The sequence below is a fragment of the Tuberibacillus calidus DSM 17572 genome (assembly GCF_000430685.1).
Classification (GTDB): Bacteria; Bacillota; Bacilli; order Bacillales; family Sporolactobacillaceae; genus Tuberibacillus; species Tuberibacillus calidus.
The window spans coordinates 1-57,671 of record NZ_AUMM01000022.1; the positions used below are offsets into that span (position 1 = coordinate 1).

Genomic DNA, 57,671 nt, shown 5'->3' on the forward strand with positions numbered 1-57,671 from the left:
GTACAAAATAGTGGCCCTCTTTTCTTGTATTTTACCCTCCTTACGTGACCACCTTTACGAAATCTCTATCCCATTTTTCCGTCACCTTTGACCTTGTCTGTGCCCGTGTTACGCTTAACGCCACAGTCTCACCGAAAAATTTAGCCTAAGCGGCTCAACGAGTGGCCAGTGTAACACGGGCAATCGATTCTAAGCATCCGTCGGCGGGGCCCCGACCCCTTCCGCCGGACGCCAAGAATCGGGCGATCTGCGGTCAAAGGCAAGCAGCTTCGCTGTGACTCCTCTTTATACCAAAGAGTCCCATTAATACCTTTCATTTCGCCCATAAAAATTTTACTCTAACCGGTCAATACCATCGAGTGGTAGGAGTTTCTGCTTGTTGGTAATCACCTAACCCACTTATCATTAGATAGAAGCTTTCGAAAAAGAAACTGGTGAAACGAAAAATGGATGTGGAACCCGTTTTAGGATATCTGAAGGTTAATTAGTATTTCACTCGTTTGTCAGTGAGAGGCAAAAAAAAGTGAAAAATGAATGTGGCTTTGCATGCATGGCGGTGAACCTGGGAAAGTTCACCGCCATGAATAGTTAATCAACCAAAGATAAGGGAAATAACAGCACAAAAAAGTTCCGATTATCAAAGAGCGATAATCGGAACTTTTTTCGTTTGTTTTCGCTAGCAATGTCCTAGCCTTTTTTTGATCTTCTTTATTTGGCAATCGTCACTTTATTGGCGAGCAGCCCATATGTGCCGTTATGATAGACATAAGCTTTTACCGGGCTTCGGAAATCCGACTGATCGGAAAGGATCTCATACCATGTTCCTTCCCCATTTGAAACTTCTTTCGTCACAATCATCCCAGCCCCGGAATGCGTTTCGGGATATTGGTACAATATTTTAGAGCTTGTTGTCGGATTGGCGCGCACGTTTAAGGAATCGGCCGTCGCTACCGCTAACACATACTTATTAAAATCACGACCGCCGAGATATTTATCAATCTGGAACATATAGCCGGCAATCTTTTGTCCCCAATAAGGATCTGAGGCATATTTCATATTCATACCGGCATTTTTGTCACCTAACATCGCGCCAAAATAACGCCAAGTTCCTGGAGTTAAATAGTTATCCTTAACAAACTGTCCCATGTAATCGATGCACTCTTCGTAGGTCGCAAATTGTTTTGCCCCATTATAAGGGTCACTGTCAGCTGCGCCCAATCCGAAAAGATTATGTTTATTCTGGGCAATATCGCTTGATCCCCAAGCGCTTTCATGTATCGCGTGCGCCAAGAGATACATCGCATTGACACCATAATCATTTTGTGCCTTTATAAAGGCATTGCCGAGTTTGGCTAACGGCCCCGGACCGCCTAATTTTTTTGCGTAGGTGCTAGGGATATTATCTTTTACAAATTGGTTGAGCTGATCCGCTGTATAAGATGTTTTGGTTTTTAACGGCAAAATATCGAAATATTGATAAGCCGTGCCGACCGGTTTCCCAGTGGCGTTCCATGTGGTATAGAAACTATGGCCGTCCCAGCTGTAATATTTGACTCCTTCAGTCATGAACCCCGGCGCATAGCCATATTGGTAGGCGGCATATTGTCCGGACAATGGTTGGTAGACATAATGATAGAGGGTATTTCCGCTCACTTTATAATAGGATCTGCCATCAATCATACCATTAGGAATCAATGTGACTTTTGATTGATCCACACTGCCTTTGTTCCCATTAAGTTCAATATTAACCTTATAGGCGTCGGAACCGAGATATTTCAATTCCGTATTGGATGAAACATAAGTGTCGCCGAACGTGACCATGGCACTCGTGCGAACAATGCCGCTATGCATCCAGACCACTTTGTTATTGAGTGTCACCACTTGATTGGACGCGGTCGCGTGATTACGCGCATCGGTAAAGTGCGAATATCGGGCACCGTCTTGAATTTCACCCTTAACAACCGTTCCCACGTGATACCAACCACCCGTATTTTCAATGGCGCCTAAAGCGCGGTAAATCACGACAACCGCTTCGGCGCGGATGGCATCATTTTTCGGTCGAAATGTGTTATCACCGTATCCTTCAATAATCGACCACGCCACGCAATTTTCAATCGCTTCGACATAACCTTTATTAATCTTTGACTTGTCGGCAAAAGTCAATGGTTTAGTTTCCGTCACAATCCCTTTATACTTTAGCATCCGATAGATCATGACTGACATTTCATCTCTAGTAATATATTGATCCGGTTTGAATGTCCCGTCAGGATAACCATTAATGATACCGGCCGATGCTGCTTCATAAATTTCATTGTAAAGTGGATGATTGGGATCCACATCCGAGAAGGATTTCGTGGTATCGAAGGTCTGGAGATTCAATGCCCGTCCGACAAACGCCGCAAATTCCGATCGCGTGACTTTTTTTCCTAAGAGGAAATCTCCCGAACTGTCGCCTTTTAATATCCCGCGATCGCTTAATGCTTTAGCCGCTTCATCCGCCCACGGATAAGCGCTGGCATACGCGTCGTGATGGTTCAATAGAGTCACCGCGAACATAAATACAAACGCCACTATAGGTAATGCGATTTTTTTCATATAGTCCCCCCTTCTTTTCTACTAAATTACCAAACTTATGTAATAAAATCTAGTTAAACGTTAATCGATTTTAAAATCTTTCATATTTTTGTAACCTAACTCTTTACCGAGTGGGAATACACGTTTTGTCGTTGAGGTATGATCCCGTAAATGTCACACGGTTTTGCACCGGCGTGAATCATCGACGATTCATAAACTTCACTGGTTTCCGTGCAAGATCACTCCCGCACAGCCGCCCATTTATTGATAGAGGCGCGTAAATCGTAAACCTAAATGACGATGCTTTTTCTCAAGGATTAAAAGTTACTACCTTATTACACTGTAATGCTATTGAAATATTAAAACTGTATCGTTTATACTCAATTTGGACAACATGCCAATCATTGTCATTTAGTAGGGAGTTCGTACCAATGAAACGAATCTTTATCATTTTTTTGGCTATCATGCTTTTATCATTTCTTCCTATTAAAAACTTTCTTTCTACAGCATGGGCCGCCAATTTCTCTGATGTTGGCGATCACTGGGCGAAAGAAGCGATCAATTATATTGCCGATAAAGGGCTCATAAATGGGTATTCCAATGGTCAGTTTAAACCTGACCAAACGATTACCCGCGCGGAAATGGCGAAAATAGTTGTCACTGCGCTGGATTTACCACTTTCCTCCGCTTCATTCATAGATGTACCTAAGACGCATTGGGCAAACAAATACATTGGAGCGGCCGCTAAAGTAAACATCGTCACCGGCTATTCCAACGGCACCTTTCGCCCTAACCAGTCCATTTCCCGCGCAGAAGTGGCCGCCATCTTAGTGAGGGCTTTTCATCTCACGACAAACAACATCGCTTTTCCCTCTTACCATTTTACCGACATCGATCGCAGCAATTGGGCGTTCCCATTTATTTTGAACCTCGTTGTGAATAACATTACGAATGGCTACACGAATCATACGTATAAACCGGAGGCCTCCATATCAAGAGCGGAAGTCGTGACCTTTATTGCGAGGATTTTTGACGACTCGTTTAAAATTGGTATGGCTCCACCACCTTCCGTCGATACCTATATTCCCGTTTTATGCTGGCATAACTTCCCCACAAACGGAAAAGGGGACAGCTTAAATACGGATCCGAAGGCATTTGAAAAACAATTAACCTATTTAAAAGAACAAGGCTATCAAACGATTACGGTCGAAGACTTAGTGAATGGTCAGATTCCGGCCAAGCCGATCATGCTGACTGCTGATGATGGCTATTTATCGACCTATACAAATGCTTTTCCAATATTAAAAAAGCTGAATATGAAAATGACTGTTTTTATCATTGTTTCATCTGTCGGTGAAACGCCAGGACAAAATCCGCATTTTACTTGGGAACAAGCCAAAGAAATGGAAGATTCCGGTTTGGTGGATATTGAAAGCCATACGTTTGATCAACATAGGCGCATCAATGATGAAATCGGAAAAGAGTATTTGGTCACGCCGTTCGATACGGAAACCCATGAGGATTATGTCAACCGGATTACCAACGATCTTGCTCTTTCAAAAAGCGAAATTGAGAGCCATCTGAACAAGGAAGTCGTCGGTTTTGCTTATCCGTTTGGCGTGTATAATGACGAGGTGGAACACATTGCGCAAAGCATTGGATTCAAAGCGATTTTTACGACTAATTTCGGCGTCAATTCCCTATCAGACTTAAATTTGATGAGGATAAAAAGGATCGGTGTCAACGGACGGGATTCCGGGCCTGCGCTGGTGAATAAAATCATTGATGGCGCCTATCGCTTAAATCATTAAAAAATTTCAGAGACTTTTAGCTCGGCTAAAGGTCTTTTTTTATATCGGAGGGATCGTTGAAACATATCGGCAAGGGTTTCAAACATTGTCTTCCATATAGAATGAGTTGGCGGGTACCTTTTTCTATGAAAAATTCTTTCTTTTATTTCCATTATCATCCTTTTTACCGTCATGCGACTGTGTAAATTCCCTTATGGCACTTAGATAATGGTGTCAAAAAGGGGTTAGACCTTGAAATATAGAGACTTAAATGTCAAAAAGATAGTTGGTAAAACGGTTAGGGCCATACGAAAATTAAGAGGCATGACAATTGAGGAATTAGCTGAGAAGGCCGAAATTAATGAAAAATTTCTCGGTGAAATTGAACGAGGAGTGAAAGGTTGTGATTATACAATCTTAATCCAACTTGCCATAGCACTTAAAGTCCCAGTTGGTCAACTGCTTATCGAAGCACAAAGGTTTCTCGAACGATCTAAACAAGAAGAGGAATGACATTTTCTTCCCCTATCCTATCCTTATCCTTCATCCTTCCCATACTCATTTCCAAATGCTCATTAAAAGCTTTATTATCGCTTTAGTTATTTCCCCCATCGATATTGTCTCGTCATCCTTGCCCGACGTATCTTTCAATGGTCAGCCCCATAAGAAAGGAGATAATCTTTATGACTATTCCCATCTTAGAAGATTACGATGTTCATCAAGGGACGATGGCCATTTTACCCGCAAAAGCGATAGACTACGATTCTATCGTGCTTGAAACCAACCAAACTCTCTACATAAGAAAAACGCCTTTACAAATCATAAAGGATGCCTGCTTGGAAGGCGGCTCGACTTATGAAGGCCGACGTGAAGCGGTTATCCATCTGACGGGCGCCCAGAACAAGGTGCCCATCCCGGTCAATCCCCGAGAGCACATCTATGCTTTCCCGACTCACTCCCCTCAGCTTTTTGAGTGCCAATGGCTCTTCTATCACCATATCCGATTCATTCAACCGAAACCGAACACACCTAGAGAATCCATCATTACTTTTAAAAACAATCCTAATCCTCTTCAAATCGAAGTCTCCTATAACACGCTCTATAAGCAAATGCAACGAGCGGCTTATTGCATTGTCCGCTATTCATTCGGTCATATACCTCAATGGCAGAGGTCTTATGGCGGATGGAACTAATAACGAAAAAAGAAGCCTAATACATTTTTATTAGACTTCAACCTATTATTCATCATTATTTTGGTCCATTTGTTGGAGAAATTTTTGTATCCGTTCGGCTGCCATCCGGTAAGCCTTCCTTTTATCCCTTGGCCCGATTGCAATGACTTCCATTCTAACTGGACTTCCTTCCACCGGCCTATAAATGATTCTAATATTTAATGACTTTGACTTTATTTTTGCAAAACCGTGCAAATCTCCATGTAATGACTCTGCTACTCCATCTGGCTTAAATAAAGGACCTTGTTTTGCTCTTCTTAATATTTCTAGTAAGACCGTTTGCCTATGACCTTTATTAATTGCCTTTATATCCTGCTTAACATCATCGACAAATCTAAGATCAACTTGATATTTTTCAAGAATAAATGCCTGTAATTCCTCTAGCGTCTTCAAATTACTCTTCCTCTAATTGTTTCATTAATTGGTTAAGATCTATGTCTTCTTCATCAAAGACATCATGAAGAGCAAAGTTTGCCGATTTTTCCGCACGGTTTTGAGCTTCTTCTAAAGCCACTTTATCCAACGCCTCATCAAGTGCTTCCTTAATTGTGAGCAACTGCTCGAAATATTCAAGACTAACAACCGCTGCTTGGGCATTTTTCTTTTTAGCATTTTGTATTACAAATACTTCATCTGTAGGCCCTTTTGAAAATCGATCAAGAATATCTGACAGCTTATTGCTCCGAGTGACATCCGTTACTCCAAGAACGTTTTTTTTCAAAAAATCCAAAGTATTTGTGTTTAACGTAGGGTGATTTTCCTTTGCCACTGTATATACACCCACTTTCCATCAGTCCTTTCCATTATTATATGCCAGAAATAATTATTTTTATACTCCATTATATGTTGTTTTATACACATAAAACAACACATTTAATTTTGGATGTGCCATCACCAACATAATAATGAAGGTGAAACCCATGTGACATATTACTATAAGAGTAGTGGGGAAATTCTATCCTAGTAGCGGAATATCAACAGGCTGTTAGTTTCGGCAAGCTCTTGCTGAAAACACATTCAACCTAAAAGAAAAGGTGGAATTTCTAAAGAAAAATTCCAAGAACCTTTCCTTTTATAAAAAGTGTAACCGTCAAGTAAAAATGAACACTTTTTAAGTGACTATACGAGTCTCCCTACTGTTTTTTTCACCATTAGTAAGGAACCCTTTGTTTTAGCCAATTTGGCCGATTCCTATATTAAAAAAGCGAATGAAAAAGATTTGAGTTCATTTATCGGCAAATCCTTAATCATGCCGAAGAAATATTATCAAAAGACACATGGCAACTCTATATCAAAGAAATAGATGTCACCATATTTGGACCTAGCGAAATGGAGAAACCAAATGGGTGGCTTATTATCTCCAGTGTTTTTTGCAAGCAAAAAATACATAGAAGTGCAAGAAAAAATACATAGGCTTGCCGGCCAGAGATTTATGGTTTCAAGGTGGAGGAAGGGGATGAGGGAATGGTAGAGAGAGCGTTCCGTAGACGGTAGCTCTCCCCCGTAAAAGCCAGGATGTGGGCGTGATGAACCAAGCGATCCACCAGCGCAGCCGTCAAACGATTGTCCCCAAACACCCGATTCCACTGTCCAAACTCCAGATTTGATGTCACGATGACGCTTTTTTGCTCATAACAGTCAGCGATGATATGAAACAGTAGTTCTGATCCTTGCTTTTGAAAAGGCACATAGCCAAGTTCATCCAAAATCAACAGTTCGCACGCGTCAATGCTCCGTTTTATTCGCCCAAGTGTGCCGTTTTTCAATGCTTCCTCCAGTCGGGCAACGAGATCCGCGACGCGGAAAAACCGAACCTCACGGCCTTGTTGACATGCTTGAATGCCGAGTGCTGTAGCGAGATGGGTTTTACCGGTTCCTGGGGAACCCAAAAGCAGAACGTTTTGCTTTCGTTCCAAAAAACGAAGGTCACATAGTTCCTCTTTCGATGTTGTCTTCGGCCAATGGATGTGATCGGACCACTCATAATCCTTGAGCCATTTCAACTCCCGAAACTTGGCTCTCTTGATCAGCCGCGCCTGTTTCGCCTGCTGGCGGCACGACAGCTCGAGCGCTAATACGTTGCGCAAAAACTGTTCTTTTGTTTCGAATTCCACCTCCTCGAATCGGTCAGCGATATACGCCAAGTGCAGCGCTTTACAAATCTCTTTTATCTCTGTGTTCATCCTGCCACCCCCCTTCCTTCACGGGATGAAGGCGTTGATCGTACACCGTTAAGTCCGTTTCATAATCAACCAAAACGGAAGGGGTATAAGCTTCTTCCCACTTGGCCGGGTAATGGGAGTGCTCGGCTTCCATTAACACTCCGATTTCATGAGGGGCCAAGTCCCATCGTTGCTTCTTCTTGAGCCATTGGGCGATTTCGTAAAGCGTACATCGGTCTAAAAGCACTCGTAGCCCTTTCAAGCGGGAAGACACTTCGCAGGAGGAGACCCGCAAATAGGTCTGAATCGATTCCGGCAAGTACGCCCGGAACCGGGAATACTCGACGACCCGGGGCTTGACCGCCCACTCGGCAAAAATCTCCTTCCAAGGGATCTCGCGTTTCACGTTCGTATACGGCCTTGGTGCCTCAAAGTGTACATCCCCGTCAGGAGAGAGCACAAAGAAACGATCCCATTCCTTTTTCACCAACACCCGATTGGGAACGGACAAGCCATGAATGACGAACGCCTCCCCATCCACCGTCACTTCTCCATACTTGTTCACGTAGGCATGATCAAGAGAAAAGATCGGAAGATCCTGTTCTGGCAAAGCCAACAGTTCTGAACGTTCTTCCTGCCATAGCTCCTCAATCATCCGCTCCTTTTCATAATGTAGACGGTTCCGATCCTCGACCATCTTGCGATGCAGCCAATTTGTTAACTCCGAATCTGATTCGATCAACGGAGCGGGGACAAAACAAAGGTTGCGAGTATAATAGACTTTTCGCTCGGCATTCCCTTTCTCGTGTCCGCTGTACGGATTGCACGCCTGCACATCAAACCGGTAGTAAAGCTGAAACTTCTGAAAGGCCTCGGTATATTGGCGTCCACCCCTTTTTTGGATGGATGAGACGGCTGCAGGCAAGTTGTCAATACGCAATACCTTCGGCACTCCTCCGGCCTGGCGAAACAACTGCGTCAATCCATGAAGGAAGCATTCGTTGTTTTCTGCCGGCAGCGGATAGGCAAATGCGGCGTTACTATAGGGGAAGCTGATGATCAAAACGGATCGTTCTTCCTCCTTCCCCTCCTTTGTCACCACGGTCATCTTCCCAAAATCGACCTGTGCTTCCCCTGGCGGATGTTCAAGGCGCTCATAGCGCTGTTCTTTCTCCAGCTTCAGCTGTGGTCTTCGCTTCTGTATGTACGCGCAAACCGTGCGATATGATCCTTTAAATCCATGGTTACGTTGGAGTGTTTCAAACATTGTTTTGTTCGTCCGACGCTGCTTTCTTAGCAGCTTCGCATCTTCCTCTAGCCAATCATCAATAATTTGTCCGTATCCCTCCTCTTCCATCATGCCCTTTTTTGGTTTTATTTTTTGTCGGGCAAAAGTGTTACCATCCGCGTATTTCTTCACGGTTCTCCAGTTATACCCTGTTTTGCGGGCAATTTCCGCAATCGCCAACCCTTTCTTTTCACGTAGTTTTCTGATACGATTAATTTCAGGCATTGTCAGCATCCTTTCGATCCTCCACTGTTTGGTTATGATTTCACAACTTCCACAGTAGAGGAAATGTTAGGGGCTGGCAAGCCTTTTTTCTTTACTTTAGGCTCTGCACTTTTTGTTGCAGAACTCTGTATTTTTATTTTGCACTAAACACTCCAGTATTCTTGAAGGGAAATGGACAGCGTAAGATTCTAGATTTGTGAATTAAGTCATGGGAGTAGTCCCAAAGACAAGGGTTGATCGTAAAAATAGGGACGTTAGCTAATTAAACGTCCCTACTTATCTAAAAGATTATGAGCGGCCATCCATTCGCTCAGATAGACAACTTTTTCATCTTTTTCGCCGTTTCTGGGCCTATACGGCAAACCTAATTCTGACATGGTATGCGCATAGGCATCCTCACTATCTTTTATCCAATCCCCGCATTGGCAGCCAAGCTTTTGGAAAAATACATCACCGCAACCGCAAACACTAATTTCTTCTCCGGTCTCGGCCGTCAGCCTCTCGTACTCAATTTGTAAAAGCGCCTCATACAGCGCCTCCTCTTTTATCAATCCATCCCAACGGGCCTGCTTTAACTTTTGATACAAATCACGAGCAATGTCTAACATACCATTTAATGATTTTAGTTTGACCATCTCTCTATCTCCCATTTCCTGCCCTCCACGATACGTATTTTATGTCATGACGGTTCATCTAAAGCCTCACTTCAATTCGGTTTTCCCTGCATAAAGCTTTTAGAAAGTCGAGAAGCTTATTATAGCCTTTTTTGTTCTGACGAGAAAAAGGTATAATAATCGGTTCGATATTACCTTTACTTTTTAAAATAATTTCTATGCCGTATTCCCCTCCCCTTACAAGCCCGATGTTTTTCCAAGCATAGTATGTTTTCAAATTCCCAAGAGAGATCCGTATCCCTTGTTTATCTATTTTGCATTTTAATTGAAAATACTTCTCCAAATATATGTACCCTATCAAAATAGCAGCGGCGAGAACGGTTCCCCAGAAAAATTCATCCCTTTGGTAACAATATGAAACAAAGAACATCCCTGTTAAAACCATTGGATATATCTTTTTATATAGACCTAAATAATTTCTGTACACGTATTTCAAGTTTTTCATTCCTTTCGTATAGGATTGAATTTCATTGTATTGGCATTTTATTAAACAAGATCATGTTTTGTCAAATTCATCCTTTTGAATTGAACTTCTATTGCTTTATCAAAATTTATTCACCGAGGTTTGCAGGGTTATAGATTGGTTATTATACAATGAAATGATGAGAAAATCTATTGGACGCTGGAGGGGCAAAAAAGGAGATTTGCATTTACGATGGCACTGTGAGGATAGGTTTGCCGCCAAAATTCAGCCGGGATTGAACTGTGGCATACAAAAAGACAATAGTCGATTTAAACAAGGAGCTTCGAGTGACATATTAATCCCTACCAGTCTTCATGTAACCTGTCCAGAGCAGAAAAAAACAATAACAGTCCTCTGCGGACCATTATTGTCCTATCTTGTTTCACTTTAGATTACCCAAGTTTTCTTATTTGACGATCTTAACCATAAATACCGCTTTATAATTCCAGGTAAAATCGTGGTTCAATTCACGCTAGCGCTCCCTATCTTTAACTTGTTTATGGACCATTCAAGTTTAAAGGATATAGGAGGTTGCGTGTATTATTTTGTCTGAATTTTTCTCATACCCCAACAAATATTATAGAGCCAAAGTTCATTAGAGAACTCATATAATAAGAAACCAAAAAAAGCCGTCCCAATCTAGCTCCTTTCTAGGACTTTTGAGACGGCTTCTCTAAAATTAAGTCTGTTTAATACACATTTTTTATTTACTCAACTACTGTAATTTCAATGGCAACAGGGGCTGATAGAAGATCTTTGTTTACTACATTTGATGAACCATCAAGTGTTTGAACTTTAGACAATACTAAAGTAAATGTACCTGATGATTTACCTGATTGAAGCGTAATAACACCAGTAGATGGATCTACAGTTACATTATTTTCGTTAGTAGATACCCATGTAGGTGAAACTTTTAAACCATTGTAAATACCATCAACATTAGAATCAGGTGCAGAAGAACTTGCAACATTATACGTTAATACTTTACCTGATTGATCTTTTATTGTTAATAGAGGATTTAATGAATAGCTGGATGTACTTGAATTGTAAATACCGAATAAAAGATCACTTACATTGTCAACATTATCTTTATCAACAACCAATGATGTCTTTAAAATGCTAGCGGATGATGCAACAGAATCGGTATTTTTATAAGTAACATTTACTGAATCAACTGCTACACCATTTACCAAAGCAGTTACTTTTACAGTACCAGATTTGGTTAGCGTTTCCTGAGCAAGTGTAGGATCAGCAAACGTTAAAGTATCATAAGCTCCAGATGCACTTAGTAAACCAGTTGTTGTATCTTCGTTAAATAATGCTTTTTCATCATCAGTTAGAGCATTTACATCAAGTACTAACTGATTATTGGTACCATCGAGATCAACTTTAGCAACTCTGTTACCATTTGAATCAACTTGATACAATTCAAACTTCACTTCATTGTCCAATTTGTCTACTCCGGTATCATTTGCATCATTATCAGCATCAAGGTAATCAGCTGAAGTTGAAGATACAACTAAATCATATTTTGCAGCTGTTCCAAAGTCTTTAACAGTTACAGAAAATGATTTAGTGAAGATAACATTATCATTTGCATCTTTATAATCTACATATACTGTTGTTGAGCCGTTTGCATAAGCAGTAACAGTTAAAAGTACCTTATTATCAACAGCAGTACCTTTGCTTACGTTAACAATACCAGCTTTGCTGTAACGCACAACAACCTTACTATCATCAGCAGCAATTTTATTACCATATTGATCTTTTAAGGATAATGTTACAGTACCAGTATATGATGGACTATTGGTATCAGTAGTAAGTGTTAAAGATGAAACATCTAAGTCACCAGAGGTAACTTTAGAATCAGCTACAACATTGAAAGTTACGGTTGTTTTAAATCCTCCAGCTTCAATTTGTACCTTAGCAGTACCAGGAGCGATAGCATTAACTTCAAATTCTCCGCCAGATTCTGAAACAATTGCTACTGTTGGTGTTAAATTGGTAATCTTCGCATTAGTTGCATCCAATTTCACAATATTACCTGCTGAATCTGTAACAAATACGTTTAAATATTTACCATCTTCGCTTTCTTGAAGAGTAGTATTAACTTCACCGTTTGCCTTAGCAGTCTTATAATCTGCTACAGATGCAGATGAATCTGATAAATGAATACCTTCAAGTGAAACTAATTGGTAAGGGGCAACAGTTACTTTAACAGCACCAGTAGTTGCTACTACTTTCGAAGTATTGTTATTGATAACTTTAATTTCTACATAAGCAGAACCATCAGCATCTGCTACCACATCACCATTTGTCTCAACAATTTTAGCATCGGTGGTATAAACTGACACTGTATAATTTGTTATATCATTTAAAATTTCCGAAGTAACATCTCTACCTTTTTCATCTTTAATTGTTACATAATCTAAAAGATTAGCAGACAAACCGGTAGATGAGTTGAAAGATGTTTGATCCAAAGAAATAGAATTTACTTCAGCAGTTTCATATGTGAAAGTGCTTGATGAAGCTTCTTTTTGAGTAACACCAGAATCAGAAGTAACACCATTAACAGTTACGGTGTAAGTTGTTTTATCCTCCAATGCTTTGTTAAACGTTATTGTAACTTTAGTTTTATCAGTTGAGTCTACTTTTGCACTTATAACAGATACACCATTGTCAACTGTAAAGTTGGAAGGATCAACATCACCAATTTTTGTATTGAATTGAACAACAGCTTGTGTACTGTTAATCGCACTTACGCTTGTAACTTGAGGCGCTTGTAAGAATTGGTGCACACGATAAGCGAGAAGTGCAAAGGAGCCGCGATCAAGATTGCCATTTGGTTCATAAGTTGTACCAGCATCGTTCGTACCTTTAACAAGACCATCGGCATAAAGCGTGTTGATGTACGGGGTTGCCCAGCCAAGGTTTTTGTCTGAAGCATCCGGAACATCAGTAAATGGTGTCTTAGCATCGGCTTTAAGTTCAAGACCGAAAGCTTTAACAAATACTTTTGCTGCTTCCGCACGAGTGATCGGTTTGTCCGGATTGAATTTGCCGGCACCGTCACCTTGGAAGACACCTGCATTAGCTGCAGCCGCAATGTAGCTGTAGTAGTAGTTGTCTTTGCTGACATCAGGGAAGCCCGGATCTTTTACATTCTTCGTGTCAAGGCCCATTACACCAGCGATCATTTTTGCGGCTTGAGCACGGGTGATGTCGTGGTGAACACCAAATTCAGTAGCGGATTCACCGTTGGTCGTTCCTGTGCTTACGAGATAATTAACTGCATCAGCAAGTTCAGTACCTGCTTGAACATCTTTGAAGTTGTTGGAAGCCGCACTAGCCGCTACTGGAGCGATGGCAGACGCTGCAACAACCGCAGAGACTGAAGCTGCCAAGAACTTACGGTATGACTTTGGTTGGTACGCCATTCGTCATAATCCTCCTCGTTATGTAATCTTTTTATTTATTTCCACTAATTTTAGCGAAATAGATTCATAGCACTATATTACCAAAAATAGAATGATATAGTGCCAACGTCATAAATCGCTAAAATTAGTAAGGAACCTGATTAAAATTATACGCATTGGTGCGTATAACGTCAATAGAAAAGCGGCTTTTAGCCCCTTGGCATCAATATACAAGAAAGGCAGATGTTTTTCAACTATTTTCCTAAAATTTATATCTATTTTCGTGCATTTGTAACCAAAATGTAATATTTACTGTCAGATCCCTGTTTCGACAATCCTATGATAAGTTAACATTTTTATTACACATCATGCAGGTCGCAACATTATCAAGGGGTCTATATTACTATTACTCTCAATGATGACCAATTTCTTCAATAAGTAAAAATGATTCTCAATCATCCTCACAAAACGTACCTCGCATTACTTTAAATGATGAACACGTTTTATTGATGATGATGATCATTGGACACTCATAAAGTATTGACGCAAAGCCTCAACCAGCGCATTCCCAAATTTCGTCGCTGTTGCTGGATCTTCCAGTCTTGCCAGATCGGACGGATTCGTCAAGAAGCCGAGTTCAATTAAAACGGCCGGTACTGTATTCATTCTTGTGACATAGAGATTGTCATCGACGACTCTTCTGGAATGCATGCCGATGGCCTGCGGGACGGTGCTCTGAATGACATTCGCGAGGATTTTGCTCTCCTTAGGATGGTCGTTGACCCCGGGATAATCCGGGTCATTAAAATCATTAAAATGCGTTTGCATGCCGTAGGCATCTTCACTTGAAAACCAGTTGCTGTGTATGGAGATGAACAAATCAGCATGATTAGCCTTGGCGACATCGACGCGGCATTGCAGCTCCTTGTCTTTCGATGGACTGCAATCCTTATCCCGTTGGTGCGTCATGATGACAACGGCCCCTGCTTTTTGCAGCGCCGATTGCGCGGCAACACCGAAATTATAGTTGATATACTGCTCTTCCGTCTTATCCAAAGCAATCGCACCGGGATCTCTGCCGCCATGCCCCGGATCGAGGACGATGATTTTTCCTTTCAGAAGTTCATCGGGTTCTCTCACGTATTTCAGCTTGACATACCCTTTGATCGTATCGGTGGAAACCAAGGCCCACCCGGCAACTTTTTTATATATTTTTACCTGGGCGCCGCTAGGAATCGTCCCGACATCATGATAATTGTCTGACGGACCGTATTGTGCCACTTGTGAGGCGATCATTTCCCCCGTTGAAATAACCTTCTCCGCTTCAGCGGGAGGACGAAAATTAGGATTAATGGCTCTCGCGACCATGAGCGCGAAATGGGATCTTAAAATCTTTTCACCCGGTTTGAAACTTCCGTCCGGAAAACCGTTCGTAATCCTTGCTGTCGTCACTTTATTAATAGGTTCATATTCTGGGCTGTCTTGAACAATATCATAAAACGGAAGATATTGGCTCATTTCTTGTAAAGAAAAAGCACGTGTAATAAGGTAAGCCATATCAGCCCTGCTGATTTTATCGTCTGGATGAAATAAACCATCGGAACGCCCGGTAATAAAATTCTTTTCATAGAGTGATTGAATATAGCCCGATGCGTAGTCTTTGGCGCTGACATCAGCAAAGGCTGTTTTTCGTGGAGTTCCGTCCACACCAAGGGCCCTACCAACCATTGTCGCAGCTTCTCTCCGCGTTAGATTAGCATTTGGTTTGAAAGATCCATCGGAGTAACCATTGACAATGCCTTGTTTCGCAAGAAACATGATTTCATCATAATAGCCGTCACCGGGTTTGACATCCTTAAATGTGACTTGTTCTGCGTGTGCTTGGAGTTGGTCAAAAAATCCCGAAAAGCCAACAGCAGCAATCATGATTAGACAAATTTTCATTATTTTCGATAACATCTATGTATATCTCCCCCCATCTTTATGTAGAACTGTCTACTATTCTAGCATAATTTGGGAGGATAAGTATAAGACTATCGTCCTGTTTTTAAGGAATTTCGACAAAAATAAGTTAACTCTTTAGGGGGCGGACATTTGGTGACATCCACCCCCGACTTTTTTTGAGTCAATCTATTTCCGATACGGCAGCCGCGCCATATATTGGTCGGATAATTCCAGAAGTTTCAGCATTTCTCGGCTTTTGTCTTCGTAAGCCTTTTGGTCTTTCGGGGCGATCATTTGATGCGTCAAGCGGTTGTAGATCACAAGATGCGTTCGTTCCGAATCTGGAATATAAAACGTATGTTGGGTGAAATACGCTCCAGCCGTTAAATAATAACGCATGCCAAATAAGTTATCTTTGTACTCCGTCAAGTCTTGCCCGAATAAAACCATGTTTTGATCATTAATACCTAAAAGATTGATGACGGTCGGCATCATGTCGATTTGTCCGCCGGCGTTTTCAAAAATTTTCGCATGGGTCACCCCTGGGATCGCAATGATAAATGGGATGTTAAACCGGTCAAGTAGCGTATACGGATGTTTGAGAAAATCACCGACGAGTTGTTGGTCTTGTTTTTGCATCAATTTGCCGTGCACACCGGAATGGTCCCCATAGATCACAATCATTGATTTATCCCAAAGCCCTTTTTCCTTCAATAAATCAAAGAATCTTCCAAGGGCCGCGTCAGCATAGTGTTGGGCTTCCAAATAATTACCGAAAAAGGTGCCCTGATATTTTTTAGGAAGGGAAAGGGTTTGTTTATCTTTCGGGATTTGAAACGGCGTATGCGCCGACAATGTCACGAAATCGGCATAAAACGGCTTGTTAGAAGATGTTTTTAACGCTTCAAGCGCATCAACGCCTTTTGTGTAAAGCACATCATCCGAAGCCCCGAGCCCGACTTTGTCTTCCTCCCCGAAATACGATTTGTCATAGTGTTTGTCAAAACCGAGCGCGGGGTACAGCTCATCACGATTCCAGTAGTGGATATCATCGACGTGAAGCGTGACCGCCTGGTAACCATTGTCTTTTAATAAACGCGCAAGACTCGGGATGACGCGATTTCCGTATGTTTCCGAAGTCGGGTTATTGCCGACCGGATATAGCGAAGTATTCATGAGAAACTCGGCGTCGGAAGTATTACCCGAGCCAATTTGTTGGTACACATTATTAAAGTAAAAGCTTTCCTTGAGTAGTTTATTAAGATTAGGCGTGATTTCCTGACCGTTAATCGATTTGCCGATAATCATGTTTTGCAGTGATTCCATCTGAATGACGATCAAGTTTCTCCCTTTGGCGATTCCGAAATACGGATGTTGATCAGAGGGCACGCGTTTCAAGTGTTTAATCTGAAAAATTTTATCCTGCGTGAGATTAAAGCTGCCTTTTTTCGCCATTGCTTGGACAGCTCTTTCTGTATGCAGTTGATTAAACTGAAGGTTGATTAAACCAGCCGTCTTGGCATACACCGCGCTGTTTAGCACTTGATCGGTGCGATGATAAAAATAGCTGCCAATATTAAAGGCAAGTAGCCCGGCCAACCCTACGGATAACCACTTTCTAGAATACCTTTTGACCGAGGTGATTTTTGTTCTTAAAAAGAAATGAAAGAGCATCAATATAATAAGGATAATAAAATCAAAATACAATAAAAACTCCTGAGGGTGGATGAGTAACCCCAAATTGGAACTGACCGAAGGAATCTGACTGATGCTAGATAAATCATGATACGTCGGCACGTTCTCAAAGTAGTTGCTATAGATGACAATCGCAAAAAAGGCGGTCGTCAAAATGGCATCCAAGAGGATGTATAACGTCCACTTTGTCTTTTTCGGTAAAAATTCAAGCAATATAAATAGGACAGCGATCCCCGCTACATTATTTATAATAAAACCGGGATTCCAATACGTACCGTATAGCATCCGTCCTAAAAGAATCATCTTTATGAAGAAAAACCCGGTAAATATTAAAAACGGATGATAGGCGAGTCTTAACAATTTCAACATTTTATGCACCTCAAGATGTATATTAAGGGAATGTTAAATTTATGTAAATAAATTTTTAACATTTTCATTTGGAAGTATGTGCTAACGCAAGAAATTACGGTGCTCGTTGAAAATTTTATAGGGTGGGTCACCTTATGCCCAACCCGAACGCCTTTAAGCGGTTAAGATACGATATCACGTTATAGATGTTTTCGCTCTATTGGGGTGTTTTTTCCGTGAAGAAGTAAGAGGGAGCGGTAAGGAAAGACGGACTTTATACGACGAGCTAGCCAATTTAGAATATAGGAATATTCTACATCGACCTTCTATTCGAACTGAGATAAACCTTAATATGTTCATGCACAATAAGTCACGTAGCCTATTGTGCATTTTTCGTTCGCAAGTAAAAAGCTCTGCCGAGGGGATACCCAACAGAGCTTCTTTCTAGATGCGTATCTTTTCCTTTTTTAAATAATGCTCTAGGATGATTTCCACAATCCGTTCCGAAGCGCGTCCGTCACCGTAAGGATTGGCGGCCTTGGACATTTTATGATATTCCTCTTCATCGCTCAGGAGCTGTTTCGTTAGCTCATAGATATACTCCTCCGAAGTCCCCGCTAATTTCAAATTTCCCGATTCAATACCTTCGGGTCTTTCCGTTGTATTTCGCAGCACAAGAACGGGAACGCCAAAAGAAGGGGCCTCTTCTTGTATGCCGCCCGAATCAGTAAGAATCAAGTACGCGCGAGCCATAAAATTATGGAAGTCGAAGACATCGAAGGGATCCGTTAAATGAATTCTTTCATGACCTGCCAGTAGCTTATATGCAATATCCCGCACATAAGGATTTAAATGGATCGGATAGACAATATCGACATCTTCATGTTCATCTGCGATGCGGCGGACGGCATGAAAAATATGCTCCATCGGTCGCCCGAGATTTTCCCTTCTATGTGCCGTCATTAATATCATTCTTCTGTTCCCGATCGCATCGAGCACCGGATGGCTGTAATCTTTTTGAACAGTTGTTTTTAATGCGTCAATCACGGTATTCCCCGTTACAAAAATGGACGCTTCAGGTTTAGCTTCTTTTAGAAGATTCCGTTTCGCTCGTTCCGTAGGCGCGAAATGAAAATCAGCCAGCACGCCGGTTAGCATCCGATTCATTTCTTCGGGGTACGGTTCGTATTTATTGCCGGTTCGAAGTCCCGCCTCGACGTGTCCGATTTTGACCTTATTATAATAGGCAGCAAGGCTGGCGACGAAGGTGGTTGTTGTATCACCATGGACGAGTATGAGATCGGGTTCTGTTCTTTTTATTATTTCATCAAGGCCGGTCAACGCCTTAACGGTAATGTCGGAAAGTGTCTGCCGATCCTTCATAATGTGCAAATCATAATCCGGTACGATATGAAACACATGCAGCACCTGATCCAACATCTCCCGGTGCTGTGCGGTCGTCACGACGATTGATTCAATAAAATGGGGATGTTTTTGTAATTCCAGGACGACTGGTGCCATTTTAATGGCTTCTGGTCTTGTTCCGAATATAGTCATCACTTTTATGCGTTGATTCATCATGCACCTCTTCTGTTTCAAAACACATAACTCCATAATAACGAATTTAACTTTAACCATAAAGCTTAACCTATGTCGTTTTTAATAGTCAGTTTCCAGTTCTCTAACCATATTTTAATAGACCAACCAAGCAAGTGACAATTTTCCTTAAAAAGTTGCTTATTATAACATATATTAATAGATTCTAACAAAATATGTTGTTTTTAAGTCAATTTACACAAACACAACGAAATGATTTATAATATAAAATGTTTTACCATGAAAATTGTTTTCATCTTAATTAAAATGAATGGGTTTTATTTTTCATATAGGTGGATCTGTGTGTATTAAGGAGTTGACATCATCATGGAATCAAGGCTTGAACGAAAAAAGAGAAGAAAAAAGAAAAAAAGAAGGTTTAAGAAGTTCCTTTTATTTTTGATACTCATTCTTCTAATCGGCGGGGGCGTTTACTTCCTTAATGCCTATAACGCTATAAAAGCGACTGCGGAAAAAATGCATTTAAACCTACCTGGGAAGAGAACGGATATCTCCAATGGCAACAAACCCATCAATATATTACTGCTCGGTGTTGATGAACGACCTCATGATGTCGGCCGTTCCGATACGATTATCGTCGCTACGCTCAATCCAAAGGATCATTCGATGCTTATGACGAGCATCCCGAGGGATTCACGAACGGAAGTTGAAGGCCACGGTCTAACGAAAATCAATGCCGCGTACGCATACGGGGGATTGCCATTAGCCAAAAGCACCGTTGAGCATTTCCTTAACATAAAGATTGATTATGTAGCAAAAATCAACATGCAAGGGCTTGTGGATCTTGTAGATGCGGTTGGTGGCATTACGGTCGATAATCCGATTGATTGGTATGACAAAGGTTTTTATAAAAAAGGCTATCATTACCGAAAGGGCGAAATTGAATTAAACGGGCCTAAAGCGATCGGGTATGTGCGCATGCGCCATCAAGATCCGCGAGGCGATATTGGCCGGAACTATCGTGAACGTCAAGTCATTCAAGGTATTATTGATAAGGGCAAGAGCGTCACTTCGGTTACCCATATGCAAAGTATCTTGAAAGCGCTCGGTGACAATATTAAAACCAACCTTACTTTTGACGACATGAAAAGCATCGCGTTTAATTACCGAACGGTGCGCGAACACATCTATAACTATCAAGTTCAAGGAGATCCGCAAATGATCGACGGCGGCTCCTATATCGTCGTTTCCGAAGAAGAAAAACAAAAGGTGCACGACATGATCCAGGATGAATTAAACGGAACACTGGACATGTCCAAATATCAAAACGACGGTGATAACAGCAACACAGAAGCCAGCCAATAACCTGATGTTGTTTTCAAGCGGGTGGTTATTTAAGACTGGGTACAGCCGGCGTCAGTGGACGTCGGCTTTTTTAAAGGATAAGAAAGTATAAAAATTCGGGTCTACCACAGTGGTGTAAACTGTGTATTTTTTACGCTTCTAATATAAGAAAACGTCGCGCAAATACTCGATACGCGGAATTTCCGTATCGAGAACGATAAAAACCCCACGCAACATCCAGAAATCGATAACATGTTATTCAGTTTCAGACGTTTTGCAAATCCCAAAGCGGATTAATTGGTAAGAATTATCAGTTTTCAGGCTAACAAAACAGCAATAGAGGTAGCCAAAAGGGTTGCTTTGGCAGGAAAGGGCCAACTACAAAGCCATTCATGTGTGGAAATAATATGCTTTTACCGATTACGTATCAAAACGCAAGTGCGAAAGTGTCAAAACGATATGCTTTTGTTGAAAACGAGCCAAATTGCCACCTAAAAACTTCCAATTCACCGGATTGCATATTATTTCAAGGCGGTTCGTGTACGGAAATAATATGCTTTTTCCGATTGCATATTAAAACGCTGGTGCAAAAGCGTCAAAATGATATGCTTTTGTTGAAAACGAGCCAAATTGCCACCTAAAAACTTCCAATTCGCTGGATTGCATATTATTTCAAGATGGTTTGTGCGCGGAAATAATATGCTTTTTCCGATTGCGTATCAAAACAGCCGATCGAAAAGGCCAAAATGATATGCTTTTGGCAAAAACGGTCCAAATTACCGCCTAAAAACTTCCAATTCACTGGATTGCGTATCATTTCAAGGCGGTTTGTGTGCAGAAATGATATGCTTTTTCCGATTGCATATTAAAACGCTGGTGCAAAAGCCTCAAAATGATATGCTTTTGTTGAAAACGGCCTTTATCGACTGTTTCGTAATAAAAAATAGTTCCAAAAAATCTTTAATGCCGAGCCGATCGAACATTTTAGCTTACGGTTGGCGAAAATGCTGTCAGATAAGACATACCGAGAAAAAATATAATGGATTTTCACTTCCTCCATAGGTTTCGGTCATTACTTAAAAAACCGGGCGTATGCCCGGTTTTTCTTATATCTGCGCGATCATTTGCCGTTTCATTAATCATGCTGTACGCGGTAGATGAAAGAATACAAATATTGGTTATTCTCTCCTCGAAAAGAGCAGTTTCCCCATTATATGTATGCTAAATGCCATTTTCACAAAGTCTCCTGCTTAAAATGGCTTTTAGAACCCCTCTAAATGCCATTTTGGACTGCATCCGATTTTAAAATGGCTAATAGAATACAGATATTGGTAAAATAACCCTCGTAGCAAGTTGGTTTTTCCAGTTAATGTATGCTAAACGCCGTTTTCACAAAATCCAAGGCGCGAAATGGCTTTTAGGACCGTTCTATATGCCATTTTAAATTGCCCACGATTTTAAAATGGTTAATAGGATACAGATAATGGAAAAATAGCCCACGTAACGAGCGGGTTTTTCCAGAAAGTGTATCCTAAATACCATTTCGAAAAATTCTTTGGCTCGAAATGGCTTTTAGAACCGCTCTATACGCCATTTTGGACTGCCCTCGATTTTAAAATGGCTAATAGGATACAAATTTTGGTATAATGTCCCTCGTTGCAAGTGGGCTTTTCCAGTTAATGTATGCTAAACGCCGTTTTCACAAAATCCAAGGTACGAAATGGCTTTTAGAACCGTTCTATATGCCATTTTATATTGCCCACGTTTTTAAAATGGCTGATAGGATACAGAAATTAGTAAAACACCCTCATTAAGAGCGAGTTTTCCCGGAAAATGGTCACTTATCTTGCCAACATCCTTTTCCTACATTTACTTTCCAACACAATGATCCGTCAGCTAAAACAAGAAACACTATTGATTCAGTTTTAAAACCCGTGCCACTTTTCAAACAAATTGTTCGAAAGTCGAAGGAGTTTCTTGTAAAATAGGGATGTACGGATTTTTTTAATAAAGCGAGGGATCATGATGGAGACTAGCTTTTTCCAAAACAACCGGAAACGCTTCCTGGAGGGGCTTCCGGACAAATCGCTCTCTGTTTTTTTTGCAGGTGAAGCCCCAACGTCCTCCGGTGACCAAACTCACCCCTTTGTACCGAATCGAAACTTTTATTATCTCTCAGGCATTGAAGAACCAAAAATCATCCTCGTTCTTTCTAAGTTCGAAGGTAAAACCGAAGCGCGTCTTTTTGTTGAGAAACCCGACCCCGTTATGGCCCGGTGGATTGGCGAGGCGATGACAAAAGAAGAAGCCGCTCAAGCTTCAGGCATTGAAGTGAAAAATGTTTACTACTTGGATGAATTCCATGGCTTTCTCCAAGGCCAGTTCCTCCTTGCCGGATATGAACATCTGTATCTCGACCTCGAACGGCGTTCATGGGACGCACCGCAGACGACCGCACAAGTTTTTGCCAATGAAGTCAAAGCGCGTTATCCGTTTCTTCAGATACATAACGCCTACAACGCCATTTGCGACATGCGCTTGATTAAAAGCCAAGAAGAAATCGAATACATTCGTCAAGCCGGGAAAATCACGTCTGACGGCATTAAATATTTGATGAAAAATGCCAAACCCGGCATGAAGGAATATGAATTAGAGGCGTATTTTGATTTTGTGTTAAAATCCAACGGCGTTAAGCATCATGCCTTCCATACAATCGCTGCTGCTGGAAAAAATGCCACCATCCTGCACTATGAAAACAATAACGGCACGGCGGAAGATGGTGACCTCATGCTCCTCGACCTCGGCGCCCAATACAAGCTTTATAATGCCGATATCAGCTACACGTTCCCGATCAACGGCAAATTCAGCGAACGGCAAAAAACGATTTACAACATCGTTTTAAAAGCTCTGCGCGAAGTGACCGCTATGATTAAACCGGGCCTTCCGTTCAGCGAGCTGCAGGAAAAAACGAAAGCCATTTTAGCTGAAGAGTGCATTGCGATCGGGCTCATTGAAAAACCCGAGGAGCTTTCCAAATACTATTTCCATGGCGTCAGCCACCCGCTCGGTCTCGACACCCACGATGTCGGCCGCATCCGCGACCGCGAACTGAAACCGGGCATGGTGTTAACGATTGAACCCGGCCTTTACATTGAAGAAGAAGGCATTGGCGTGCGCATTGAGGACGATGTTGTCGTCACCGAAAACGGCGTCGAAGTATTAACAACGGACTTACCGCGCACAGTCGAGGAAATCGAAGCGTTTATGGCGAATCGGTAAAAAAAAGCTACGGAGACAAGTTAGAAAGTCTTTTTAAGGAGGGTTTCACTATTGGAATACCGCAGAGTCGGAAGATCCGGATTAAAGGTGAGCGAGATCAGCCTTGGTAGCTGGCTCACTTACGGCGGTTATGTCGCGGAGGAAAATGCCATTAACACGATTCATAAAGCTTATGACCTCGGCATTAACTTTTTTGATACCGCCAATGTCTATATGCGCGGCGAAGCGGAAAAAGTGGTAGGTAAAGCGATTAAGGCGTTTAACCGTGATTCCATCGTGCTAGCCACCAAAGTTTTTTGGCCAATGGGTGACGGCCCGAATGACCGCGGCTTGTCGCGCAAGCACATCATGGAGCAAGCCCATGCCAGCTTAAAACGGCTCGATGTCGATTACGTCGATATTTACTATTGCCACCGTCATGACCCGGAAACACCGGTCGATGAAACTTTAAGAGCTATGGATGATCTCGTCCGCCAAGGCAAGGTGCTTTATGTCGGTGTCAGTGAATGGACAGCAGAACAAATCACGGAAGCTGTGCATATCGCTGACCAAAAACTGCTTGACCGCATCATTGTCAACCAACCGCAATACAGCATGCTTGCCCGGAAAATTGAAAGCCAAGTCATTCCCGTATGTGAAAAACATGGCATCGGTCAAGTCGTTTGGTCGCCGCTCGGTCAAGGCGTCTTAACCGGCAAATATAAAAAGGGCGAAGCGGCACCAGAGGGCAGTCGCGCCGCCTCGACCAATAACGGGATTAAAAATCTTTTAACCGATGAAAATCTGGATAAAGTGGAACAGTTGAAAGGTGTTGCCGCCGAACTTGGCATAACGGTTGCGCAACTCGCCCTTGCCTGGATTCTTCGCCAACCGAATGTCGCAAGTGCCCTTGTTGGCGCAAGCCGCCCAGAACAAATCGAAGAAAACGCGAAGGCTTCGGGCGTCAAGTTGGACGAAGAAACGCTCGAGAAAATCGAAGCGATCTTGGCATAACGTATGGTTCTTTGTTTCGACTCGGGGCGGAGGATCCCATGTCAAGTCAGACTCATAATCTGACTTGGTAGCTTTTCAGATCATAGAAAAAGGGTGCCGCCAGCACCCTTTTACTTTTTACTTGTAAAATAATTTGCCAAAAGGCCAGCCCAAAGGGATAATCCTTTTTCGTTTGGATACTGCCCTTTGTCATCCAAGTAAGCCTTTAAATCATCCTCTTCAGGCCATTCGGAAAAATGATCGATGTACGGGATGCCCGCTGTTTTCGCTTTGGCTTCCACTTCTTCTATTCGGTCATTGATGTATGGATTATAGGTGATGGGGTTTTGCGGCTCGATCATAAAGACTGTCTCCGGTGACTTTTTGAGTATACGGTCCTTAATTAAAAGCGGCACTTGTGAGGAATCGTTCGTGCTCACTTTCCCCGCATCGTTGATCAAAAGCGACGTAAAGATGACTAAATCCGGCGTTTGATCAGCGATTGGCGCATCTAAATCATTGTTATACACTTCCATCGATGTTTTACGATCAAAATTCAGCTCAGTGACTTTAAACAAGTTTTCACCGTATGTATGGTTAAGCTTTTCTTCTAATAATGACGCTAACCCACTTATTTCATGACCACCCGATAGAAGGACATTCACTTGTTCATGATCATTATACGCCGCCTTGATTTTCTTTTTGACTTCGTCGGGGAGCTTTGCCGTTAATTTTTCCAGATCAGTTGAATCTTGTGTTTTCTCCGAAGAGACCGCCTCTTTTTCGTCATTTGACGCTGCCATCGCATCCGTATATTCCAATGCTTGCGCCTGATTCTCATGCGCCCGAATTTCATTTTTCCAATGCCATTGTCCGATTACGATCACCGAAATAAAAGCGATTATTGATAATACCACCGCACCAATTTTCACATGTACCCCCACCCTTAAACACCAAAAATTTCTATTATTTTTATTTTATCCTATCCTTTCATCGTTCGACAAGCCAAAGTCAAATGGTGCCGCTCTCACAAATCAATTTTTCGGGCACGGATCCTTATTCTTCCCTCTGTAATAGAAGCTCTATTGCGGATAGGGAACATGCCCTATAGGCGCATGCCATCTTACAACTTTACACTTCTATCTTACACCGCCAATTAGAGGGGTAAATGCTCAAGCTTGAAAATAAATGAATCGTTTTGTATTATTCCGATGGTAAAGGTTCTGGAATGAATCTGGTAATAAGCATCCCCTTCTGCCACTATGCATTTCTTATTTTCTTCGAACATCACGTATTTAAAAGAAAACAGAAAAAAAACTTTCATTTTTTTGTCGAAAATACTATACTTTTGTCGAATATAATAGTATTATAGTCCCAAGATGTATATAAATATTGAACATTCCGAAAAGGGCAAACTTACTGAAAGATAAGTACGCAAAGCCACGGGCCTAAGGTCAATATGGCTATGGCAGCCGGGCCGCCGAGGATGTAGAAGTATGTCTACGCCTTTTTCGGTGTAGACATTTTTTATGGATGTAGAAGGTGAAAATAATTTTACAGCGGATCATGACTGGTTCCCGAATTAATGTTCGTTTAGGGAATGATGATTGGTTGGATGATGGGGCATTACGGAAAGGCGGGCCCATGACTCTGCAAAACTTGAATCTACATCCTCATATGGCTATGAACACGTGACACACCGTAACGGAAGACAGTGATGCTTCCCAGCAGGAGGAGCCCAAAAACCAAAGTAAATCCAATATATGGACCCATTACACGCCCCTATCCAATAACAATCATTCAAGCATTCGCATTAGAAAGAGGTTGACCACCTGAGGGCGGCCCTCGTATACTTAGGGTAATCCTCAACAGATCAACCTCTTTTTCACTCTACTGGCACGGTGTTGAACTGCCGTCCACCAATGATGACACTTAGAAGTGGAGTTTAATCGACTATTACCTATGAACGAAAACAATAAACCACACAAGAACTCTTTATGCTTCAATTTATTTATGATATTTCCATTCCTACTCTTTATCATCATATTGTTAACGGTCTTTAATCAAACTTATCTCCCATTTTCACTTGTACATGCACCTTCACGTATAGAGGTGGCGGCTTCTTACGGAGGTATGTCAAAATGGAGAGCCACTTCAATTATATTTCATCCCGTTTTAGGCAATACAAGATATATAAAGCTGAATGTTTGGGGCGCATTTTGATAACAAGTCATCAACTGTTGACCGGCTATAAGATATATCAATCGATTGCCGATTTTTTATCCAGCATTCAATTGGTAGCCGATCAGTTAAACGGTTAGGTGGAGAACCCATAAAATATTTGAGATTTATGGAGGTAAATATGACTGAGGAAAAACGGAAGGAACGACTGATTAAGGAAATAAACAAAAAGCGCCGTCAGTTAGATGACTTCGCGAAAAAAAAGGGTTTAAACCACGATGCCACTATAAAATGCAGTCAAGAATTGGACCGATTGATTCTGGAATGGCTCAAAGTCAATCATTTTTAGGTTCATGCATGATCTTTTAAATAAATTGGAACCACAGATTTCCAAACCAACAAAATCCCCCACGGTTTTACCACTTTTTACTGCGTATCACTGCAATTTTCCAACGCAGGTAAAAAATCCAGCCTAATTTTTTATCATTTAATCCTCATGAAATTATCTGTTAATTTGTTTGTAACATTTAAGGTTTAGGATATTCCCTAGAAAACTATCAAACTTAGACTAGCAACAAAGGGGACTCCTGATAGTGAAACAACCAATGAAGAAACTTGTCATTTCATCGGTTACCGCAGCATCATTATTTATCCTGCCCCAATTTTCCGCCTCGGCTAGCGCAGCCACGTTAACCAATACCCATCAAATTTTAAATCAAGGCGACCATAATACGTCTGTGAAAATTTTGCAAGAAAAATTGCATGCTCTCAAATTATATAACAGCGCCATTGATGGTATTTACGGCGTGAAAACACGGAGTGCGGTAATTGCCTATCAAAAATCTCATAACCTACGCGTCGATGGCATCGCTGGTCCAGAAACGTTAGGTAGCTTATTCGGCACATCGTCAACAGCTCAAGTCAAATCAAAGGTGACCTATCTCCAACGCGGATCAAGTGGACAAGCCGTCAAAAACGTTCAAGCGAAGTTAAAAGATTTGGGTTACTTAAAAGGCGGTGTTGACGGGATTTTCGGACCCCAAACAGAGGCTGCGGTTAAAAGCTTTCAGCGTGCGAATCATCTCGTTGTAGATGGTATCGTTGGACCAAAAACGGAAAGTGCGCTCTCTAGTGCGAAAGCAACCGTTTCTGCTCCAACGACAAGCAAAGGAACAAATTCCTCCATTAAGCAAATGAGCAAAACCGTATCAAAAGCGGATGCTGTGATTGCCACCGCTAAGAAATATATCGGCGTGCCCTATGTCTGGGGTGGGGAATCACCGAAGGGATTTGACTGCAGCGGTTTCGTTCAATATGTCATGAGTCAAAATGGCATCTCTGTACCGCGCACGACCTCGGCACAATACAGCGGCGGGACAGCCGTCTCCACACCGCAAAAAGGGGATTTAGTCTTTTTCTCCACATATAAAAGCGGCCCTTCCCATGTCGGCATTTACATCGGGAATGGTCAATTCATCCAAGCCAGCACCTCCAAAGGTGTAATCATCACAAACATGGACAATCCCTATTGGAAGCCGAAATATATCGGTGCGAGATCTTATTTCTAATAATTAAAAGAGGCCTCAGAGCCTCTTTTTTTATGCAGGAATGAAAGCCTATCATTTTTCAAGACCGCATAAGGACATTAAAGGCTCTGCCTTCGCCATTTAGGCTTGGCAGAGCCAAGTTTACTTAATATGAGCCTAATTTTTTTAGCAGAGCCTAATCTCCCATTTGCTGATTCAAACTAACAGGCACAACTAGACTTTTCTAAATAAAAATTTTTATCCCCGAGCGTATCTAGAATGATAGGCGTTGCTTAGAAGTCTTTGCCTTCGCTTGTTATTTCGTTACGGGTTTATCACGTAAGACGACAATGTTCACGCGCCGATTCATCGCTTGGTGGGCTTTGGTGTCATTTGGAACCCGAGGGTTGAACTCTCCGTAACTCGTAAAACGAATCCGTTCCGGGGCGATTCCGTCCTGATTAATCAGAAACATCGCCACATTCTCGGCCCGAGCAGCCGCCAGATCCCAATTGGAATGGAATTCTGTCGCGTAACGGATTGGATTATTATCCGTATGCCCTTCGACGGATATCGGATTCTTCACAGATTGCAATATGCCACCGACCCTTTTAAGGACAGGGATGGCTTCAGGTTTAATGTCCGCCTTTCCTAAATCAAATAAAATTTCCTCTTTTAAGGTGATCTGTACACCCTGTGGCAAATTATTCAGCTCTAATTGGGTTTGTAAATGATTTTCTTGTATGTACTTTTCCAATCGAATATACAGTTGATCCAATTGCTTTTCATTGTTTTTATCTTTTTTTTGTGCCGGAATCTCAGGTAGCTTAATGTCCCGAGCTGGTGGGTCGATCGATCGGTCGACGATCGCTTCTCCCTGAAACGCCGTGCGCAAAGACTGAACCAGCGCATTAAAGCGTTCCTTTTCCAACTCACTCATAGAATATAAAACGACAAAAAAGACAAGTAATAGCGTAATCAGGTCAGAATACGTGATTAACCAACGCTCGTGATTATCGTGACTCGTATGTTTTTTTCGCCGGCTTTTTCTAGCCATTCGCGCTCACACCCGGAAACTCGCTGTTTTTCCCGCTCTTCTGATCCAAAAATGCACTTAACTTGCTCTTGAGCACGGTGGGATTTTCCCCATACTGAATCGACATCAACCCTTCTGCTTGCAACTCCATTAGTAGAATTTCCTGTTGCAGGCGAGCTTTAATTTTATTAAAAATGGGGAGATAAATGAGATTGGCACTCGACACACCGTATAAGGTGGCGACGAAGGCAACGGCAATCGATGGCCCCAGTTTGCTTGGTTCATCAAGACTTCCGAGAACGTGAACGAGTCCCATAACCGTCCCGATAATCCCCATTGTTGGAGCAAAACCACCGGCAGCTTCAAACATTCTTCCGATGGACAGGATTTCCTCTTCATACCGCTCGATTTTCCGATTGAGAATGTCTTCAATCATTTCTGCCTCAGTACCGTCGACAATCATTTGAATGCCTTCTTTTAAAAAGGCATTATCCCCCAACTTGTCGATATGGCCTTCCAATGCCAGCAAACCTTCCCGGCGTGAGATATTGGACAATGAAATTAATTGTTCAATCATTTCTTCCGGTTCAGTCCGTTTTTCTAAAAAAGCATATTTTAATATAAAAGGAAGGCGTTTTAAAGTTTTCCATGGCGTGCTGAGAATCACCGCCCCGAACGTACCGCCAAAGACAATCATAGCTGCCGTTCCCTCAATCAAAGCAGCAAACGTTCCGCCTTCCAATAAAAAACCAATCAATAAAGATAAGATCCCGAGCACAAGTCCAATCAACGTTGTCAAATCCATGTCTGTTCACCCTCCAACACCAAAGGAGCTGTATATGTTTTTTATCGACCGGAATCGAGCATTTTTTTATACTTATATGAAAGTATAACTTTTTTTGGTAGGATAGGATTGACAGGAGCACTGCCAATACATCAATGGCCAGCAATGGCAGTATGTCATTTATCGGACCAACATACGAGCGACTGTGGCCCAGCCCTCTCTTAAAAGACATGGCAAAGTTTACTTTAAACTAAAAGAGAGTAGAGAACTTGGAACGACGAAAAGCGACGAGAATTTTTTCTTATAATAGGTACGTACACGTTGATCAAGCTGAGCTAGTCGAGATGTCTTGCAAAATGGACGTTTATGCTCGGTTTTAAGCAGGAAGAACCATGAAAATAAGCGCACATTCCATCATCCGGAATAGTCATAGCAAATTATTATAAAAAACTGGAGCATATGCGCACTTTAAAGCCTGAAACCCTTGGAAAATGCGCAAAAACCGCATTTATGCTCATTTTTCAGCCGGAACAGCCGCGAAAATGAGCAGACACTCCATATTCTGGAAGAATCATAGTGAAATATGTAAAAAACTGGAGCATATGCGCAGTTTTAAGTCTGAAACACATGGAAAATGCGCAAAAACCGCATTTATGCTCATTTTTCAGCCGGAACAGCCGCGAAAATGAGCAGACACTCCATATTCTGGAAGAATCATAGTGAAATATGTAAAAAACTGGAGCATATGCGCAGTTTTAAGTCTGAAACACATGGAAAATGCGCAAAAACGGCATTTATGCTCATTTTTCAGTTGGAAGTGCCACGAAAATGAGCAGACACTCCATATTCTGGAAGAATCATAGTGAAATATGTAAGATGGCGCGATGACCTAGCTTAACGATCCAAGAAAACGCGCAATAGAGAAAGTTCAACCCGTTTTTTAGTGCCACATAGAAATCGCCTTTCAGCTGTCATGATAGTCCTTTCTTCCCATTTTTAAATATTTTGCATGAATTTGCAGAATTAAATCTAAATATCTGATAAAATAACTTAAAGACGAAACTTGTCACATTTTATCGAACTCGAATCAAAGATTGGAGACTCCTGTCGATGCGCCGCATGAAACCCCACCAGTTAACTGCAGGACTTATACTCGGACAAGATGTGTATAAAGAACGACGCATTGTATACAGAAAAGGCTTAATCTTGACGGATGAAGTCATTCAGAACCTTATTGAATGGCGCAAGAGCCCGGTTTATGTCGAAGATCGCTTTGAGTCAATGCTGAAAGACTCCCCCTCATCGCATGCGAAACTCTTTTACGAGCGTTTGATCTATATCGGTCAGGAAAATCGCTATGGTTTTGCCATGATGGAAGAAAGCACGTACCGCTATCTGGAAACGCTTTTTACTACCATGCTTTCCGACAAACGAATCTACCGCTTGTTAAAACAATTGGAAAAATGGAGCCCGGACAGTTTTGACCATTCGATTGATGTTTTTGTACTCGGCACCTTGTTAGGAAGGAAACTCGGCATACCAGACGTAGAACAATTCTCAATGGGTTGCCTTTTACATGATGTTGGAAAGTTGGAAATCCCCTCCTATATTTTGGAGAAGAAGAGCAAGCTCACCCGAGCGGAATACGAACTGGTCAAGCATCATGCGGCCATGGGCGCGACGAAGTTAAAGGAACTTGGATTTGATGACCGGATTATTAAAATCGCTCGCTCCCATCATGAAAGGCTTGATGGGACAGGCTATCCGGACGGGTTGAGCGGAGCGCAATTGGATGTGGATTTGCAAATCATCTCGATCGTTGATGTGTATTCCGCTTTGACACTCCCTCGTTCTTACCGAAAGCCATTGGCAGCGCCGGAAGCTTTGGAACGGATATTAGAGGATGAATCCGCCTACAATCCTAAGCTTTTATTTACATTCATCCATTTATTAAATATCTATCCGCCGCAAGCAGAAGTCCGGCTGTCAAACGGTCAAGTCGGCACAACGGTTTATCAAGAACATTGGCAGGCGAATGTCCCTACGATCCATATCCATGATTCCGGTGAAACATTGCGCTTGCCAACTGACCTCTCTTTGGTCGTAACGGAAATCTTAAATTGGAATCGTTTGAGAGTCGACCAAAGTTTTATGGATCTATGGCAGTCATTTATCCAAAGCCTAAAGGAAGGAAAAAAGGAAAATGCGCTCACCGCTTTTGAAATCCTTTCTGATGGCAAACGAGTTGAAGATATTTATATTGATATCATCGATAAAGCGGTAAGAGAAATCGAAGACGGCACGTCCACCGAAAAGGAAGTTGAACAAGCCAGGCGCATCGCTTGCGATATCCTGGGTCAGAAATTAATCGATTTTGCACCCTCCTATCAAACGACTAAGCATCAAACCATTGTTGTCACCGCCATAAACGATAACCAACTTTTACCGACAAAGATTTTACACGATATGTTATTTGTTAATGGATGGAAAACCTATTACTTGCCTTTACATATGAACGAACAGCGATTAAAGCGCATCATTGAGAAAAACAACATCACCCATCTCGCTTTCTATATCCCAACCGAATTCGATGCCAAAGTCACTGACAGCATGCTCAAAGAGCTCTTAGACGTTTTTCCACACCTTTCTGCAATCGTTTACGGGGCATGTAGCCACCTAATTAGTAAAAAAGCACATATACAAGCGACTAATGTTCGACATTTGCTCGAAAAAATCAAGAAAATAGAAGAAAATATCCCCTCATCACAAGAACAGGCGCCCTCGACTCAATAGAGAGGCGCCTGATTTTCTTTACACACAGGGCTAATCGTTGACATACTTCTTTGTGCCTATCCCCCTCCTCTTCTTTTTTGCCTAGAGTCAACAAGCGGCTGTCTAAAGTATAGGTAATAAGTCCAATTGAATCTTTTTTACTGCCATTACATTTTTCCTAATTTTCGTAATATATTGAGATATTTGATGACAAAGCTGTCAGCGCTGTTTAATATTAAGTTAAGCATCAAAGACATGACACACATCCCATTTAGTAAAGAAGGGGGGAGATTTCGACAAAAGCTACCTATCCCTGTTTAACTGTTCCTCTGCGCTTCGGGAAAATTGTTGAAAGGGAGTGAATCGAATGAGGGTTAATAAAACCATCCGGCGAAATACCCTCAAACTGTTCAGTCTTTTGATGAGCACGCTCTTGGTTCTGCCACTAGGAGCGGTGACAGCCAATGCTATGGACGCGTCGGCTAAGTCTACCGCAAATACTGGCAGTAAAACATCCCTGCATCATGGCCAATCCACCAGCGATCAATCCAAAATCAGTTCCCGCCTCAAAGATCAATTCAGCAAAGACAAATATGTCACCTTCTTGGTTAAACTCAAAAGTCAAGCCGATACAACAAAAGCTGCAAAGAACGCCGCAAAAATGGCTAAAGATCAAAAACTAACCGCAGCCAAAGCCAAATACATGAAACGTTCCGCCGTCGTCAACGCTCTGCGTGCGATGGCCACTGAAACACAAGAACCGCTCCTCAAGTATTTGGAAAACGAAAAGAAAGCCGGTAACGTCAAAAACTATGAATCTTTTTATATCGTCAACGGCATCGCTGTTACCGGCACAGAGACGGTCATGAAGAAACTCGCAACATTTTCCGAAGTAGCGAAAATTTTACCCAATGAAACACGACAATTGTTTCCAGTAAAAACCGAACCAATGAAAACCGAACCAGCGAAAAACAAAAAACAGACCACCGGCACCGTGGAATGGAACATTGAACGCGTGGGTGCTCCGGCCGTCTGGAATATGGGCTATGACGGAACAGGGGTCGTTGTTGCCAGCATCGACACAGGCGTTCAGTGGGATCATCCAGCGCTGAAAGAAAAGTACCGCGGGTATAATCCCACCAATCCAGATGAGCCCGACAACGAATTCAACTGGTTTGATGCCGTTCGCGGGCAAGCGACGCCCTATGATGATATCGGCCATGGCACGCATACCATGGGGACGATGGTTGGCTCAACAGATGACCGGGTCATCGGTATGGCGCCCGGGGCGAAATGGATTACAGTTAAAGCCTTTACCGAATCAGGCGGTACCGATGTTGACCTGTTAGAAGCTGGCGAATGGATTCTCGCTCCTAAAGATCGCAACAATAATCCTCATCCGGAAATGGCACCCGATGTTGTTAACAACTCCTGGGGCGGCGGACCGGGCCTTGACGAATGGTACCGGCCGATGGTGCAAAACTGGCGGGCAGCCGGCATTTTCCCTGAGTTTTCTGCCGGAAATACCGACATGTTCAATCCCGGTGGACCAGGATCGGTCGCTTCACCAGCCAACTATCCGGAATCCTTTGCCACCGGTGCCACTGATCGTAACGATCATCTTGCCAGTTTTTCACTTCAAGGGCCTTCACCATATGGTGAAATCAAACCCGAAGTCTCAGCGCCAGGCGTGAACATCTGCTCATCCGTTCCTGGCAGCCAATACGATTGTACCTATAGCGGCACATCGATGGCTGGACCTCACGTCTCCGGTGCAGTCGCTTTAATGCTCTCAGCCGATGCCTCGCTATCGGTTGACGAGATCGAACAAATTTTACTCGATACGGCCACACCGAAAACGGATAGCCAATTCCCGGAATCCCCCAACAACGGATATGGATACGGGTTACTTGATGCATTAAGCGCCGTTTCATCGGTGACTACCGGTTTAGGAACGATCGAAGGACAAGTGACCACCGAAGGCAATGACGATGAAGCTCCAACTTATCAACATGAGGCTCCACCTGAAACTTACAGCGGTTTAGAGTTGCCACTTGATATCGCTGTCCAAGACAATGTCAGTGTCACCAAAGTGGAACTCTTGTATAAAGGAGCGGGCGACAGCGATTGGGAAACGGTCACTGCCGAAAGAACTGACGGCGATTATAAAAACGGTGTTTATCGGGCCGTCATTCCAGCCGATTCCGTTGTTGAACCGAACCTTCAATATAAATGGCATATTCAAGATTTTGGCCAAAATGACGTGACCACCGATATTTATAACGTTCCTGTCCGTTCGGCGATCTCTGTCGGCTACATGCAAGATTTCGAATCCTTCCCGGCAGGTTGGCAATCTTTCGGTGACCATGATCCTTGGGAATGGGGCGTGCCGACTTCCGGACCAGGTTCGGCCTATTCGGGCGAAAAAGTCTATGGGACGAATTTGGACGGTCAATATGACAATGATACAAACGCCACGCTCATGATGCCGCCGATCCAATTGCCAGACAGCCCAAGCAGCCTGCAGTTTAAGCAGTGGTATAATCTTGAAAACTATTACGATTACGGCCAAGTCGTCGTCTCCACTGATCGGCAGAACTGGCAAACCCTTGCCTCGTTTACGAACACTTCTGGCGGCTGGCAAACGGCAACCATTGATCTCTCCAGCTATAGCGGTCAACGCATTTTCATTGGCTTCCGCCTCAGTACCGACTATAGCGTTACAAGAGACGGTTGGTATTTAGATGATGTGGCGCTTATTGAGAATTCGACCGAAAACATCAAGGCAAAACTTGGTGTTGAGAAAAATAACAACATCGAAGTTAACAAAGAAAAAGCTGGAAAAAGCGGCAAACAACCTGTTGATCCGAATGCCATCAAACCAAGTCCCAAAAAGGATATCAAAACGCCTGTTACACTTTCGGCAAAATCGGTAAAAACGGAAAGCAACGTGCAATCGCTCCCGCTTTCCGCAACGGTCAGCGTTCTTGAAACAGGACGGTCGGTCCACACCAACCCTGCTGACGGACGCTATTCCATGACACACGCCGCCGGCACCTATACGTTGAAAGCCGAAACTTATGGCTATCAATCGGCTGAACAAACGGTCAATGTGACAAGAGACGGAACAACAACCCAGAACTTTACTTTAACACCGATTCCGCAAGGCACCGTGACCGGAACCGTCACCAATCAAGCGACAGGGGAGCCCATCGCCAATGCCACCCTCATGTTGATGGAAGACGCTAACATTCAACCGGTGCACACGGATGCTAACGGATCGTTTACCATCACCGCCTATGAAGGCACGTATACGCTACATGTTTCGGCACCAAATTATTACACTTCAGATGTTCAAGTCACCATCACCGGTAACGATACCGTGACGAAAGACATCGCACTCCGCCCCTTTATCGGGTATCCGGGTGAATTAGTCTACGATGACGGCACGGCTGAAAACGCCCATGCTTTCTATGATGCCCAAAACGCTTGGGCCGTGAGAATGTCCTTACCTGAGGGACATGACCGGGCAATGGTCACAGCTGGCAAATTCCTTTTCTGGACGCAAGATTGGCCAGTACCGGGCGGGACCGATTTCCAAGTGGAAGTTTATGATGCCACAGGCCCCGACGGCGCTCCAGGTAAAAAATTAGCCGGACCGATTAACGCGACCGCGAAGAGGGACGGAACATGGACGACGGTCGACTTGTCTTCTGAAGGCATTGTCGTCGATGGTGATTTCTATATCGTATATGTCCAAACTCAGCCGAACCCTTATGCACCAGGTCTGGCAACGGATGAAAATGGTACGAACTATGGCCGCAGTTGGGAACGTGTCAGCGGTTCATGGGCGCCTTCACCAGAAGATGAAGGCAACTACATGATTCGCGCCGATGTCAGCTATGAAGTCGTTCCTCCGGTCATTACATCTCCGGCCGACGGAACATTTACGAATGAAGATACTGTCACCGTGACAGGAACGGCAGCACCGACGACGACAGTCACCCTTTATAATAACGACCAAGAAGTAGGCACCGTCTCAGTCGGCGATGATGGAACATTTTCCAAAACCATCACCCTTTTACAGGGGGAAAACATCATCACAGCGACCGCGTCCACTGATAATGGGACAACCGACCCATCGCAGCCTGTAAAAGTCATTCTCGATCAGGAAAAACCGACACTGGAAATTACCAGTCCGGCTGATGGAGCAAAAACCAATCACGAAACCATTACCGTGGAAGGCACTGTGAATGACAGCCATTTGGATACGGTGAAAGTGAACGGTCAAAAGGCAACGGTTAACGATGACGGCACCTATTCCAAACGAATCATGTTGGATGAAGGCGATAATGTGATTCGGGTCGTTGCCACCGATAAAGCTGGCAATAAAACGACGAAGCGGATCACCGTCAAAGCCAAATTTACCGCCCCAGCCATTGAAAATTTGCAACCAACCGAGGACGTCTATCTCGACATGGGGCATACCGTCACCATCGAATTTGACAGCGAACCCGGTTTACACGCATCATTTGCCATCCAAATGCCGTTGATTAACCCGAATGGCATTAACAGCGTCAATGAATTACCGATGGTCGAAACGTCACCTGGGCACTATGTGGGTTACTATACGGCCACTTCGGATGTGAAAGCTGCCGGAGCGCAAATTGAAGTCCGCGCCCGAGATGATTATGGCAATGAAACCCGTAAAGTTGCTCCAGGTAAACTGTATTTAAATATTCCAAATGAGGAACCGGTCGCACAATTCTATGCACCGGAAACGGCCAAAAAACAACAAGACGTGACGTTTGACGCCAGTGCTTCTTATGACCCGGACGGCGAAATCGTCAAATATCAATGGCTTTTCGGAGACGGATCAGCTGCTGAAGGCAAAATCGTTCAACACCGATTTGCCAAAGGCAAGTATTCCGTAAAACTCACCGTCACCGATAACCGCGGCGCGACGAGCACGTTCACACGGAAAATCCAAATCAAATAAACCACAAAAGGGGACGCCCACTCACATGGGTGTCCCCTTACCTTTTCTCAATCATTTAATCTTGCATAATGTATTCTTCCCAAGGCTTTTGTGTCGTCAATGAAGCCGCTAATTCCTTGCTTGCTTGGCGGTGACGAGCGCGGTTTTCCGCGCGAATGGCAGCCATTTCATGCAGCTTTTTCTCTTCCTTCGTCTCTGGAATAACTTGCGGCACTTCGACCGGCCGTTTATTTTCATCTAACGCAACAAACGTTAGAAAAGATGTGGCCGCGATCCTGCGCTCACCGGTTTTTAAATTCTCGGCGATGACTTTCACAAAAACCTCCATTGAAGTCCTTCCGGTGGAGATGACGGTGGACTCCAGACAAACGGAATCCTCCGTAGTGATCGGGTGAAGAAAATCGACATGGTCCATCGAAGCGGTGACACAATTGCGGCGCGAATGCCGCTCCGCTGAGATGGAAGCCACGTCATCTATATAACTCATTAAAATACCGCCAAATAGCGTATCTAAATTATTCGTGTGGGTCGGGAACACGCGGCTGGTTTTAACGACGCGGGATTCCCGGGCATATTTTTTTTCTACCATAAAAACCACCCTTTACTTACTGGTATATCTCAATTATGCCACGTTTTTCCCCGTTGTTTGCATAATAAGCTCAGAGCTGGTTTCTGAAAGCGGCACCATTTGTACAAAACCGCTAAATATTAATCTGTCACTTCACTAAAACTGTGAGCTGCAACGGCTTTTGGCTTTCAGTAAAAAAAGGGGTATCCGCCGCTTGTGCACGTTTTCTTGGCTCGTTCAGGTTGATCATCGTGAACGCGTTCCGAGTTTTTGTATTTATCATTTCCGGCTTCCATATTATGGAGCGTCCGCTCATTTTCACGGCTCATCCAGCTGAAAAATGCGCATAAATGCGGTTTTTGCTCATTTTCTGTGCCAATCTGCCCTAAGACTGCGTATACGCTCCAACTTTTTACAATTCCTTTTGGCAATGCCTTACTTTCTCTTCTGGCGATTTAAAAAACGAAAAAAAATCAAGCGCCGGGAACTTAGCGCTTGATGCAATGGCTGTTGGACGCAAAGCTGACACCCTTTAAAGTGTAAGCGGCCACTGGGTAGTAGGCTGCACGCTTCTAAGGATGTTAATATGCTGAGTCCAACCAAGATCGTTATATCAATTATATAGCAGCCCTTTTGTAACATTTCCGTAGGGGGGTGCGTATTTGCTCGAAATAACAGCGCCCCGTGTTACGGGTGTGAAACGATTAACTCGCACGTGCCGTGGATTTCAACTTCCCAAACCCCGCTAGGAATGATGAAGTGATCCCCTTTCCTTATCGGATACGTTTTCCCTTCAACGGAAAGTTCGCCATCTCCGCGGATGACGCTTGCCAGCATAAACGGTTTGTCCATCGCACGAGTGATATGGCCGCGCACATCCCAATGGTGGACCGTAAAATATTTCTCTGTCACAAGCGTTGTGACAACTCCTTTACTCTCCCTGACGACTTCATAATGCAAAGGCGAATTCTGGTCAGGAAAATGAGTGACGTTAATTGCCGAATCAAGGTGCAATTCCCGCTCGTTACCGTTTGCATCTTTACGCCCATAGTCATAAACGCGATACGTGATATCCGAACTTTGCTGCGTTTCAAGAATCATGATACCGCGGCCGATGGCGTGAATGGTGCCGCTTGGAACATAGAAAAAATCCCCAGGCTTCACTTTTACCCGTCTCAACAGCTTGTCCCAAGCTCCTTTTTCTACCATCGCGCGAAACGATTCTTTTGAATCCGCATGATGACCAAAGACGATTTCCGCATCTTCCTCGCAATCAATAATGTACCAACATTCAGATTTCCCGTACGGGACTTTTTCCACTTTTCTTGCATAAAAATCATCGGGATGCACCTGTACCGACAAGTCGTCAGCAGCATCTAAAATCTTCGTTAACAGGGGAAACTCATCCACATTGAGGTCACCAAACCAATCTCTTTGCTCGCGCCAGGCATCCATTAACGTCAGCCCAGCAAGCGGGCCGTTTTTTATCACAGAAGGGCCGTGCGGATGGGCGGAAATCCCCCAACATTCGCCGGTTTTGTCTGATGGAATTTCATAACCAAACTCCGTTTTCAGCCGATTTCCTCCCCAAATCCTCTCCTTAAAAACGGGTTGTAGGAATAATGGTTGTCTCTCCACTTAAGTTGCCCCCCTCATCAGTTTCTTTTTAATTCCAGTTACGGTGATCCGCCGGTTACTAAATAACCCCAAACGGCGGTCATCCAAATCTGTTTCTTTAAGCGACATTCGTGAAAAAAATAACCTCAGACGAGAACCAAGGCTGCCGCACCGATGACGCCGGTGTCCTGAGATAATTCAGAAGGCACAATGCGCGTGGCTTTACCACTGACGGAGATGGCATGTTCAGACACATATTGACGCACGGCTTGAAAGAGCGGCTCGCCGACATTGGTCACGCCCCCACCGAGGACAACCATCTCCGGTTCCAAAATATTCACAAGTGATGTCACGCCGGCACCGATTTTTTGAAAAACACTTTCCACGTAAGCGGTCATTTCAGCGTCCCCTGAACGGTATAGCTCGAAAACCTCTTTCGTTGTTAGAGGCCTGCCCGCAATGGCCGAGCCGTGTTTGGCAATGGCCGTTCCTGAAGCCACGGCTTCGAAGCAACCTTTTTGGCCGCACCCGCACAGCGGGCCGTCGAACTCGATCACCATATGTCCGATTTCTGCGGAATTGCCTTTAAAACCTGTAAATAATTTTCCGTTTGAAAAAATGCCGCCACCTATTCCTGTGCTGATGGTAATATAAATAAAATGGTCACTGTTCTTCGCCGCGCCTACCCATTTTTCAGCGACCGCAGCGGCATTCGCATCATTTCCTAGCACGACGGGAACCGGGAACTTTTCTTGAACGAGTGGAACGATAGGTGCCCGTCGCCATTTCGGCAAATTCGGTGCAAGGACAATCTCGCCTTTCGTCATATCAATCGTCCCTGGCGCACCGATGCCGATTCCGGCCAAGGCTTCCACCGGGACCCCGGAAGCACGAATCAATTCCGCTACTTTCTCATTGATCCGCCCAATCATATCCTCTGGTGAAATGGTCGTATCGGTCGGTAGGACATCTTTTTCTATGATATCACCATTTTCATTCACAATGGCAATCGCTGTTTTCGTCCCACCTATGTCAATCCCAATGGCTTTTTTCATACCTTCACCTCATTTAAAAATCTATTATAAAAATAGCATATTTTTCGAAGGAAATGGAAACGGAAACAAAAGCATTATGCTAAAATAAATGCAAATACATAAAAGGGGGAAAAATTGTGACACAGTGGCAGGAACAACTGAAAAAATATGCCCTTCTGTCTTTAAAAATCGGCATCAATCTACAAAAAGGGCAAGACTTGGTTATCAGGGCGACGGTCGATGCCAAAGACTTTGTCCGTGAGGTTGTTCGAGCAGCCTACACGGAAGGCGCCAAAAATGTTTTCGTCGATTGGGATGACCAACAAATCACGCGGATTAAATATGATTTGGCACCCATGGAAGCATTTAAAGAATTTCCTATGTGGTTAGCCAAAGGGTACGAAGAAATGGCAGCAGCAGGCGCCTCTTTTTTAAGCATCATTTCTCCTAATCCAGAGCTGCTTAAAGGGGTTGATCCGGAAAAAATTTCGCTCGCACAACAAACGGGCGGCAAAGCCATGAAACCTTTTTCAAAATATACCAAGTCAGGTAAAGCGCGTTGGTCGATCGTTGCCGTTCCGACCAAAGAGTGGGCCGCTAAAGTTTTCCCGGATCTTGATGAAGAAAAAGGCGTAGCCGAATTATGGGAGAAAATTTTTTATATCACGCGCGTCGATACCGAAGATCCTGTAGAAAGCTGGAAAAAGCATAATGAAGCATTACATCGCCGCGTCGATTTTCTGAATGAAAAACAATTTCAATCCTTGCATTATACCGCCCCAGGCACAGATTTGACGATTGAATTACCGGATGGCCATCTTTGGAAGGGCGGGTCGATGGTCAACCCGGACGGGATTACTTTTACGCCGAATATCCCGACAGAAGAAGTGTTCTGTGCTCCTAAGAAATTAGGCGTCAACGGCCGGGTCAAAAGCACGAAGCCACTGAATTATGGCGGCCAGCTTATTGAAGGCATGTCCTTTGTCTTCGAAAATGGGCGGATCGTTGATTACAGTGCCGAAAGCGGCATAGACATCTTGAAGAAGCTTGTCGAAACCGACGAAGGTTCGCATTACCTTGGCGAAATCGCTTTGGTCCCGTATGATTCGCCGATTTCCAATACGAATCTACTATTTTACAACACCTTATTTGATGAAAATGCCTCCTGCCACTTGGCCATCGGCGCTGCTTATCCTATGAATCTAAAGGATGCCACCGACTTGAACGATGAGGAATTGGAGGCGCGTGGCGTGAATACCAGCATCACGCACGTTGATTTTATGATTGGCTCCGCGGAGTTAAACATTGATGGAGTGACAAAAGACGGCGAGACCATCGCCCTTTTCCGCAATGGGAACTGGGTCGTGTGAGCCGTTTAGATAAGTACGCGCGTTGACCCTAAATATTTATCTTTTAAAGAAGCCGACTTAAAACACGCTGGGCAAGCGGTTTTAAGGCGGCTTTCCTTACACGGCGTTATGCGTCAATGTTTTTCAAGTTCAAAATCGATCTCGATATGACCGATGCGGTCTTTACGCATATTTAAAACTTCGGGATAACGATATTTTTTGTAAAGGGCTTCGTCGGACACCCCTTTTACAAAGCCGAGATCCTCCAAAATTTTTAAAGTCACAGCACTCAAGGCGCGGGGGTTGCCGTCCTCGCATTTTATAGCGATACCGATCCCCTCTTTGACAAGGCCGACACATTGCACGCCTTCCGCTCCGCCTTTGGCCACGATCTTTCCGGGGAAAAGCGTCATGACATCTGTGTCAAAGCGATCGGTGCCTGCCACCATTTCTGGATGGGCCATCATGGCATCACGAATAATCTTCAAAGCCTCACTGTGTTCCGGATGGCTTTCGCTACTGCCAACTGCAAGCTGTGCATAGCCATAAGCCGTCTTTTCAAGCGGCAAACGATGAACCGGCACACCGCAACCGTCGATACCGATGGCAATATCTTCAACGGGTGTATCGCAAATTTCAGAGACGACTTGCAATATTCTTTGTTGGACGGGATGGTCCATCTCCCTGTAGCTGTCCACTTCCTCTCCCATATGAACGGCTGTCGCCAGCATTCCGGAATGTTTTCCGGAACAATTACTGTATAACGGCGTTAGCGGCTCGCCGGAACGGATTAGTTTCCGATAGTCTTCATCCCGGCGCGGCGGATGCATGCCACATTGTAAATCATCAATGCCCAAACCGATTTTCTTTAAAATGTTTAAGACCGTTTCGCGGTGAAAATCTTCGCCGCTATGAGAAGCGCAGCTAATCGAGATTTCCTTTGGGCTATAATGAAAATGGACGGCCGCTCCTGTTTCAATCAGAGGGATGGCTTGAAAAGGTTTCATGGATGAGCGGGCAAATGTCAACCTGTCTGGATTTCCATAACTATATAAAAGTTTTCCGTTTTGATCGGTAACAGCGACGTGGATGTCGTGCGTGCTTTCGAGGTAATCTCCCCGAAAAACCTTAACGGGTTTTTGTGGCATCATGTCTTCTTCCTCTCATCGTGATTCTTTTCCTTCGACATTCGAATTTTCCATAGTCATTATCATTGTACACGTCTCATCGCCAATGTCCATACATTTCTGCTTGGTGCCATCGTTTGTCTTCTATTCCATTTTTTTATTTACAAAAATAGACGCACCTGAAAGATTTTGCGATTTCCCGGGCAATATCGACAAAGTCGTTTTATATCTAAAGCCCCATATTTCCGATATTTCTCAACACCACTCACCAAGCGGCTTTGGACATGTTAAAATGGAACCAAGCGTATGATATTAGAAAAAGAGGTTTATCACCTTGAGGCTCAATACGGAATTAGCTCAAAAAATTGTAAAAGAAGCGCGCTCATCACTTGATGAACATTTTATCATTGTGGATACGAATTTCCGAATCATCGCTTCCAGTGACCCGAGCCGTGTTGGACAGTTCCATGAAGGGGCAAAAACAGCCATTGAAGAAGACCGAACCGTTGTGATCAAACCGGAGGATGTCCCCCGACTGAAAGGGGTGAAGCCCGGCATCAATATGCCCATTAAGCATGAAGGAGAAGTCATCGGCGTCATTGGCATTACCGGCAATCCGCAAGATGTGAGGCCTTTTGCTGAATTAATTCGTCGGTTGACGGAGCTTTTCATCAAGGAAGTCGTCCAAGCGGAGCAGTTAGAATCACAGTCGCGAGCGATGGAAGCATTTGTTTATGAATGGGCCCGTAAAGATCGTATTGACGAAGCGCTGATCAACCAAAGCGAGATTTTGGGCTTTTCGATTCTCAAACCTACGCTTGTTATCATGGGCCATGTCAGCGAAAAGGAGCCAGACGTTTTTAAACGGCTGAGCGCTTCCCTGCTTCGCCTATTTCGCCATCCCATCCGCGTGATCCGTTGGTCTAATCAAAGATTTATCTTGTTCATTGATGCTCCGTTTTATGAAAGAAAATCACTTAAAGCTCGTTTGGAGAACGCGGTGCATTGCCTATTGAATGAAGAAAATCTACATGTCACAATGGGTGTGGCAAAAGAACCGAGAGCGAAACTCATTCGCCCATCTTTTATCGAAGCTGAAGTTGCGCTAAATAGTGCGACGCTGGACCGCCCAGTTGTTTTTTACGAATCTCTAACATTAGAAATTTTACTCCAAGACATCACTAAAGAAAACGCCGCTGCCTTTCTGAAAAATTCGTGGCAGCCGGTTTTAGAAAACGGCGAACTGGCTGAGACACTGGTCACTTACTTGAAGCACAATTTATCCGTCTCAAAAGCAGCAGAGGCGCTTCACGTTCATGTCAATACGCTTCATTATCGCATTCGGCGCATGGAGGAACTTACCGGCCTCTCGTTGCGGACGTCCGAGGGCATGGCTTCGGCCTATTTAGCCATCCGTTTGTATGAAAAAAGGCATTTGTATAGTTAAACAAAAAATAATAAAAAAAACACTGTCATTTTGTTGATTCCACCATAGTCATCCGACTATGGTTTTTTTATACTGGTAAGAAAACAGATCTTTTTTCAGCTAGCATAAAGGCAAATCCGGCTCTCGCTTTGCCCAAAAGGCTGGATGAGCCATGTTATAGATTAAAGGGAAAGAAGGGGAAACCGTGCTGGATAAGGCTTTTAAAGAAAAGCTGATGGCGATTGTCGGCCAAGACAACGTTCTAGATTCCAAAGAGAATCAGGTCGCTTTTTCTTATGATGCCACACCAGGATTTCAATCACTGCCGGATGCGGTCGTTTTTCCGGGGTCGACGGAAGATGTCCAAGCGATTGTGAAACTTTGTCGGGAAATGAAAACGCCGACCGTCCCCCGCGGCTCCGGGACGAACTTGTCCGCGGGCACTTGCCCGGTTCAAGGCGGCATTGTCCTCTCGTTTCAGCGGATGGATCAGATTTTAGAACTTGATGAAGAAAATCTGACGCTGACCGTGCAGCCGGGAGTTGTCACGCAAAAAATTTGTGAATACGTCGAAGCCCGCGGCTTTTTCTACCCCCCTGACCCAAGCTCCATGAAAATTTCCACCATCGGCGGCAACATCATGGAGAACTCCGGGGGCTTGCGCGGGTTAAAGTACGGGGTGACGAGAGATTATGTGCTCGGGCTGACCGTTGTACTCGCAAATGGCGACATTCTTCACACCGGGGGAAAATTGGCAAAAGACGTCGCAGGCTACGACCTCACGCGCCTGATGGTCGGCTCTGAGGGAACTCTGGGGATTGTGACTGAAGCCATTTTAAAACTCGTTCCCCCGCCGCCATCAAAAATGACGATGCTCTCCGTTTATGAAAGCATGGACGATGCCGCGGAAACGGTGTCGGCCATCATCGCCGCTAAAATCATCCCGGCAACGCTCGAATTTCTCGATCGGGCGACCATTGAAGTGGTCGAAGATTATGCTCATGTCGGGTTACCGACGGAAGCGGCCGCCATCCTTTTAATTGAACAAGATGGGGACCCGGAAGTGGTGAAGCGGGATATCCAGCAGATCGCCGACATTTGTCGAAAGCACGGGGCCCGTTCGGTCCAAACCGCCCAAACCGCCGAGGAAGCCCAGGCTCTCTTGACGGCAAGACGGACGGCGCTTTCCGCCTGTGCAAGAAAACGGCCGACGACGATTTTGGAAGATGCCACCGTCCCTCGCTCGAAAGTGGCGGATATGGTAAAAGCCATTAACCGAATCGCTGAAAAATATCAGCTCACTATATGCACGTTCGGCCACGCCGGGGATGGCAATCTCCATCCAACCGTGCTCACCGATGTCCGCGATCAAGACGAAATGGCGCGGGTCGAAAAAGCGTTTCAAGAAATTTTTGCAACAGCCATTGAACTTGGCGGCACGATTACGGGTGAACACGGCGTCGGCGCCATGAAAGCTCCCTATTTAAAATGGAAGATTGGGGACAGCGGCATCCGCACGATGCAAGCTATAAAGACAGCCTTAGACCCGGATAATCTTTTAAATCCCGGAAAATTGTTTGTTCCTGATCACGCCAACTCTGTCGGAACAGGAAATCCGGCTTCTGCGCCCACGCAGACGGCTGAGAGGATGATGAAAAAATGAGCCGGGTGACGACTGATGCAGAACGGAACGCCATCCAACAAGCGTTTCGCCAAAAACTCGACGAAGATGAACTGCTTAATTGCATGCGCTGCGGGTTTTGTCTCCCAGCATGCCCGACCTATATCATGACAAAACAGGAAGCCGCCTCACCCCGTGGCCGGATTGCCCTTATGAAAGGCGTTTATGATGGAACGATCGCCTATGATGACGATATCGGCCGGCAACTGGATCTTTGCTTAGGTTGCCGGGCTTGCGAAACCGCTTGTCCCTCAGGGGTAAAATACGGTCACCTCTTAGAAAATGCCAGAAGCGCGATCAATGAAAATAAGCGGAAGACGCTTAAAGAAAAAGCGATCCGCAAGCTTACGTTCAAAGACCTTTTTCCGAATCAAAAGCGGATGCGGCAAGTCACTGGTTTGGTGCGGCTTTACCAAAAAAGCGGGTTGAAAAAGTTGGCTGAGGCGACCGGTGCCATCAACATCCTGCCGGAAACACTTCGGACAATGCAGAGCATATTGCCCGAAATTCCGGATGCGAAAGCCATGCGCGAGCGACCGGTACATCTCGCACCTATTTTTGTGGATCAGCCGAGCGCTGCCGAAACGGCTACCACTCATGCCAATATCGCAACAAACGAGGAGGCACCCATCAACCATAATGCCGAAAATCCCGTTAAACGCGTCGCCTTTTTTGCTGGCTGTTTAATGGATACGATGTTCCTTAAGACGAACGAGGCCACTTTAAAACTGTTGCAGCTCTCAGGTTGCGAGATCTTCATCCCACCGGATCAGGCATGTTGCGGCGCTTTGCACGGGCATTCTGGTGAAGCCGCCGGAGCCCGGGAACTCGCCAAACGGAATATCGAAGCTTTCGAAAAGCTTGACTGTGATACGATTGTGACGAATGCTGGTGGATGTGGTGCCTATCTGATCGACTATGCCCATCTTCTCGCGGATGACCCCGAATGGTCCGAGCGAGCGGCGCGGTTTTCTTCATGCATTAAGGATCTGTCGGAAGTGCTTTTGGAATGCGGTTTTTTAGAAAAATATCACCTGTCATTGCCCAATCAAGTCGTGACGTTTCAAGACTCCTGTCATTTGCGCAACGTCATGCAGACGGCAACTGCCCCGCGCCGCCTGTTGCAGGCGATCGATGGCATTACCTATCGTGAACTCCGGGAAGCCGATGTCTGCTGCGGTTCGGCTGGCATTTATAACTTGCTGCATGAAGACATGGCGACCGGCCTCATCGATCGGAAAATGGGGCACGTCAAAAACATCATGCCACATGTCATTGTCACCGCCAATCCAGGCTGCTTATTGCAGATGAAATTTGGCATTAAACGCCACGGTCTGGAAAGCAAAATGGAAGCCGTGCATATTGCGGATTTACTTTTAAAAAGTGTGAGCGGTTGCTGAGTTGCTGTTAGCGTTCGCAGCAGATGGCCGCGCGAGTTGATGAACAAAGGACTCGTAGCGATGAACAAATCGAGAAAGTGATGAAAAGGAAGCCTTGAAGGAGTCAAAGACTATGACGAAATATTTTGTGGCGATGGATGGCGGCGGCACAAAAACGGATGCGGTTTTATTTGATGACACTGGGCGCATCATACAACGCATGATTGGCCAAAGTTCAAGCCCGAGCGCCTTGGATGGCGCACGGCTGAGAAAACATTTTACGGAAATTTTTACAAAATTGTTTTCCAAGGAAAAACCATCGTGCGTGGCGTGTTGTTTCGCTGGCGTCTCCGGCTGCGATCACCCGCTTTTACGCGAACGTTTAACCAAGGTCCTTATGGAAACCTTACCCGTCCCCACGGAAGCCATACAGGTCGATAACGATGCGATCACCGCCCTATGGAGCGGCACGGATGGCAGCCCTGGGGCGGTCGTTATTGCCGGCACCGGCTCGATTGCCTACGGATGTCTTCCGGACGGTTCGCGATTCCGCATTGGCGGCTGGGGGCACCTTGTCGGTGATGATGGCAGCGGTTATTTTATTGGAAAAGAGGCGGCTCGTGCGGCACTCCGGGCTTATGATGGGTTGGAACCGCGCTCGCCCCTCTATGACAAAATCCAAGCGCATTTTAAAGTGGCGGCCATGCCCGACATCATCCCGATGATTTACGGGACAACTAAGACAACGCTGGCTAATCTTGCCCCGCTCGTCATCGATGCGGCTGAATCCGGCGATGCCGCAGCCATCCGTATTTTGGAAAACAGCGCGATGCATTTGAACGAACTCATCCGCGCCGCCCTTTCCCGATTTGAAGAGCCCGATGTTCCGGTTGTATTGGCTGGCGGCCTTTGGAAAGCAAAATGGCTTCGGGAAAAAGCGACGGAAGGCATCCATGCCCGCCTGATCCGGCCAGAATATCCCCCTGTCTACGGTGCGATGGTAGGGGCCGTTTCAGAGAGGGGCAACGCCACTCTATTAACCAAACTAAAGGCAGCGTTGGATTAGATGGCCATGGAAGATGACGCTGATCTTTTTTCGGCTTGTCCTTTAGTCGCCAACGAAAATCTACCTTCATCTCACCTCCAAATGAAAGAATCTATAATGCAAAAAACCTCCTGCGACTTGAGGAGGTTTTCATTTCATATAAGGTGTTAAATTACCGAGCACAACCGGGCAGCTTGCCCCGGTTGCCCGTGGGACATTGGCGGGTTGACGGTTTAACATCTCGTTGGCGAGAACCGCAAACGCCACTGCTTCCTTAGCATCCGACGACAGGCCGCAATCTTCGGCGGTTTTGATTTTTATGTCGGGTAAGAGCTTTTTGAGCCACCCCATCAGTGCTTGATTATGGCTGCCGCCGCCGCTTGCGATCATTTCGTCAATTGGGTCATTTGGTAAAATAAATGTTTTGTAATTATAGGCAATAGCCTGTGCCGTAAACATCGTTGCCGTGGTGATGAAGTCATTTGCCGGGATATGACTCCAATTCGCAAGCCAGGCTTTGACAAAATCTTTTCCGAACCGCTCGCGACCTGTTGTTTTCGGCGGTTTTTCACGAATAAACGGATCGCTCATGAGTTCTTCCAATAATCGTTCATTAACCGATCCCGCGCGCGCATACTTTCCATTAGGATCAAATGCATCGCCGTAAAAATGGTGGACCAATGCGTCAATGATCATATTTCCGGGTCCGGTGTCAAAAGCATAGACGTCTTCAAGGGCCGCTTGTTGGGGAATGACTGTGACATTGCCAATGCCGCCGATATTCTGCAAAGCAATCGCTTGATGGGCCTTGCGGAAGAGCAAATAATCTACATAGGGGACAAGAGGCGCCCCTTGCCCGCCAGCCGCCATATCCATGACTCGAAAATTGGAAACAACTTGAGTTTTCGTTTCAAAGGCGATGACAGCAGGCTCCCCGATTTGTAAAGTGGATGGCACCACATCTGCTTCGGCTATTGGTTGATGATAGATCGTCTGCCCGTGGGAGCCGATGGCGTCTAAACGTTCCAGATCAAATTCAGCCTTTTGACATATTTGTTTGACAGCGTCAGCAAAACAATAGCCGAGCTCAAAATTTAAACTGCATATCAAGCGTACGCAAGACGTGTCAGGATGAAGGGCCTTTAATATTTTCCTTTTTATTTGAGACGGGAACGCATAAGTCTCAAACGCCAGCACTTCTACCTTTGTGGTCAGTCCACTTCCGATGATTCGCGTCAAAGCCGCATCAATACCATCTACAGACGTTCCGGACATCAAGCCGACGATAAATCGTTCCATCATCGTCTTCACTCTTCCCCACTGTTATTCGTACCGTACAAAATCTATCATTTATAAAGACACGTACATCAAAAGGCTATAGCACTTTTTTCATCACATGAAACGTCCGCGTGATTTCAAAACCGGTTTTCTTATATAAATAGCCGGCGGCACTCTTTTCCCCCGTCCATAAAAACCATGCGCCGTGAAGCCCCTCGGACCGCATGGCATGTAAACACAAGTTCAACAATATTTTTCCAAGCTTTTTGCCTTGTTCTTCAGGGGCTACACCAAAAGGGCCAAAGCGCTCAGGAACACCTTCGTAACCGCCGTACAGACAAAAGCCAACGAGTTTTCGACCATGATAAGCAACAAAAATACGTTCAAGCGAGAGCCCTTGCGGAATGCCTTCACGTATCGCCCGACCCCAATCGGGATTAAAGACGGTATTGGCAAACTGGATGAGGTCATATAAATCACCATCTGTCGCCCGGCGAAAGACATACCCTTCCTTTTCTCTTTCTTTCACAAGTGCTTTGATTTCATCCGTCAAAATAAACTCTACCAGATTCCTATCCATCGCCACGCATGGATAGACCATTTGAAAGCCTTGCTTTTTTAAGAAAGATTCTCCTTCGGGATAGTGCGCCTTATCAATCCCAGGAACGATATAGTTCGGGGCATACGAGGAAAAGAAGATGTTTTTCCGCTGATGTTTTCTAAAAAAATCGAGCGCATTCTCAAGCAATTGTTCACCGATGCCTTGGCGCCGATATTCCGGATGGACGAAAAAAAACGGAATCCAACCATTTTCGTTTTCCAAATCGGTGTCAATCATAGGCAGGCGCCTCCGCACCGCATATAACGCGCCAACAAGTTCTCCGTCATGAAAGGCGAGTTGTAAACCTTCCGGATCAAAATTCGCATCAAGAAGCACTAAGCGGCGAAATCTTTGTAGATTAATAGGGTCATAGGGTAAGCAATTATTCCATAGCGTTACCACTTTCTGCTCATCACCCGGTTGATAATTCCGGTAAAGGATCATTTGCCGATTCCTCCTTTACTATTAAACTAATCAATGGCCTCACGGACATAGCCATTGGATCGTTCTAATCGCTTCAAAGCGGTCTCATAATCCACCCCGCTTTTAATCATGACGATGGCCGCTTTGACATTATTTTGGGCGGCATTTAGCATTTTTTCAGCTAATTGGCGGTCCACACCCGTTGTGAAAGTTATAATATTGATCCCGCGTTCTTTTAATTTTTTATTACTAATATGGAGGTCGACCATTAAGTTTTGGTAAACCTTACCTACCTTAATCATTGCCGTCGTTGTAATCATGTTTAAAATAAGTTTCTGGGTGCTACCAGCTTTCATTCTTGTTGACCCGCTAATGACTTCCGGTCCTGGAACAGCTTCAATTTTATAATCCGCGATCCTACCAATCACGGAGTTTTCATTACATGTTAAAGCAACAGTAATCGCATGAGCCGCTTTGGCACCGTTAAGCGCTCCGATGACATAAGGGGTTTTCCCACTGGCCGCAATGCCAATCACAATATCTTTTGCCGTTACATTTTTGGCACAGATATCCTTTCTGCCTTGTTCCTCATCGTCTTCGGCGCTCTCTATGGATTTAAAAATGGCTTGTTCACCCCCGGCGATCATCGCTTGAAAAAGATCGGGGCTCACCCCAAACGTCGGCGGGCATTCCGCGGCTTCCAAGACACCTAATCGCCCACTTGTACCAGCACCAACAAAGAAAATTCTCCCTCCGCTTTTGATAGTGGCTACCACCGCATCGACGACTTTGGTGATCTCGGGAATGACCTTTTCAATCGCTTCCGGCACTTTACGGTCTTCTTCGTTTATAAGTTTTAAAATATCCGCCGTCTCTAAGCTATCAATATTTACCGTGTTGGGGTTTACACTCTCTGTTGTTAAAAGTTGATTATCCACATCAGCCACCAACCATCCTTTAAGTTAATCATTGATATAGAAGATAGGGTTTGATCCGGTTTCGGAAGGCTTCCAATTCCACATCGCAGGCGGTAAGAAACTCATCCGACCTTTGTTCAAGAATCCTATTCATCAGTTCGTCCGTTCCAGCTAGCAAATTAAAATGGCATCGCACATCCTCCGCATCCCGAAAGGAAAACTGGTCCGGATACAATTCAGCGATTGTCTCAAGCAAGTACAAGCCAGTTTTAAGACTGTGAAGTTGCGTTTTATCCGTAATATGAATTTGCACACCATGACACAGCTCATCTTTATATTTTTGATAAAACGGAACATAACTTGTCGGGCGGGCAATGACACCCGGCAGACCCTTTTTATTAAAGCGTTTGGCTAAACGGTAGCCATCCATAAAAGGGGCACCAGCCACTTCAAACGGTCTGGTCGTTCCGCGTCCACAAGATATATTGGTTCCCTCTAAAAGACATGTTCCCGGATATAACAGGCTCATGATTTCTCCTGTTGAATTAGGGGATGGTTGCACCCAAATAAGGCCCGTATCACTGAAAAACATGTCTCTCCGCCAACCCTCCATTGGAATGACAACGAGTTCACAATCGATGCCAAACTCATGTTTATAAAGGAGGGCGATTTCTCCTATCGTCAGACCATGCCGATTCGGAAGCGAATAGTTGCCGACAAAAGAACGAAACCCTTCTTTCACGAGGTTTCCTTCGCGAGAATGACCATTGATCGGATTGGGGCGGTCGAGGATCACCACTTGCTTTCCATACTCCTTACAAGCCTCCATCACATTGGCGACCGTGTAGATGAATGTATAATAACGTGCGCCTATGTCCTGGAGATCGATGACGATCACATCGACATCCGAAAGCATGTCACCCGTCGGTTTGCGGGTTTCTCCATATAAGCTGTACACCGGAAGCCCCGTATATGGATCGATACCCGAAAGAACGGTTTCTCCTTCTTTGGCATCCCCGCGAATGCCGTGTTCCGGTCCATATAAAGCGGTTAAGCGGATATCTGGATGTTCGTAAAACAAGTCGATAGTCGGCACAAGTTTTTGGTTGACACCGGTCATGTTCGTCACTAAACCGATCCGCTTCCCTTTAAAGGATGCGACATGACGCTCCAAAAAGATCTCTATACCTAGCTTCATGATCTATACCTTCTTTCTCCACCAGGAGAAAAGGTTACCGGCATTTTCCCTGTAATCTTACTTTTTCCGAAAAGCGCATCGAGTGCCGCATGGATTGCAGTGGCCGAATCATCAAAGACACATAACGCATCAAGACAGCCACCGACCGGAAGCAGGCTAAACGGTCCTCTTAATGAAATCAGATAAGTATTTTCTAAAGCGCGCAACGCCTTAACCATCTGACTGTATTTATCCTCTTTAAAGGAGAGCGTAAATAATAAGACATAATCATAGTTTTGCGATTTTTCCTTTAGCGTCTGCATCGTCGCTTCGATGTCTATCTTTGAATCATCAATGCATTCGTGCTCTATTGATAAAGGGTAAAGTGACAGGGCTTCACCAATTTTTGTATCGTAAATCCTTTCTTCCACTTGAAGATGCGTTTTCTTCCCAGGATAGACGGCTAAAACTTTTGCATCGCCCGTGATCGGGAGCGTCTTTGGCTTTCCAATAACACAAACGCTTTCCCTGTAGGCTTTCTCAGCCAACTCTTGATGCTCAACACAGCCAAAATAAGTGAAGCTTTCCTCCGAACCTTTTTGGTCAGGGACTTGCGCGTATTTTTCTTTCAAATGATATATGCGGTCGCGGGAGTGCTCAAGCTGATCCAGCGGAATCTCTCCCGACTGTGCTGCATCCAATAAACCTTCGATTGCTTCAATTTGGTGATGATAGGTATGCGAAACCATCGCTACATCCGCACCCGCTTGAATCGCATAAACGGCGCCTTTTGCTACCCCCACGGTTTTGACAATCGCATTCATTTCGAGACAATCTGTTGTGATCACACCTTTAAAGCCTAGTCGATCACGGAGCAATCCCGTCATGACATTTCTTGATAAGGTGGCCGGCCAATCAGGGCGTTCAATCAAGGCAGAAAAATAAATGTGTGCGCTCATAATCGTATCCGCCCCATTTTTTATCCCTTCCATAAACGGCACAAGTTCAACTTTGCTAAGCCTTTCCAGCGAATGATGAATGACCGGCAAATCCAAATGGGAATCCGTGTGTGTATCACCGTGACCCGGAAAATGCTTCAACGTCGTGGCTACACCTGCTTCCTGGCACCCTTTCATCCAGGCAAGCATCAATGTTGCTACCTTTTCAGGAGATTCCCCGAACGAGCGAACATTGATGACCGGGTTATCGGGATTATTATTAACATCAGCCACAGGAGCCAAATTCCAGTTAATCCCGACTTCCTTTAGTTCCAACCCCGTGGCCTTGCCGATTTGAAAGGCAAGCTCGCTGTCATCCGCCGCACCGATTGCCATGGCACCGGGAAAAGTAACTGCCGGCGGCTTTAATCTTTGCACCACGCCATTTTCCTGGTCGGTGCAGATTAAGAGCGGATACTGATGCCCAGCTTTTCGCGCTTCTTCTTGCAAGGACGAGGTTAAAGCTAGCACTTCTTCGCCGCTGCCAATGTTGCGGCCGAATAAGATAAAATTTCCGATCCGGTAGTCATGAATCAATGTTTTCACTTCATCCGTGACGGTTTTACCGTTAAACCCAACGACAAAAAGTTGCCCTAAAAGATCTAGCCATTCCTCTTGATTCATAATAATTATCCTTTCCAATTCCCTAAAGTTGTTTAAATATAATTCAAACCGTTTGGCCAAGGCGGCGTGATGTATGAAAAAACCCATTGGGCGAACTGTTCTTCCATTCCTTGCCAACGACATGCATGGCCTTCGTAAAGTGAATACATCCCCGTACTTGGATCATAACGGAAAACCGAATCCGCGTTATTAAAGCATAAAATATCCTTAAATTTCAGCCAAAAACGTCGGGGATTTAGAAGTTTCATCGTTCCTGGGTATGGCAAGCTGTTGCTTTTCGTTATACCTAAGGTTTCAAGGCATCTGCACAATGGGTCTTGCTTAAGTACCGGCACTATCATTTCTGATAATGTTTCATAGTTGTTATAAAGCTGTAAAAGTCCAACAGCGACAGCTTTACGATCCCCATGAAATTCAATAATGTGCGCCTTTTCGCGGTTACCTTTGATTTCCTCAAAACCTAGGATAAAATAGGCAACCGTTTGATGTTGAGTCTGAACAAAATAAGCTTCTTGCCGCCAAGGGAAGATTCGGCAATAACCAGCCGCCTCATATAATTGCCGAAATTCTTTTGGAGTCCGTAGAAAGCGGGTTCGCTCCCCTTTTTCAAGATCAATGAAAGTTTGACTAACGCATGATGTCATTTGGTTGGCTTTTTTCAATGCGTATCCGCCCATTGGTTCAGCCCTTTCTTTCATAATAAAGAAATACATCGTGCCTGCCTGATAACAACCGTTACGAAAATAAAGTCCTCTATTACCGGAGACAAGAACGATATCGACCTGCTCTTCCCGCAATTGTTTCCAAGCCATTTGTAAAAGGCGGCTACTCAACCCCCGGCCACGATAGGAAGTCGCCGTCGCTACTGACCCAATAGAAGCAATGGTCACAGGGACTCCCTCAACGAGTGCCTCAGTAACAAAAGCCCCCACGTGACTGACAATTTGCCCCTCATCATCTGCCACCCAAAGATGCTTCACGTTGTCTTCACTAAACAAAAGTGGAAATTGGCTCCCCATCGTTTCTGGCTTCTGATTAGCGCGGCAAAATACAGTATTGACTAACTCTAAAATACCAGGTAAATCCGATTTCATTGCTTGACGAATGTTCATATTTCCCCAACCTTTTAGGGCTTGAAATAACTTACAAACTTCGTGTTGCTATAGAGAAAAACTTAGAATTTCAAAGCCCTTCCGCATATTTTCGCCTTCCGAAAGTTTCAACGTTTACGCGTACTCTGTTCCATTCAGAAAGTCGCATATTGCCCCGAATATTGGTAATAGTCATAGTATCTGGACTCCTTGGTATTCATCACAAACCAAAAGTTTGTAATAATTTCCGGATATGTATCAATCCCGTCAAGAACCCCCACATAGATACGTGAGTGTAGTCTTCCATTTCATCCTAATTTCTACTGTGTAAATAGCCCCTGAACCGTGCACCTGCAAGCTACCCAATTCAAAACTCTAAAGTGTAGAGTTCAACCATGCCTTATCAAGAAATAATGAGCATATAGCGTAATCAGGAAAAATACAATTCACAAAATGCTTAATCACCTAATCTAGTTTGAGTTTTCTGAAATATTTAGCAACTGTTGTAATTATTTCATCATCCAAACGCAGTTCGGCCTCTTTATAAACTATAGTGATCGATTTCGTCCTTAAAACTTTCTGGGCAGTCTTGATTTCACGAATCTTTTGCCCCCAATAGACTACCCACCTAAACAAGCGACGGATTCTCCTTCTCCCCACCGATCAGATGCAAAAAGCCGTAAATAATAATTGCCTAAAAAGAACTTAGTCTGAGCTTCACCTCAAATCACTACTTTCAAAATATATTTTTTAGAAAACTATTTTAAAAAAGATCTCATAGAAACACTTGTTAGTGTTATACTAATAAGCCCACCAGCTAAGAATAAAACTAAGATAGGTGAAAATCTTATTATTAAAACGATTGCTAGAAAACTAACCACCATCATAATAGTTTGTAAAGGTTTTGCCAGCGCCATAATTAATGAATATTTTATATATTCAAGGACTCTAAACTTATAATGTGCATGGATCGGGAAAACATATAGTAAAATCACAAAGTACAAAATAAAAAATATTAAAAATGTAAATGTAAGAAACCGGAAAAATAATAAATCCGATTTCAAAGAAATTTTTA

The 57,671-nt window shown here is 44.1% G+C and carries 42 protein-coding genes, 1 pseudogene and 1 riboswitch (1 of these 44 running past the window's edge); of the genes and pseudogenes, 16 read left to right on the forward strand and 27 right to left on the reverse strand.

All coding sequences use genetic code 11. From position 1 onward, the window contains the following. Positions 1-413: 413 nt before the first annotated feature. A pseudogene (locus H532_RS20605) lies at positions 414-592 on the forward strand (transposase); the annotation flags it as partial. Positions 593-708: 116 nt separating this feature from the next. On the opposite strand, the gene H532_RS18115 reads toward H532_RS20605, so the two are convergent. Beyond that, positions 709-2,595 carry an S-layer homology domain-containing protein gene (locus H532_RS18115; protein ID WP_051263195.1) on the reverse strand — a complete coding sequence of 629 codons (1,887 nt, stop codon included), beginning with the start codon at positions 2,593-2,595 and terminating at the stop codon, positions 709-711. 410 nt (positions 2,596-3,005) lie between these two features. Between H532_RS18115 and H532_RS19525 the strand changes: the two genes are divergently transcribed. The 3 genes from H532_RS19525 (at position 3,006) to H532_RS0106935 (ending at position 5,557) form a co-directional block, all read left to right on the forward strand. Next, positions 3,006-4,385, forward strand: coding sequence for an S-layer homology domain-containing protein (locus H532_RS19525; protein ID WP_051263196.1), 1,380 nt, complete (start codon positions 3,006-3,008; stop codon positions 4,383-4,385). A gap of 231 nt (positions 4,386-4,616) precedes the next feature. After that, positions 4,617-4,877: a helix-turn-helix domain-containing protein gene (locus H532_RS18120; RefSeq protein WP_038111752.1), complete on the forward strand. Its 261-nt coding sequence runs from the start codon at positions 4,617-4,619 to the stop codon at positions 4,875-4,877. Positions 4,878-5,047: 170 nt separating this feature from the next. Then, positions 5,048-5,557: a competence protein ComK gene (locus tag H532_RS0106935; protein WP_027724886.1), complete on the forward strand. Its 510-nt coding sequence runs from the start codon at positions 5,048-5,050 to the stop codon at positions 5,555-5,557. Between the two features lie 45 nt (positions 5,558-5,602). On the opposite strand, the gene H532_RS0106940 is transcribed toward H532_RS0106935, so the two are convergent. The 10 genes from H532_RS0106940 to wecB all read right to left on the reverse strand — a co-directional run bounded on the left by H532_RS0106940 (position 5,603) and on the right by wecB (position 19,389). After that, positions 5,603-5,989 (reverse strand): type II toxin-antitoxin system RelE family toxin, encoded by a 387-nt coding sequence (locus H532_RS0106940; protein WP_027724887.1) that lies wholly within the window; start codon positions 5,987-5,989, stop codon positions 5,603-5,605. A gap of 1 nt (position 5,990) precedes the next feature. Continuing rightward, positions 5,991-6,365, reverse strand: a complete 375-nt coding sequence (locus H532_RS0106945) for a hypothetical protein (RefSeq protein WP_245566425.1) — start codon at positions 6,363-6,365, stop codon at positions 5,991-5,993. A gap of 661 nt (positions 6,366-7,026) precedes the next feature. Then, positions 7,027-7,779, reverse strand: a complete 753-nt coding sequence (gene istB, locus H532_RS0106950) for an IS21-like element helper ATPase IstB (RefSeq protein ID WP_027724889.1) — start codon at positions 7,777-7,779, stop codon at positions 7,027-7,029. Then, a complete protein-coding gene (gene istA / locus H532_RS0106955; protein ID WP_027724890.1) occupies positions 7,751-9,280 on the reverse strand; it encodes an IS21 family transposase in 1,530 nt (509 codons plus the stop codon). Before istA ends, istB begins: the two co-directional genes overlap by 29 nt. Positions 9,281-9,543: 263 nt before the next feature. After that, complete coding sequence (locus H532_RS0106960) at positions 9,544-9,921, reverse strand: hypothetical protein (RefSeq protein ID WP_027724891.1); 378 nt, start codon at positions 9,919-9,921, stop codon at positions 9,544-9,546. A gap of 43 nt (positions 9,922-9,964) precedes the next feature. Then, on the reverse strand, positions 9,965-10,381 hold the full coding sequence (locus tag H532_RS0106965) for a hypothetical protein (protein ID WP_027724892.1): 417 nt from the start codon (positions 10,379-10,381) through the stop codon (positions 9,965-9,967). 734 nt (positions 10,382-11,115) lie between these two features. Then, positions 11,116-13,845, reverse strand: a complete 2,730-nt coding sequence (locus tag H532_RS0106970; protein WP_027724893.1) for an S-layer homology domain-containing protein — start codon at positions 13,843-13,845, stop codon at positions 11,116-11,118. Positions 13,846-14,343: 498 nt separating this feature from the next. After that, positions 14,344-15,783 (reverse strand): N-acetylmuramoyl-L-alanine amidase, encoded by a 1,440-nt coding sequence (locus H532_RS0106975; protein WP_027724894.1) that lies wholly within the window; start codon positions 15,781-15,783, stop codon positions 14,344-14,346. A gap of 171 nt (positions 15,784-15,954) precedes the next feature. Then, a complete protein-coding gene (locus H532_RS0106980; protein WP_027724895.1) occupies positions 15,955-17,832 on the reverse strand; it encodes an LTA synthase family protein in 1,878 nt (625 codons plus the stop codon). Between the two features lie 423 nt (positions 17,833-18,255). Continuing rightward, positions 18,256-19,389 carry a non-hydrolyzing UDP-N-acetylglucosamine 2-epimerase gene (gene wecB / locus H532_RS0106985; RefSeq protein WP_027724896.1) on the reverse strand — a complete coding sequence of 378 codons (1,134 nt, stop codon included), beginning with the start codon at positions 19,387-19,389 and terminating at the stop codon, positions 18,256-18,258. A gap of 345 nt (positions 19,390-19,734) precedes the next feature. Between wecB and H532_RS18125 the strand changes: the two genes are divergently transcribed. The 3 genes from H532_RS18125 (at position 19,735) to H532_RS0107010 (ending at position 24,984) form a co-directional block, all read left to right on the forward strand. Then, positions 19,735-20,733 (forward strand): LCP family glycopolymer transferase, encoded by a 999-nt coding sequence (locus H532_RS18125; protein ID WP_081412359.1) that lies wholly within the window; start codon positions 19,735-19,737, stop codon positions 20,731-20,733. Positions 20,734-22,737: 2,004 nt separating this feature from the next. Continuing rightward, on the forward strand, positions 22,738-23,991 hold the full coding sequence (locus tag H532_RS0107005; RefSeq protein WP_027724898.1) for an aminopeptidase P family protein: 1,254 nt from the start codon (positions 22,738-22,740) through the stop codon (positions 23,989-23,991). A gap of 51 nt (positions 23,992-24,042) precedes the next feature. Continuing rightward, on the forward strand, positions 24,043-24,984 hold the full coding sequence (locus H532_RS0107010) for an aldo/keto reductase family protein (RefSeq protein WP_027724899.1): 942 nt from the start codon (positions 24,043-24,045) through the stop codon (positions 24,982-24,984). A gap of 110 nt (positions 24,985-25,094) precedes the next feature. On the opposite strand, the gene H532_RS0107015 is transcribed toward H532_RS0107010, so the two are convergent. Then, complete coding sequence (locus H532_RS0107015; RefSeq protein WP_027724900.1) at positions 25,095-25,895, reverse strand: SGNH/GDSL hydrolase family protein; 801 nt, start codon at positions 25,893-25,895, stop codon at positions 25,095-25,097. A 467-nt stretch (positions 25,896-26,362) separates the two neighbouring features. Continuing rightward, positions 26,363-26,448, forward strand: a riboswitch (cyclic di-GMP riboswitch). Positions 26,449-27,325: 877 nt separating this feature from the next. On the opposite strand from H532_RS0107015, the gene H532_RS19845 reads away from it, so the two are divergent. Together H532_RS19845 and H532_RS0107030 are read left to right on the forward strand one after the other, a co-directional pair. Then, positions 27,326-27,493: an aspartyl-phosphate phosphatase Spo0E family protein gene (locus H532_RS19845; protein ID WP_155994999.1), complete on the forward strand. Its 168-nt coding sequence runs from the start codon at positions 27,326-27,328 to the stop codon at positions 27,491-27,493. A 244-nt stretch (positions 27,494-27,737) separates the two neighbouring features. After that, a complete protein-coding gene (locus H532_RS0107030; RefSeq protein ID WP_051263197.1) occupies positions 27,738-28,712 on the forward strand; it encodes a C40 family peptidase in 975 nt (324 codons plus the stop codon). Positions 28,713-28,986: 274 nt separating this feature from the next. Here H532_RS0107030 and H532_RS0107035 read toward each other — a convergent pair whose 3' ends face one another. Beyond that, positions 28,987-29,727 (reverse strand): flagellar motor protein MotB, encoded by a 741-nt coding sequence (locus tag H532_RS0107035; protein ID WP_027724903.1) that lies wholly within the window; start codon positions 29,725-29,727, stop codon positions 28,987-28,989. Next, on the reverse strand, positions 29,720-30,511 hold the full coding sequence (locus H532_RS0107040) for a flagellar motor protein (protein ID WP_027724904.1): 792 nt from the start codon (positions 30,509-30,511) through the stop codon (positions 29,720-29,722). Before H532_RS0107040 ends, H532_RS0107035 begins: the two co-directional genes overlap by 8 nt. A 1,089-nt stretch (positions 30,512-31,600) precedes the next feature. Between H532_RS0107040 and H532_RS19530 the strand changes: the two genes are divergently transcribed. Then, positions 31,601-33,283 (forward strand): HD domain-containing phosphohydrolase, encoded by a 1,683-nt coding sequence (locus tag H532_RS19530; RefSeq protein ID WP_051263198.1) that lies wholly within the window; start codon positions 31,601-31,603, stop codon positions 33,281-33,283. Between the two features lie 346 nt (positions 33,284-33,629). Next, positions 33,630-38,261: a S8 family serine peptidase gene (locus H532_RS18135; RefSeq protein WP_081412361.1), complete on the forward strand. Its 4,632-nt coding sequence runs from the start codon at positions 33,630-33,632 to the stop codon at positions 38,259-38,261. A gap of 55 nt (positions 38,262-38,316) precedes the next feature. Here H532_RS18135 and H532_RS0107060 read toward each other — a convergent pair whose 3' ends face one another. From H532_RS0107060 to H532_RS0107075, 4 genes are all read right to left on the reverse strand, one after another. Beyond that, positions 38,317-38,850, reverse strand: coding sequence for an acyl-CoA thioesterase (locus H532_RS0107060; RefSeq protein ID WP_038111755.1), 534 nt, complete (start codon positions 38,848-38,850; stop codon positions 38,317-38,319). A gap of 167 nt (positions 38,851-39,017) precedes the next feature. After that, positions 39,018-39,260 (reverse strand): hypothetical protein, encoded by a 243-nt coding sequence (locus tag H532_RS0107065; RefSeq protein ID WP_027724907.1) that lies wholly within the window; start codon positions 39,258-39,260, stop codon positions 39,018-39,020. Positions 39,261-39,516: 256 nt separating this feature from the next. After that, on the reverse strand, positions 39,517-40,467 hold the full coding sequence (gene manA / locus H532_RS0107070; protein WP_027724908.1) for a mannose-6-phosphate isomerase, class I: 951 nt from the start codon (positions 40,465-40,467) through the stop codon (positions 39,517-39,519). 125 nt (positions 40,468-40,592) lie between these two features. After that, positions 40,593-41,501, reverse strand: coding sequence for an ROK family protein (locus H532_RS0107075; protein ID WP_027724909.1), 909 nt, complete (start codon positions 41,499-41,501; stop codon positions 40,593-40,595). Positions 41,502-41,617: 116 nt separating this feature from the next. On the opposite strand from H532_RS0107075, the gene H532_RS0107080 reads away from it, so the two are divergent. Further along, positions 41,618-42,850, forward strand: a complete 1,233-nt coding sequence (locus H532_RS0107080; RefSeq protein WP_027724910.1) for an aminopeptidase — start codon at positions 41,618-41,620, stop codon at positions 42,848-42,850. A 113-nt stretch (positions 42,851-42,963) separates the two neighbouring features. Here the strand turns inward: H532_RS0107080 and H532_RS0107085 are convergent, their stop codons facing one another. Continuing rightward, positions 42,964-43,980 carry an asparaginase gene (locus tag H532_RS0107085; RefSeq protein WP_027724911.1) on the reverse strand — a complete coding sequence of 339 codons (1,017 nt, stop codon included), beginning with the start codon at positions 43,978-43,980 and terminating at the stop codon, positions 42,964-42,966. A 310-nt stretch (positions 43,981-44,290) separates the two neighbouring features. Here H532_RS0107085 and H532_RS0107090 point away from each other — a divergent pair, with 310 nt between their 5' ends. The 4 genes from H532_RS0107090 to H532_RS0107105 all read left to right on the forward strand — a co-directional run bounded on the left by H532_RS0107090 (position 44,291) and on the right by H532_RS0107105 (position 49,508). Further along, positions 44,291-45,403, forward strand: a complete 1,113-nt coding sequence (locus tag H532_RS0107090; RefSeq protein WP_027724912.1) for a CdaR family transcriptional regulator — start codon at positions 44,291-44,293, stop codon at positions 45,401-45,403. A 184-nt stretch (positions 45,404-45,587) separates the two neighbouring features. Beyond that, entirely contained in the window at positions 45,588-47,045 is a 1,458-nt protein-coding gene (gene glcD / locus H532_RS18140; RefSeq protein ID WP_245566426.1) for a glycolate oxidase subunit GlcD, read from the forward strand. A 5-nt stretch (positions 47,046-47,050) separates the two neighbouring features. Continuing rightward, positions 47,051-48,463, forward strand: a complete 1,413-nt coding sequence (locus tag H532_RS0107100; RefSeq protein WP_027724913.1) for a (Fe-S)-binding protein — start codon at positions 47,051-47,053, stop codon at positions 48,461-48,463. A gap of 112 nt (positions 48,464-48,575) precedes the next feature. Beyond that, entirely contained in the window at positions 48,576-49,508 is a 933-nt protein-coding gene (locus H532_RS0107105) for an N-acetylglucosamine kinase (RefSeq protein WP_027724914.1), read from the forward strand. Between the two features lie 129 nt (positions 49,509-49,637). Here the strand turns inward: H532_RS0107105 and anmK are convergent, their stop codons facing one another. The 8 genes from anmK to H532_RS0107145 form a co-directional block, all read right to left on the reverse strand. Next, the gene (gene anmK, locus H532_RS0107110) at positions 49,638-50,789 is read right to left on the reverse strand and encodes an anhydro-N-acetylmuramic acid kinase AnmK (RefSeq protein ID WP_027724915.1); all 1,152 of its coding nucleotides are present in this window, start codon (positions 50,787-50,789) and stop codon (positions 49,638-49,640) included. Positions 50,790-50,862: 73 nt separating this feature from the next. After that, complete coding sequence (locus H532_RS0107115; protein ID WP_027724916.1) at positions 50,863-51,810, reverse strand: GNAT family N-acetyltransferase; 948 nt, start codon at positions 51,808-51,810, stop codon at positions 50,863-50,865. A gap of 26 nt (positions 51,811-51,836) precedes the next feature. Further along, positions 51,837-52,736, reverse strand: a complete 900-nt coding sequence (murQ, locus tag H532_RS0107120; RefSeq protein WP_342662294.1) for an N-acetylmuramic acid 6-phosphate etherase — start codon at positions 52,734-52,736, stop codon at positions 51,837-51,839. A gap of 19 nt (positions 52,737-52,755) precedes the next feature. Then, positions 52,756-53,904 (reverse strand): exo-beta-N-acetylmuramidase NamZ family protein, encoded by a 1,149-nt coding sequence (locus H532_RS0107125; protein WP_027724918.1) that lies wholly within the window; start codon positions 53,902-53,904, stop codon positions 52,756-52,758. After that, positions 53,901-55,505 carry a glycoside hydrolase family 3 protein gene (locus tag H532_RS0107130; RefSeq protein WP_051263200.1) on the reverse strand — a complete coding sequence of 535 codons (1,605 nt, stop codon included), beginning with the start codon at positions 55,503-55,505 and terminating at the stop codon, positions 53,901-53,903. The genes H532_RS0107125 and H532_RS0107130 overlap by 4 nt, the downstream gene beginning before the upstream one ends. A 32-nt stretch (positions 55,506-55,537) precedes the next feature. Next, complete coding sequence (locus H532_RS0107135) at positions 55,538-56,617, reverse strand: GNAT family N-acetyltransferase (protein WP_027724920.1); 1,080 nt, start codon at positions 56,615-56,617, stop codon at positions 55,538-55,540. Between the two features lie 444 nt (positions 56,618-57,061). Further along, entirely contained in the window at positions 57,062-57,232 is a 171-nt protein-coding gene (locus tag H532_RS20270; protein WP_155995000.1) for a hypothetical protein, read from the reverse strand. 122 nt (positions 57,233-57,354) lie between these two features. Next, positions 57,355-57,671 carry the 3' portion of a YesL family protein gene (locus H532_RS0107145; RefSeq protein ID WP_027724921.1) on the reverse strand. 286 nt of this gene lie beyond the right edge of the window, so only the last 317 of its 603 coding nucleotides appear in the window; its start codon lies beyond the right edge, outside the window; its stop codon occupies positions 57,355-57,357.

Bases quoted from the DNA above. Each gene is read 5' to 3' on its own strand.
- H532_RS18115 (WP_051263195.1), bottom strand. From the start codon at position 2,595: ATGAAAAAAATCGCATTACCTATAGTGGCGTTTGTATTTATGTTCGCG.
- H532_RS19525 (WP_051263196.1), top strand. From the start codon at position 3,006: ATGAAACGAATCTTTATCATTTTTTTGGCTATCATGCTTTTATCATTT.
- H532_RS0106935 (WP_027724886.1), top strand. From the start codon at position 5,048: ATGACTATTCCCATCTTAGAAGATTACGATGTTCATCAAGGGACGATG.
- istB (WP_027724889.1), bottom strand. From the start codon at position 7,779: ATGAACACAGAGATAAAAGAGATTTGTAAAGCGCTGCACTTGGCGTAT.
- istA (WP_027724890.1), bottom strand. From the start codon at position 9,280: ATGCTGACAATGCCTGAAATTAATCGTATCAGAAAACTACGTGAAAAG.
- H532_RS0106960 (WP_027724891.1), bottom strand. From the start codon at position 9,921: ATGGGAGATAGAGAGATGGTCAAACTAAAATCATTAAATGGTATGTTA.
- H532_RS0106970 (WP_027724893.1), bottom strand. From the start codon at position 13,845: ATGGCGTACCAACCAAAGTCATACCGTAAGTTCTTGGCAGCTTCAGTC.
- H532_RS0106975 (WP_027724894.1), bottom strand. From the start codon at position 15,783: ATGTTATCGAAAATAATGAAAATTTGTCTAATCATGATTGCTGCTGTT.
- H532_RS0106980 (WP_027724895.1), bottom strand. From the start codon at position 17,832: ATGTTGAAATTGTTAAGACTCGCCTATCATCCGTTTTTAATATTTACC.
- wecB (WP_027724896.1), bottom strand. From the start codon at position 19,389: ATGAATCAACGCATAAAAGTGATGACTATATTCGGAACAAGACCAGAA.
- H532_RS18125 (WP_081412359.1), top strand. From the start codon at position 19,735: ATGGAATCAAGGCTTGAACGAAAAAAGAGAAGAAAAAAGAAAAAAAGA.
- H532_RS0107005 (WP_027724898.1), top strand. From the start codon at position 22,738: ATGGAGACTAGCTTTTTCCAAAACAACCGGAAACGCTTCCTGGAGGGG.
- H532_RS19845 (WP_155994999.1), top strand. From the start codon at position 27,326: ATGACTGAGGAAAAACGGAAGGAACGACTGATTAAGGAAATAAACAAA.
- H532_RS0107035 (WP_027724903.1), bottom strand. From the start codon at position 29,727: ATGGCTAGAAAAAGCCGGCGAAAAAAACATACGAGTCACGATAATCAC.
- H532_RS0107040 (WP_027724904.1), bottom strand. From the start codon at position 30,511: ATGGATTTGACAACGTTGATTGGACTTGTGCTCGGGATCTTATCTTTA.
- H532_RS19530 (WP_051263198.1), top strand. From the start codon at position 31,601: ATGCGCCGCATGAAACCCCACCAGTTAACTGCAGGACTTATACTCGGA.
- H532_RS18135 (WP_081412361.1), top strand. From the start codon at position 33,630: ATGAGGGTTAATAAAACCATCCGGCGAAATACCCTCAAACTGTTCAGT.
- H532_RS0107060 (WP_038111755.1), bottom strand. From the start codon at position 38,850: ATGGTAGAAAAAAAATATGCCCGGGAATCCCGCGTCGTTAAAACCAGC.
- H532_RS0107075 (WP_027724909.1), bottom strand. From the start codon at position 41,501: ATGAAAAAAGCCATTGGGATTGACATAGGTGGGACGAAAACAGCGATT.
- H532_RS0107085 (WP_027724911.1), bottom strand. From the start codon at position 43,980: ATGATGCCACAAAAACCCGTTAAGGTTTTTCGGGGAGATTACCTCGAA.
- H532_RS0107105 (WP_027724914.1), top strand. From the start codon at position 48,576: ATGACGAAATATTTTGTGGCGATGGATGGCGGCGGCACAAAAACGGAT.
- anmK (WP_027724915.1), bottom strand. From the start codon at position 50,789: ATGATGGAACGATTTATCGTCGGCTTGATGTCCGGAACGTCTGTAGAT.
- H532_RS0107115 (WP_027724916.1), bottom strand. From the start codon at position 51,810: ATGATCCTTTACCGGAATTATCAACCGGGTGATGAGCAGAAAGTGGTA.
- H532_RS0107125 (WP_027724918.1), bottom strand. From the start codon at position 53,904: ATGAAGCTAGGTATAGAGATCTTTTTGGAGCGTCATGTCGCATCCTTT.
- H532_RS0107130 (WP_051263200.1), bottom strand. From the start codon at position 55,505: ATGAATCAAGAGGAATGGCTAGATCTTTTAGGGCAACTTTTTGTCGTT.
- H532_RS0107135 (WP_027724920.1), bottom strand. From the start codon at position 56,617: ATGAACATTCGTCAAGCAATGAAATCGGATTTACCTGGTATTTTAGAG.